This window comes from Agrobacterium sp. BT-220-3, from assembly GCF_025910175.1.
In the GTDB taxonomy this organism is placed as follows: domain Bacteria; phylum Pseudomonadota; class Alphaproteobacteria; order Rhizobiales; family Rhizobiaceae; genus Agrobacterium; species Agrobacterium oryzihabitans.
The window spans coordinates 1-57,671 of record NZ_JAPAIX010000012.1 but is presented as its reverse complement, the minus strand read 5'-3'; the positions used below and the strand labels follow the sequence as shown (position 1 = coordinate 57,671).

Sequence of the window (57,671 nt, the reverse complement as noted above, 5' to 3'; positions counted from 1 at the left end):
GCCTCTGGTGCCGCCGGCTGTGGCGCTGTGGCTGCAGGTGGCTCCCGCCCATCGCGAACGGCTGAAATCCCTCAAGCTGCTCCAGGTCGGCGGCGCAAGCTTCGCTGAAGCTCTCGCCCGCCAGGTGCCGGAGGTGCTGGGCTGCGCACTGCAACAGGTCTTCGGCATGGCGGAAGGTCTGGTGAACTATACCCGGGCGGGTGATCCGGACCACATCGTCTTCACCACGCAAGGGCGGCCGATCAGCCCGGATGACGAGATCCGCATCGTTGACGAGGACGGCAACGACGTGCCCGAAGGCGAAGCCGGCATGCTGGCGACGCGCGGCCCCTATACGTTCAGGGGGTATTACCGTGCGGCCGAGCACAGCGCCCGCGTCTTCGACAACCAAGGTTTTTATTATTCCGGCGACGTCGTGCAGCGCACGCCCGAAGGTTATCTGCGGGTCGTTGGCCGGGTGAAGGACCAGATCAATCGCGGCGGCGAAAAGGTCGCGTCGGAAGAGGTAGAAAACCTGATCCTGCGACATCCGGATGTGACGCATGCCGCACTGGTCGCGATGCAGGACGAACTTCTCGGCGAAAAGAGTTGCGTCTTCGTCGTGTCGCGCAATCCCGCGCTCAAGGCGCCGGCCATCCGCCAGCATCTCGCCGGTCTCGGCGTCGCGGATTACAAGCTGCCGGACCGGGTGCGCTTCATCGAGACCATGCCGCTCACCGCCGTCGGCAAAATCGACAAGAAAAAGCTGCGCGACCTGCTGGCAGCGCCCGTTGCCGTCAGCGCCTGAGGTGCCCCTTAAATCGATAGGGACGCTCGAGAGGGCGTCCCAACCCACAAGATTACGCGCCGCCTGAACCGGCGCAGCCAAACCACTGAGGTTATTATGACGATCCCCACAATCTCCGATTATCCGATGCCGATCTCGGCAAGCTTTCCGGCCAACAAGACCAAATGGCAGCCGGACGCCAAGCGCGCCGTGCTGCTGATCCACGACATGCAGCGTTACTTCCTGCGGTTCTACGAGACCGACGGCAAGCTGATGACCACGCTCATTGACAATCTCGCCAGGGTGAAGGCCTGGGCGGTCCAGAACGGCGTGCCGGTCATCTATACCGCCCAGCCACATAACCAGCCGCCCGGCGACCGCGCGCTGCTGAACGACATGTGGGGGCCGGGGCTTACCGTCGTCGATCCGGAGTTGCAGAAGGTCGTGGACAAGCTTGCGCCGACCCCGGATGACGTCGTGCTGACCAAATGGCGCTACAGCGCCTTCCAGCGCTCCGATCTTGCAGAACGCATGAAAGGCTGGGGCCGCGACCAGATCATCGTCGGCGGCGTTTACGCCCATATCGGCTGCATGATGACGGCGGTGGAAGCCTTCATGAAGGATATCCAGCCTTTCATGATCGGTGACGGCGTCGCCGATTTTTCCGAAGGCGAACACCGCATGGCGCTGCAATATGTGGCGACGCGCTGCGGCGTGGTGATCGATACTGCAAGCCTTACCGGTTCGGGCGAAGCCACCGATATCAGCGAATGGCTGAAAGCCCGTGTCCTGCAACTGGTGGAGGACGACAGCGACATCGACCCCGATGAGAACCTGATCTTCTACGGTCTGGATTCGCTGCAGGTGATGAAGCTTGCCGGAGAACTGAAGGAACGCGGCGTCACCGTGGGCTTCGATGAGCTTGCCCGTGTGCCGACGCTTTCGGCCTGGTGGGCGCTGATCGAAGAAAAGCGGCTCGCAGCCTGAGCGGACGGACCAGATGACGCAGAGAAGATTTACCGAACGGCGCGTGCTGGTGACGGGCGCCGCGCAGGGCATCGGTCGCCGCATCGCCGAGCGTTTCACCGAGGAAGGGGCCGAGGTCATCGGCCTCGACCTTATCGCCAATGCAACGGATGCGCCCTTCCGCCAGATCGCGCTCGACATCACCGACGCAGCGGCGGTGGAGGCGGTCAGCAAGGCAATAGAGAAGGAGTGGGGCGGGCTCGACATTCTGGTCAATGCCGCCGGCATATTGCGGCTCGGCGACAGCGAAAGCCTGACGCCGGAAGACTGGAGAGCCTGCATGGACGTCAATGCCGCAGGACCCTTTTACCTGCTGCGGCAATGGAGCGGTGTGTTCAAACGGCAGCGGCATGGGGCCATCGTCAATGTCGGCTCCAACGCCGCCGTCGTGCCGCGCATCGGCATGATGGCCTATTGCGCCTCCAAGGCAGCGCTGGTCAGCCTCAGCCATTGTGCCGCCCTTGAACTCGCGCCCTATGGCGTGCGCTGCAATGTCGTCTCCCCTGGCTCCACCGATACGCCGATGCTTGCCGGCATGCTGAGCGATCCTTCCGGCAAGGACCGGCTGGTCGCCGGCCTGCCCGAGCAGTTCAAGCTCGGCATTCCGCTCGGCAAGATCGCAAGGCCGGACGATATCGCCGATACGGTGCTGTTCCTCGCCTCCGATCAGGCCGGCCATGTGACGATGCAGCAAATCGTGGTCGACGGCGGCGCCACGCTCGCGGCCTGAACATCGGTCCGCTTGATGGAGGTGACGGATATGGCAGTTGCACCGGCGTTTCACCGCGAAGCCGTTTCCGGCGATCCACCCGAGGCCATCTGGCCTTGGCCGGATGGCAGATGCGATTGCCATTGCGTCACCCTTCACTACAGCGCCGACGAAGGGTGTGGCGGCGAGGTCCCTCCCTTGCCGCCGCAGCTTTTATACGCCCTGCCCAGACGCAAGGCAGAATTCGTCGCCGGGCGCAGATGTGCGGCAGAAGCCATCCGCCGCCTCACCGGCCGCGCCGCCTTTCCCGGTATGGGAGAGGACCGCGCGCCGATCTGGCCAGAAGGCGCGATCGGCGCGATTTCCCACAGCCATGAACGGGCGATTGCCATTGTCGGCTCTTCCGAGCGGTTCTGTGGCATCGGCATCGATATTGAAAGACTCCTGACCGAGGAGGAGGCCGGCGATATCGCCGTGCAGGCCCTGACGGCAAACGAACGCCACAGCCTCGGGAATGACATCGATCCCTTCATCACCGGCTTGATCTTTTCGGCCAAGGAAAGCCTGTTCAAGGCGCTTTATCCGACAGTGAAACGTTTTTTCTTTTTCGATGCGGCCGAACTATCCGGCTTAGACGACAACGGCTCGGCCTCTCTGCGGCTGACCGCCGACATAGGCGGTGAATGGCACAGGGGAACGGAGATTCCCTTCCGTTTCTGCCGCTTCGACGGCTTTCTCGTCACCCGGATCATGATCGGGCGCTAACGAAGAAAGCGGCCTCGTTGAAGGGAAAATGACCAGTTCCACTGCCCTTCCCGTCATTCGCATGAAATATTGAGACGGTAGGCACCTTGCTGGAATGATTCCAAACAAGCAACGGTGGAGACAGACTATGACCGACATCGATACAAGCAAATTGTCCTGGGACGAATGGGACGAACTGCAAAACCCGCCGCCGGCCGAAACCGATTTCGACCGCGTGGTCGAAACCGCGATTTCCCGCCGCGGCTTTCTTGGCGGCGTGCTTGCCTTCGGTTCGGCCGCGGCCGCCATGGGCACGCTCGGCAACCTGATGACCAGCACCTCCGCCGAGGCGCAGGAAGCTGCCGCCGGTCGTTTCCCCTTTAAGCCGGTTGCCGCCGCCACCGACCACACCATCCATGTACCGGAAGGCTACAGCTGGAAGCCGGTCGCCAAATGGGGCCAGCCGCTGTTCTCCAACGTTCCCGATCTCGACCCCGCCAAGGGCGTCAGCGTTGAGAATTCCGACAAGGTCTTCGGCGAAAACACCGACGGCATGGAACTGTTCATGGTCGGCGCTCATCAGCTGATCGCTGTCAACCATGAATATGTGAACCCGGAAACCAACCTGCCGCACGCTGAGAAAGGCAACCCGAAGACGGCCGACGACGTGAAAATCCTGCAGAACATGCAGGGCGTCACCGTCATGGAAGTCGCGGAAGGCACCGAAGGCTGGGAAATCGTTCTTGACAGCCCGTTCAACCGCCGTATCCACCACAACACGCCGATGAAGCTTTCCGGCCCGGCCGCCGGTTCCGACCTCGTCAAGACCGCCGCCGATCCGAAGGGCATCGACTGTCTCGGGACCTTCAACAATTGCGGCGCCGGCCGCACGCCCTGGGGCACCTACCTCACCTGTGAAGAAAATTTCAACGGCTATTTCGGCACCACCGACGCCGCCTTCAAGCTGCCTGATGATTACAAGCGTTACGGCATCGTCGCCGAGACCCGTTATGCCTATGAGAAATTCGACGCGCGTTTCGACGTCGCCAAGAACCCCAACGAGCCGCGCCGCGCCGGTTACGTGGTCGAGATCGATCCTTCGGACGCCTCCTCCACCCCGATCAAGCGCACCGCGCTTGGCCGCATCAAGCACGAGAACGCCGCTGTGGTGATTGCCCGTGACGGCCGTGTCGTCGTTTACATGGGTGACGACGAGCGTGGCGAATTCCTCTACAAATTCGTCTCCAACGGCATTTATGTTCCGGGTGGCGACACCTCGAAACTGCTCGACGAAGGCACGCTCCACGTCGCCAAGTTCGCCGATGACGGCGCCGGCGAATGGGTGGCTCTGACACCTGAAACCACTGGCATGAAGATCGATGAAATCTGCGTCTTCACCCGTCAGGCCGCTTCCAAGGTGGGCGCAACCACCATGGACCGTCCGGAATGGGTCGCCATCAACCCGGTCGCCATCGAAGCCTATTGCGCGCTGACCAACAACAGCCGCCGCGGCGAAATGAAGGATGGCAAGCTGCGCGCCAATGCCGGCGGCGACGCCATGGCCATCAATGCCGCCAACCCGCGCGAAAAGAACGAATACGGCCAGATCGTGCGCTGGTATCCGGAAAATGACGACCATGCGGACGGCAAGTTCAAGTGGGACCTGTTCTGCATGGCCGGCAACCCTTCCGTTCACAAGGACGCCTTTGCCGGCTCCTCGAACATCAACGAAGGCAACATGTTCAACTCGCCTGATGGCATGATGTTCGACTCGACTGGTCTCCTCTGGATCCAGACCGATGGCGAAGACAGCAATGAAGGCAACTTCGCTGGCCAGGGCAACAACCAGATGCTGGCGGGCGATCCGGCCACCGGCCGTATCGAGCGCTTCCTGACCGCGCCGAAGGGTTCCGAAGTCACCGGCCAGACATGGTCCGGCGACAAGCGCACCCACTTCGTCGGCATCCAGCACCCCGACGCCCCCTTCCCGGATGGCGAAGGCAAGCTGCCACGCTCGACCGTCATCGCCATCAAGCGTGACGACAACGCACAGATCGGTTGATGCTGTGAAATAGACGGAACCGGGTCCCGGGATAACGGAGAGCCGGTTCCATTAATGAGAGCGCCGTGCGCCCCGAAGGATGCACGGCGTTTTGTTTTGCGAGCAAATCCCGAAGGCTCTGTTTTCCCGTAACAGGTTGTGTCACCGACCCCTTGTCCACAAGCGGGGTCATTTTTCAGCCCCAGTAGATAACGACGATTTCAAGCACGCAGACAATGAGCTGTGAGGGCGTCCCGGTGACTGCGGGAACGGAGTTTGGGTCTATTTAACGACCCCCTAGCACTGTTGCGGGAAGAAAGGGCACGACGTTCCCGTCAACCCTCCCTTCCCGCAACACGCTTTTGCCCGCCCCGAACTCTGGAAGGCGTCAGGCCTCACGAAACGTGCGATTGGCCTGATCGAGCAGGGGTTTGAGAAAATAAGACAAAACGCTTCGCTCACCGGTGGTGATAAAGGCTTCCACCGGCATGCCGGGCATCAGGGTAAATTCCCCGAGCCGCTTTATCTGCTCCTGCGAGGTGGCAACACGCACGATATAATAACTCGTCCCTGTCCGCGTATCGACCGTCACATCGGCCGAAATGCGTTCCACCGTTCCGGTGATTTCCGGTGTCGTTTTCTGGTTGAATGCGGAAAAACGCAGGTTCGTCGCCTGACCATAGTAGATCTGGTCGATATCCTGCGGCGCGACTTTCGCCTCGACCACGAGTTTATCGACCTCCGGCACGATCATCATGATCTGCTCACCGGGTGCGACGACGCCGCCGACCGTGTGGACCGCCAGCTGATGTACGACACCATCCTGCGGCGCGATGATATCGACGCGCTTCAACTGATCTTCGGCCGCCACCCGGCGCTCGACATATTCGCCGATGCGGGCGTCCATCTCGCGCAGATCCGACCCGACTTCTTCCGACCATTGCTCATCGATCTGGATGATCTGCAGAGACGTCTCGCTGATTTTCGCTTCAACCCCGGCAATGCCGGCCATCAACCGGCCGATATCGCCTTCGATATCCGTGGCCTGCCGTTCCAGCGTACTGAGCCGGCTTTTTTCCATCAGTCCCCTGTCATGCAGGGAACGAAACCGGGTCAACTCGTCATCAACCATGCCCTGCTCGCGGAAATTCGCCGCACGCTCGGCGTCCATGCCCGCTATTTCATCGCGAAGCTGCCGAACCCGCTGTTCGAGCTGACGTTTCTTGCTTTCACGAACGGCCCTGCGGTCCTCGTAAAGACGCTGCTCGGCGCTCATCATCGCGGCGATCTCAGCATCGCCTATTTTGTTGAGAAGCACCTGCGGGAAAACCACCTTGCCGGCCCGGTCGCGCTCGCTTTCAAGCCTCGCCCTGCGGGCGATGAACTGATCGAGGCTTTTGACGATGATGGCGAGGTTTGCCCTGGTCATCGTCGCATCGATGCGCATCACCACGTCACCGGCCTTCACCCGGTCGCCGTCTCGCACCATCAGCTCGCTGACAACGCCGCCCACCGGATGCTGTACTTTTTTAAGGCTTGTTTCCACCACCAGCGAGCCCTGAGCGATGACCGCGCCGACGATTTCTGTGCCGACGGCCCAACCGCCGAACAGGCCGATCAAAGTTAGAAATCCGAGCGCACCGACAAGAAGATGGCTGCGGATCGAGCGTTTGAGTGACTGCCATTCGTCCATCTCTTATGCCTTTCCTGTTTCTGCGCCCTGCACGACCTTGAGAGCACCGGCCATGCCACCGACAGGGCGAAGCACCTTGGCCAGCACCTCCTCCTTGGGTCCGAAAGCCTGCTGCCGGCCATCGGTGATCATCAGCACCTTGTCCACGGCATAGAGCGCGCTCGGCCGGTGAGCGATGATGACGGCGACGCCACCGCGCTCGCGAACTCCGAGAATGGCCGCGGTCAGCGCATCCTCACCCTCGGAATCGAGATTGGAATTCGGCTCGTCGAGCACAACGAGGAAGGGATCGCCGTAAAGCGCCCTCGCAAGCGCGATCCGCTGCTTCTGCCCCGCCGACAATTGCCGTCCGGTTTCACCAACTTCGGTGGAATAGCCATCCGGCAGGCTGACGACCAGATCGTGGATCCGCGCGCTGCGCGCCGCCGCGATGATCTTGTCCGATGTCGCTTCCGGATCAAAGGAGGCGATGTTTTCGGCGATCGTGCCGTCCAGCAGTTCGATCGATTGTGGCATATAACCGATGTGGCGCGCCAAGGCGGCGGCCGGCCATTGGTCGAGTGTCGCGCCGTCCAGCCGGATCGCACCTTTGAACGGCCGCCAGAGGCCGACAAGCAACCGCGCCAGCGAACTCTTGCCCGAGCCGCTCGCCCCGATCACGCCGAGGCCGCTGCCGGCCGCAAGCGTAAAGGCGATATCCTGCAACACCGGCTCATCCGCTTCCGGCGGGATGGCGCCGACACGCTCGACCGACAAAAGGGCATGCGGTGCGGGCAGGTCCATGCGGGCAGCGGTATCCGGCAGCAGCGCCAGCGTTTTTTCAAGACGTCGGCGGCTTTGACGGGCCGCGATGAAACCCTTCCAGTTGGCGATGGCGAGATCGACCGGCGCAAGCGCCCGTGCCGAGAGGATCGAACCGGCGATGATGATGCCGGGCGTCGCCTGCTCGTTGATGACGAGCCAGGCACCGACAGCCAGAATGCCGGATTGCAGCAGCATGCGCAGCACCTTGCTGGCCACCCCGAAACCGGAGGAGACATCGCTTGCCGACCGCTGCTCGCGAACAAATGCGCGGTTATCCGCCTGCCAGCGTTCCCGCAGGAAAGGCGCCATTCCCATGACGGCGATGATATCGGCGTTCCGGCGGCTGGTTTCAGCCAGCCGGTTACGTTTGGAGGAGTGCCGCGCCGCTTCTTCCACGGGATGCCGCGACACCAGTTCCGTCATCAATGTGAAGACCGTGAGAATGGCGGCGCCGGCAAGTGCGGTGACGCCGAGCCAGAAATGGAAGGCGAAACAAATGGCGATGTAAAAAGGCAGCCAGGGCAGGTCAAAAAGCGCGGTCGGCCCGCTTCCCGACAGGAACGAGCGGATCGTATCGAGATCGCGAAGCGGCTGGGCCTGACGGCCGCTGACAGGCAGGCGCAGCTGAAGGCCGATCATCGCATCGTAAACCTTGGAGGACAGCACCTGATCCAGACGGTCGGAAATGCGCACCAGCAAACGCCCGCGCAAACCGTCGAACAGACCCTGAAACGCATAAAGCACGACGACGATGCCAAACAGTGCCACCAGCGTCGGCAGGCTTCGGCTCGGCAACACCCGATCATAGACCTCCATCATGAACAGCGAACCAGTGAGATAGAGAATATTGACCAGAGCGCTCAGCAGGCCGATGCCAATGAAGGCGCCTGTGCAGCCGGCGAACACGCCCCTGATCTGGCGGACATTATTGTTGGCGGAATTATAACGCATTTTTACTAATCCGTTGAGATCGGGGCGGTAACGGCCGGCGGTAACATGCCGGTGTCAGGTGCCCGCGAACGTGAAAAAGGCGCATCCCGAAGGATGCGCCCTTTGTGGGTCAGGCGAAGCGGAAATCGTCAATCGCGAACTGCTCGGTCTTCACTCCATCAAAGGTGATGGACGATCCGTCCTTGAAGGCGATCTGCGCACCGTTTTCTCCGTCGGTGAAGGAGCCGGAGGCGATGAGCGCCTGATAATCGGCGAAGACATCCTTGGAGAGCTGTACGACATCCGTGCCCTCGGCACCGGCCTGGAAGTCCGTCACCACATCACGGCCGCTGCCGGCTGCGAAGACAAAGGTGTCCGCGCCGCTACCACCGGTCAAGACATCATTGCCCGCGCCGCCATTCAGCGTGTCGTTGCCGGAACCGCCGTTCAGCGTGTCGTTACCAGCACCGCCGTGAAGTGCGTCACTGCCTGCGCCGCCCATCAGCACATCGTTGCCGGAACCGCCCTCGACGATGTCATTGCCATCACCGGCAACCACACGGTCATTGCCAGCACCGGCATCCACCATGTCGTTGCCACCGCCGGCAAGCAGGGTGTCGTTGCCGGCATCGCCGTCGAGCATGTCCTTGCCGTCGCCCGCCACCAGCACATCATTGCCGCCAGTGCCTTCCACGATGGTATACTCGGTATATCCGTCCACCTTCACAGTCGTGGTACCCTTGGCTTCGCCGCCATTTGCATCACGAACCGTATAGCTGAGCGTCACGGTTGCCTGCTGGTCGTCCTGCAACGCCGCAAAAGCGGATGAGGGATCGACGACCAGCTTGCCATCCACGACCGAGAAGGCCGCAGCAGCCTGTGCGTTGGTCACGGCAATTCCGGCAACCGCCATCACGGTTACACTGACGAGCGTCAGGCGGTCGCCTTCCACGTCGGTGTCGTTGGCGACGAGATCGAACGCGGCGTTATCCTTTTCACCCACGGTGATCTGGTCGTCCACGGCGACAGGCGCATCGTTGACGGGAGCGATCGTCACGGTGACCACGCTCTCAACGCTGCCGCCCTTGTTATCGGACACGATGACTGTGAAGCTGTCGGTTCCGTTGACATTCGCGTTCGGCGTATAGACCCATTCGCCGGTCGCCACGTCGATCTTGACATCACCCTTGGCCGCTGCGGCTCCCGTCTTGATGGCGTAGGAAAGCGTGTCGCCATCGATATCCGAAGCGACGATCTTGCCCTTAAGAACAACATCCTCATCCGTTTTCGCGGCAATGGCAGCGGCAACCGGTGCATCGTTGACCGGCTTGACGGTGAAGTTCGCCGTTGCCTCGCTCGAACCGCCGCGGCCGTCGGAGATCTTGTAACTGAAGGATGCCTTGCCGTTGAAATCCACCGCCGCAGTGAAGCGTATGCCATTTTCTTCCAGAACCGCCGTTCCACCGGCAGCCAGGGAAACTTCAGTCACCGTCAACCGGTCGAGATCGGCGTCCATGTCATTGCCGAGCAGAGCGCCAAAGGAGATGAGGAAGGATGCGGCATCCTCATCGATCGCGGCAAGCGTATCAGCCGCCGCGACCGGACCACGATTGACGAGACCCTTGACGATCCCATCGCGGTTCAGCTGCGTTCCATCTGCAAAAGACACCAGTTCGATGCCGCCGCCAGAAAGCTGGTTGCGCAGCGACAGTTTTTCGCCATTGGCAAACTCGATTTCGACGGTATCGCCGAACTTGCGCAGGACAGCTTCGTTTCTGGCGATATCGTCCAGCACGAGCACATCCTTGTCGCCTGCCACACTCGTGGTCTCGATGATGTCGTCGGAACCGTCGCCACGGCCGTAGATGTAGGTATCGGAACCATCACCGCCCAAAAGCAGGTCGTTGCCCGCGCCCCCTTCAATGACGTCATCACCAAGACCGCCGGAGACGATATCGTTGCCATCGTCGCCAAACAGCGTGTCGTCGCCGTTGCCGCCCGACAAGGCATCGCGTCCTGCGCCACCCTTCAGCACATCATCGCCATCGTCACCGCTCAGGCGATCATTGCCGCCGTTGCCGAGCAGCCTGTCGTTACCGCCTTGGCCAAGGATCATCTCGTCCGCATCGTTTCCGGTCAGTACGTCGTTTGCCCCGCTGCCATTGAGGGTCTTGCCCGCATCGAGACCGGATTTAAGGTCAACCACCGTCAGATTGTCGAAGGTCAGACCCGCATTGCCCCAGGAGTAAAGGCCGAAGGTGCCTGCATCGAGTTCGCGGTCACCGATCGGATAGGCAAACAGCGCCTCATCATTGAGGAAGGCAGTGATCTTGTCGCCGGAGACTTCGGCGCGAAGCTTCATTGCCTGACCCGGCTCGTATTTGCCCGGCACCTGGGCCAGAATTTCCTCAACGCCGTTCCTCATGCGCATGAGGTTGAAGATGCTGCCGGCACCGTTTCTCGGACTGCGGTCGAGAATGCCGTCGGCATCCAGTTCGAGCTTGTAGTAGTTCTTGCTGTCCTTGTAGCGGAACAGGAAGCCGAGGCCGTCCTTATCAGGCGTCTGGATCGTCGCTTCGATGGCGTAGTCGGTCCAGGCGAGCGCCGCCGGATCGTTAAACAGTGCATAGGTACCAAGACGCAGAACGTTGACACCATCGCCGAGCGGGCTCCAGCCGCGCTGCCAGTAGTCAGCCGCAGTTGCACCGGTCCAGATCAGTTCGCGGCTAGCAAGCCCGGTCGTCTGAAGAAGCTTGCCATCGGAGATCAGCCATTCGGACGTCTTGCCGTCCGGTCCGATACCGCCAAGTTCGCCCTCGTCGACGATCTTGAAGCGAGCCATTGCCTCGGCCGAAGAGAAATCCTCGGCGACAAGGATTTTCGTCCTGTCCACGACCGTGACGTCGATACGGTCCGTCGAAACGGAACCATTTGCCGCTGTAACCTTCAGGAGCAGCTTGTTGACGCCCGTATCGAGGGCGACATCAACCGTCTTGCCGGTTGCGACGACATTGCCCTTGAGGTCCGTCCAGACGAAGCCGGTCAGTTGCTCAGGCCCGAAAGAACCCGACGCGTCGAGCGTGACGGACGCCTTGCCGTCGCCCTCGATGTCGTAGGCTCTTTGATCAATGCCGGCCTTGGCGGTCGTGCCTGCCTTGGTGACGACGATGTCATCGAAAACCGAAGCGCGCTGACCGCTGGAATAGACACCAACGGTGCCGCCGGAAAGCGGAGCGGTCGCATCCATGACAGGGCCGCCGAAGACGTTCTTGTCGCCAATGAAGACGTTGATGGAGCCACCGACCACGGCAACAGTCAGCGGGATATCCATATTATAGGGCGTGCCTGCATTGACCTCGGCAAGCAGGACTGCCTTTCCGTCGGCGACCTTTACAAGCTGGCGGCGGTTCGTTTCGCCGTCCATGGCGAAGCGGTAGTAGTTGTTTGCGTCCTTATAGTAGAAGTAGACGCCCATCGCATCGTTATCGAGTTGTGTCAGCGTCGCCTCGAACACGTAGTCGCTCCAGGCGGCCGACTGAGCGCCGATATAGACGAGCTTGTTGCCCGCAGCATCGCTCTGGTCGAAAAGTGCCGCCTCAGGTGCCGCAAGATTGGCGCTTGCGGTCGGGCGGGAAAACACCGTGCCCTTGAGCAGGAACCGGCCGGTATTGCCGTCAGCTGCGCCAAAATCGGTGGCCCAGCCCTCGGCTTTGCCGTCGTTGAAGTTTTCAACAAGCAGTGTGCGGTCGCCGCGCACCAGAACATCGATCTTATCGCTGGTCTTGACGCCGTTCACATCCGTTGCTGTGAGCGTCAATTTATGCTTGCCGAGAGCGAGATCGGCCACAGCCTCCCTGCCTTCAGCAACGATATCGCCGTTCTTGTCGGTCCAGACGAAGCTCTGTATTTCACCGACAAGCAGCGACTTCGCACCGGACAGGGAGACAGCGGCTGCGGATGCCCCGGCAGCGGCATTGGCGACGATATCGTCTCCGGCCTCGGCCATGGCGCGGGCCTTGCCTGCACCGACATAGACATTCTCGAACACTTCCTGATGTCCGCGATAATAACCAGTCAGGCCATCGCGATCGAGCTCAGGCTTGGTGCGGTAACCATCGAGATAATCGTCGAAGGCGGTGAAATAGGTCTCTGTGGTGATGCGGTTATTGTCAGGATCAACGGTGATCAGGCGCATCGCGCCGTTGCCGCCATTATTGCCGCGCGATTCAACGCCGTTGCCGGTGATTTCACGCGATACACCGTTCTGGTAATTGACCAGGAACTGGAAGACGGGCTCGCCATACTGGTTGTAAGTGATGTCGGTTTCCGCGCCGTCGCCGAAAATATGGCCGGAGAAGGTCATGACGATGTTGGGGTAACGTGCAAGCAGCGCGCGGGCGACATATTCGCCGTCGTTTGCACCACGCTGGTCGGTGCGCATGCCGTAGTCGTAGCCGGCACCTTCGTCATAAAGCGGCAGGGCCAGGTTGTCCTGACGCGTCGCATAGCTGGTCAGCGAATGCGTTGCGAGCATGACGCGGTAGTCGGGAAACTTCTCGATGACGTCGCCCGCCCAGCGGATCACGTCGTCGCGCGGACCGAATTCGAGCGAGATGGACAGCCACTTGGTGCCATCCGGCGCGGTGAAGGTGCTGTAGGTATTGCGCGCGGCAGCCTGTTCCTGATCGTAGGCACCGCCGAAGACGCCGGGATTGGTTGCCGCCTGCTTTTCAGCAGAAAAGCGCCTGTCCAGTTCGACTGAGGTGTGGTCGGCAGCACTTCCGCCATTCGCCTGATCGTGATTGCCAGGCAGCAGCGCGTAAGGCACCTTGCCGTCGAGCTTGCGAAGCGCCGGCTCGGCGACATCCCACTCGGCGGGGCGGTTGTTCTGGGTGATATCGCCGACATGGCTCATGAAGACGATTTTATGGCTGTCGCGATTGTCGACCAGCCATTGCGTCATCTCGCCGAACAGGTGCTTGATGCCGGCATTGGACGTGTAGTCCTGCGTGTCTGGGAAGACGGCGATGGTATAGGCGTTCGGACCGGCCACGCGCACGCGGAAGTCGTCCGTGGCGCTCTTGCCGGCACCGTCGGTGGCCGTCACGCGGATATCGGAATGGCCGAGAGCCGCAAAGTCGAGCGTCAACTTGTTGCCGTCCGTCAGGACCGCGGTAACGGTCTCGTTCTTGCTGTTCTGAACGGTGAAGGTGAGCTTCTCACCGGAGAAATGCTTCGACAGATCGATCGTCACATTCGCCGCATCAGGCGTCACCATCATATCCTTGATGGCCGACGTTTTAGCGACGGCAACCGGATCGACCGCAGGCTTCTGGCCGATGGCGAGAATGCCGGCCTGGGCCGGAGTCTTGAATTCGAGGGTTGTGCCGTTACCGGTGACTGTACCCTTTCCAATCGCGGGCGTGGCCGAACCCTGGGCAAAGCGGGTTTCGAGGACGCCGACCTTTTCAGCCTCCTGCTTCATCGCATCCGGCAAGATGCCGGAGGCCTTAGGGCCTCCGAGATACGACATTTCGTCGGCTGTCAGAACCTGTTTGAGGAAAAGAAGAGTGCTGAGGTAGCCGGGCGAGGTTTCGCCATCCTCGTCGGAAAAGATCAGGAAGCCCTTGGACATGTCGATGCCGAAGCGACCGGCGCCGGACGCAGCAATCTTCTGGTCGGCGACGAATTCACCGTTGATGTATTTTTTCATCGAAACCGCGCCGCCCGCATCTGTTTCGATCGTCAAGCCGATGCGGTTCCAGGCGTCCAGCTTGGCCGTGCCGCGATAATCGCTGCTGATGCCAAGGCCATAGCTATCACCGCTTGCCTTGCCGAAAATATCGCCATCGCTGCGGTTGGTAAGGTCAGTCTGCAGGAAAGGCATCCAGCCGGTGGAGCCGTTCTTCGGGAAATAGACGTCGTAGACCAGGCTGTAGGAGGTTGCCGTGCCGGCACCGTTCGGCGAGACGAGAATGCTCTGCTGTTGCGACAGGCGCGGAATGGTCAGGAGCCAGTCAGAGGAGGATTCGATGGGATTGGCGATCGAGTTTTCAGAAGTCGTCATCTCTTTGACCCTTTACGTGAAACGGATTGGCCCTGTGGCCATGCCGGCACGATTAAGGACGACGACTAACGCGCCGATGACGAATTCCTAACAAAACGTAAACGCGCCATAGTGTTTTCCCATGCCCGCCATCGGTTTCCCCAACAGGGTAAACGAAACCATCCGGCAGGCGTCATGGTCTTGTCAGCGTTTTCGCCGATGATCCACATCGCATCGACGCTTGTCGTGTCGACCGGCGGCAGAACAGGAACCCATGTCGATCACACAGCTGAAAGCCTTCCACATCGTTGCGCAATCGGGCGGCTTTTCCCAGGCTGCAAGGGACATGGCAATCAGCCAGTCCACCCTCTCGACCCATGTGCGGGAGCTGGAAGCCATCAGCGGGGTCAATCTTCTGGAAAGAAAAGCGCGCGGGGTGAGCCTCAGCCCACAGGGTGAGCGCCTCTTCGAAATCACCGCCCGCCTGTTCCAGGCGGAAAACGAGGCTAAGGCGTTGCTACGGGGTGAAGTTGACGCCGCCGGCGGACATTTGCGCGTGGCGGCGGATGGCCCCATCCTGCCGCTGCCGATCCTTTCACGGCTGAAGGCCGAGCGACCGCAACTGACCTTTTCCCTTTCCGTCGACAATTCGGCACGGGTGGTGGAACAGATCATCGATTACCGGGCCGATGTGGCCATCACCGCCCGTGCGCCGGACGATCCACGTCTTTACGGGATCAAATTTCTGAGCATGCGGATTGGTCTGTGCGTACCCGTCGCACACCCGTTTGCGCAGCGGGACGGTGTTTTGATGGCCGAACTGGAGGGCATATCCTTCGTCATGCGCGAAAGGGGATCGCGCACGCGTGAAATCTTCGAAAAGAACCTCGCCGATCACGGCATTTCCATTCAGCGTGTGGTCGAGATTTCCTCCCGCGAAGGCGTGCGGGAGGCCATCGCCAACGGCGTGGGATGCGGCGTGGTGGCCGATCTCGAATTCGGCCACGATGCGCGCCTCTGCTTCGTACCATTGCGCGACGCCAGCGAACTGATCGACGAATATGCGATCTGCCTTGCCGAACGCCGGCATCTGCCGCTGGTGCGAAGCTTCATCGAGCTATCCGCCCGGGTCTGATCGCGCGCCAGCAAGGCCAGACAGATCCGGATGCCGTTTTACGATTTTCGGCCGGGTGATGGCGACGGGAGATATCTCATAAGGGCGCCGTCGGAGGCCGTTGCGGGCGGCAAAGCGATTTTTAGGTGCGACTTCACAAAAGCCGCTATAAATCATTCACCTGGCAACCGAAGGAGGCCGCCCATGTCAGACGTAAGGGTGAAACGGATTTACGATGCCGTCAGCGACGATGACGGCGCGCGCATCCTGGTGGACCGGCTCTGGCCCCGTGGCGTGCGCAAGGAAACTGCACGGCTTTCCATCTGGATGAAGGAGATCGCGCCGAGCAACGAATTGCGCAAGAATTTCTCCCATATGCCGTCACGCTTTGCGGAATTCACCCGCCACTATGACGCGGAACTGTCAGCCAATCCAGACGCTGTGGCGCGCATGAAGGCATTTATGGCCGAGGGGCGCGTGACGCTGCTTTATGCCGCCCATGACACCGAACATAATCACGCCCTCGTTCTCGCCGACTATCTCCGCTCGCACTGAATCTCGCCGCCTCGCCCGCAGGCCGGGCTCTGTCTGCCTGGCAAGGTGTGCAGCCTTATTCAGCCGGTTTGGAGGCCGCGCTTTCGATATAGGCGATGAGATTGTCCAGATCTTCCGGCTTGCTGATGCCGGCCAGCGCCATCTTGTTGCCAGGTATTTTCTTCTTGGGTGCACTCAGGAAATCCCGTAATTCTTCCGGTGTCCAGACAAGGCCGTCCTCGCTCGCTTTTTTCATCGCAGCCGAATAAGTATAGTCAGGCACGCCGCCTGCCGCACGGCCGATGATGCCGTTAAGCTGTGGGCCGACCCTGTTTTTTGCGCCCTCGCCTATGGCGTGACAGGCGGAACAGCGCTTGAAGGCTGCCTCCCCCTTGGCAACATCGCCCTCCGAAAGAGCGGGAACGGTGCTTGCGGTCAGCATAGCCGCCGCGATGATGAGTGTCTTGCGCATCATGTCATCCTTGTCTTGCCGTATGAATGCGGCCCGCCCGCAAATGCGGACGGGCCAACAGTTCTTTCTTCAGCTCGTGCCCCAGGCAGGCGTGCCCTTCGTGTAGGGAACGCGGTCTTCGAAACCGCCGGGAATCTCGTCGTAGACGAGAACTTCCGTGGCGCCGATCTTCGAGGTGAAGAAACCGAGCAGCGTCAGCTGCTTGACCAGTGTGAAGGCGTGCGGCTTTGCCGGCGTCTGTTCCGCCTTCGCCTGTTTGTCCAGCGCAGCAAGCAGCGCCTGCCGCTGTTCCGGTGTCAGTTCCAGAAAGGCCTTTTTGTGTTCGGCCTGACTGCGCTTTTCGATGTCGGAAATCGCTGAAAGGAAAAGTGTCCGCTGTTCGTCGGTATAACAATCGGCCGCATAGACGGCCATGAATGCACCCACTTCAGCATCCTTCGCCCCCGGCGTGGAGGTGCGCGGAATGATGGTTTCCGCAACCTCGTCCAGAAACCGGATCTCCTCCGGGGTGAAGACGTGGGCAGCGCCGGCTGGTTTGGCGGCGTTTTCCGTGGCTGTGAGGACATCCGCGCCGATCAGCGGAAGGCCCGAGGCAATGGCTATCAGTTTCAGCAGTTCGCGTCTGTTCATCACAGGTTCCCCTTCTTGCGTTCGGAAACGGCGAATTCAGCGGCACGCGCCGTCAGCGCCATGTAGGTCAAAGACGGGTTGACGCAGGAAGCCGAAGTCATGCAGGCACCATCAGTCACGAAGACGTTCTGTGCATCCCAGACCTGGTTGTTGCCGTTGAGGACGGAGGTTTTCGGGTCGCGCCCCATGCGGGCCGTTCCCATTTCGTGAATGCCCATGCCCGGCGCATAGGTGCCCCTGGAGGGTTTGACATTCTTGATGCCGACCGCCTCGAACATCTCGACGGCGTCATTGACCATGTCTTCGCGCATGTCGAGTTCGTTCTGCTTCATCTCGACATTCATCGACAGGACCGGCAGGCCCCATTTGTCCTTTTTCTCATGATCCAGTTTCACGCGGTTCTCATGATAGGGCAGCATTTCGCCGAAGGCAGTCATGCCGATGGTCCAGCCGCCCGGCTCGGTCAGCGCCTCCTTGTAATCGGCGCCGATATTGAGTTCGGCGATCTCCCGCTCCCAGCGCGAACGGCTGGCCGAGCCCTGATAACCGAAACCACGCAGATATTTGCGCTTGTCGTCGCCGGTATTGCGGAAACGCGGAATGTAGAAACCCGCCGGACGACGGCCCTTGAAGTAGAAATCCTCGAAACCTTCCACCTGACCGGTCGCGCCCATGCGGAAATGGTGGTCCATCACGTTATGGCCGAGTTCGCCGGAGCTGCTTCCAAGCCCGCCTTCCCAGACATCGGTGGCCGAGTTCATCAGCACCCATGTCGAGTTCAGCGTCGAGGCGTTGAGGAAGATGATGTCGGCGGTATATTCGTAGGTCAGGTTGGTTTCGGCATCGATGATCTCGACACCGCGCGCCTTTTTCTTGTCCTTGTCGTAGAGGATTTCCTTGACGATGGAGAAAGGCCGCAAAGTGAGATTGCCGGTGGCGACCGCCGCAGGCAGGGTGGATGCCTGCGTGCTGAAATAGCCGCCGAAGGGACAGCCCAGCCGACACTTGTTGCGGAACTGACAGCGTGTGCGCTCCTGATCGGGAAGCTCCTGGGTAATATTGGCGCAGCGCGAATTGATGAGGTGACGCGTGCCCTTGAACTCTTTCTTCAGCCTGCTGGCCACATCCTGTTCAACGAAATTGAGCGGGATCGGCGGCAGGAATTCACCATCGGGGAGAATATCCAGCCCCTCGCGGCTGCCGGAAATGCCGGCAAAACGCTCGACATAATCATACCAGGGAGAGACGTCTTCATAACGGATCGGCCAGTCGACGGCGATGCCTTCTTTCGCATTGGCCTCGAAATCGGTCTGCGACCAGCGATAGGTCTGGCGTCCCCAGAGCAGCGAGCGGCCGCCGACGTGATAACCACGAAACCAGTCGAAACGCTTTTCCTCGACATAGGGCGTTTCCTGCTCATCGGCCCACATGCCGAGCGTCGCCTCTTCCAGCAGGTAATCGCGGCTGAGAACGGGGTATTTCGCCTTCATCTCCTGCGTAGCGCGGTTGCGATGGGGGTAATCCCAGGCTTCCTTGTCGGCATTCTGATAGTCGGTGATGTGTTCGATATTGCGGCCGCGCTCCAGCATCAGGACCTTCAGGCCCTTTTGCGTGAGTTCCTTTGCGGCCCAGCCTCCACTGATGCCCGAGCCGACAACAATCGCATCATAATGATTGTCTGCCATGATAACTCCTCCGATGTGAGCTTGGAAAAAACGACAGGACGAAGCGCTTCCCGTCGCAACGCGGCGGAAAATGGATATGCGTCTGTCGAACCTCATGCTCCCCGCCGAAACCGGCCGCCGGGGAGCGGTTCTGGTTTTACTGGCAGTGTTTACTGAATGGTCGGCAGGTGTTCGCTAAGGAACGCATTGCCCTTGGTCACGACGGCTTCGGCATCGAGCGGAAGGTCATGCTCAAGGATGAACCATTTTGCGCCGGCCTGTTTGGCCGCCGGCAGAATTGTCTTCCAGTCGAGCGTGCCGGTGCCGAGCGTCGCGAAACCGCGCTCGTTTTCCGCCGTGCCGGCCGGTGCGTTGTCCTTGGCGTGGATGGCGAAAACCTTGCCCTCCAAGGTGCCGAGGAATTCTGCCGGATCATTGCCGCTGCGCGCCACCCAGGCGACATCGACTTCGGCCTGCAGTTTCGGTCCTGCCGCATCGAGCAGCAGTTCGAGCGCCGTCTTGCCGTCGAATTTGACCATCTCGAAGTCGTGGTTGTGATAGGCCATGGAGAGGCCCGCCGCCGAAAGCTTGTCCGCGTAACCGCCAAGCTCCTTGCCGAAGGCGGTCCAGCCGGCAGCGTCCTTCGGGCGGTCTTCCGGCTTCAGGAACGGCACGGTCACGACCGGATTGCCGACGGCCTTCTGCTCGGTGATGACCTCATCGAGATTGCCGCGCAGCTTGTCGATCGGCACATGCGAGGAAATGACCTTGATCCTGTGCTTTTCCAGCAGCGTGTTCAGTTCGCCGGCGCTGACCTTCTGCATATCCACGGTTTCCACGGCGGAAACGCCAGCGCGGTTGAGAATGGCAAGCTGTTCTTCCAGCGTTCCGGAATTGCGCAGCGTGTACATCTGCGCAGCAATTGGCAGCACCTTGCTGTCATCTGCGAAAACCGGATTTGCGAAACCGGCCGCCAGTCCAACCACGAATGCCATGCCAGCGAATTTTGACTTGAACGTTTTCAAACGCGTAACTCCCTTTCCGTTTGATCAATATGACGACACGCGTGCCCACGCCTTTCCCGGCCGTCTGGCCGGGTCATGCCGGGCACTGCCTCCTGTGCCCTGCGTCGTCTCCGTGCTCGATATTGGGTGAGCTAGATGTCGATCCCGACCCAGGACGAGGTCCGACTGGACCGGACGGCCGCATCGATGAATGCGAGACCCGCAAGGCCGTCCTCTATGCCGGGGTAAATCACATCCCCGGCGGCCGTTTTTCCCTCCCTCTTTGCGATGATTGCATCTGCGGCTTCGCGGTAGATCGTCGCAAAACCCTCGAGATATCCTTCCGGGTGCCCTGATGGCACGCGGCTGACACGGTTGGCGGCATCGCCTGCACCCGCGCCATTGCGGGTGATCAGACGCTTCGGCTCGCCGTAAGGTGTGAACCACAGCTCATCCGGCACGCGATGGTGCCATTCAAGCCCACCCTTGTCGCCGTAGACCCGCAGCGACAGGGCGTTTTCATTGCCGACGGCGATCTGGCTCGCCCAGAGCATGCCTTTTGCGCCGCTTGCATAGCGCAGCAGAATATTGGCGCTGTCATCCAGCTGCCGGCCCGGAACGAACGACGTCAGATCGGCATAAAGGCTGCTTGGGATTTCACCCGTCACAAAGACGGCGGCGTTGAAAGCATGCGTGCCGATATCGCCGATTGCCCCGCCCGCGCCGGAACGGCTGGGGTCGGTGCGCCATTCCGCTCCCTTTGCGCCTGTCTTTTCAACGGCTTCGGTCAGCCAGTCCTGCGCATATTCGGCCTGAACGTGGCGCAGCTTGCCGATGGCTCCATCAGCGATCATCTCGCGCATCTGCCGCAGCATCGCGTAGCCGGTGTAATTATGCGTCAGGATGAACAACCTGTCGGATGCCCTGACGATCTCGGCAAGCGCCTTCGCCTCTTCCAGCGTCGCGGTCACCGGCTTGTCGCAGATGACGTGGATGCCGGCGTCGAGAAATGCCTTGGACGGAGCAAAATGCAGATGGTTCGGCGTCACGATGGCGACTGCCTCAATGCCGTCTTCCCGACCAGCCTCGGATGCCGCCATTTCCTCGAACGAGGCATAGGAGCGCTCCGGCGCAATGCCCAGCAGGGTTGCCGAAGCGCTAGCACGCGCGGGATCGGAGGAAAGCGCGCCGGCTACCAGTTCGTAACGGTCATCCAGCCGGGCCGCGATGCGATGCACCGCCCCGATGAAGGCGCCCTGACCGCCGCCGACCATGCCAAGACGAATACGGCGGCTATCGAATTTTGCTATCGTGGAGGACATGAAGTTTCCTTTCAGAGACCGAGAAGGCGACGATTGGCGGCATCATCGACACCGCTTTTGGCGAAATCGTCGAAAGCCCGCTCGGTCACGCGGATGATGTGGTTTTCAATGAAGCCGGCGCCTTCGCGCGCGCCGTCTTCCGGGTGCTTCAGCGCGCATTCCCACTCCAGCACCGCCCAGCCGTCGAAGTCATATTGGGTGAGCTTGGAAAACACCGCGCCGAAATCGACATGCCCGTCGCCGAGCGAGCGGAACCGCCCCGGCCGGTCGACCCAGCTCTGATAACCGCCATAAACGCCGGAACGGCCGGTCGGATTGAACTCGGCATCCTTGACGTGAAAGGCGCGGATGCGCTCGTGGTAGATATCGATGAAATCAAGATAATCCATCGCCTGCAGGACGAAGTGGGAGGGATCGTAGAGAATGCTGGCACGCGCATGATTACCGGTGGCTTCGAGAAAACGCTCGAAGGTGATGCCGTCATGCAGGTCTTCGCCCGGATGCAGTTCGTAGCAGAGATCGATACCGTTCTCCTCGAATGTATCGAGAATGGGCGTCCAGCGCTTGCCGAGTTCGGCAAAGGCCATTTCGACAAGACCCGCCGGGCGCTGCGGCCACGGATAAACGAAGGGCCAGGCCAGCGCACCGGAGAAGGTGGCGTGGCTCTTGAGGCCGAGATGCTGCGAGGCTTTCGCCGCGCACTTCAGCTGATTGACCGCCCATTCCTGCCGCGCCTGCGGTTTGCCGCGCAGTCCAGCGGGCGCAAAACCATCGAACATCTCGTCATAGGCAGGATGAACAGCGACGAGCTGGCCCTGAATATGGGTTGAAAGCTCGGTGATCTCGACGCCTGTCTCGGCCAGACGGCCTTTGATATCATCGCAATAAGCCTTGGAAGCGGCGGCTTTCTCGAGATCGAAGAGCTTGGGATCGGTCGGCACCTGAATGCCCTTGTAACCAAGGGAAGCCGCCCATTGTCCGAGATTGTCGAGCGTGTCGAAGGGGGCTTTGTCCCCGACAAATTGTGCGAGGAAAATCGCCGGGCCTTTGATCGTCTTCATGTCCTTACACTCCTTGCATTCACAGTCTGGCCGCTAACGATGCAGCGGGCGGCAGGGCGCGACTGAACCGCGCACCACCAGTTCCGTCTCCAGCACGATGGTCTCGGCCGTGCGTTTGCCGTTCAGCCGGTCGACCATCAGCGCCATGGCCTTGCGGCCCATTTCCTGTCGCGGCTGGCGCACCGTCGTCAGCGGCGGTTCGAAGGCATTGGCGAAAATGATATCGTCGAAGCCGATGACCGAGACATCGGCCGGAACCGAAAGCCCGCGCCCGCGCAACTCGCTGATCGCGCCAATCGCCATCTGGTCGCTCGAGGCGAAGATGGCGGTGAAGGCAATACCGCCTTCGAGAAGGCTGGCAATCGCCTGACGGCCTGCTTCGATGCTGTAATCGCCTGTCACCAGAAGTTCATCGGCATAAGCGATGCCGGCCTCGGCAAGTGCGTCGCGGTAACCGTCGAAACGCTCCTGCGCCAGACTTTCCGGGACGGGACCGGCCAGATGCACGATCCTTTTATGCCCTGCCTCGATGAGGTAGCGCATGGCGTTGATGGAAGCGGCGCGGTTGTCGACCTTGACGGTGGGAAGCGCGAGTCCGGGCACCGTCTCCGACGCGATGACGATCGGCGGCAGCGCGTCGCCCTGATCGAGAAGCTCTGACGGGAACTGTCCGGTCATCAAGATGAGGCCATCGGCATGTTTCTGCCGGACCATATCGATATGGGTTGCCACGCGGTGTTCGTCGTTGCGGGCATCGCCCATCAGCACCTTGAAGCCCGCTTCGCCCGCCGCTTCCTCCACACCCTTGTAGATTTCGAGATAAAACGGGTTGCCGATATCGCGAACGAGGAGAATGACGGTGTTGTTGGACTGACGCCGGAAGCTCGCGGCCTGCGCGTTGGGAACAAAATTCGCCTGCCGGACGGCGTCGAAAACCTTCTTCCGGGTTTCCGGGCGAACCTTGTCGGGTTGCTGCAGCGCCCGCGACACGGTCGCGATCGACACGCCCGCAAGAGCTGCAACTTCCCTGATATTCGAACCTTGGTCTTTGCTCATCTGTCACACACGCAACTGCTTTTGGCGGCCATAAAGCAGCATCAGCGCAAGTAACGTGACACCGAATATGATCTGCCGGGCCCATACATCGAGGTTGAGCGTTATCAGTACGCTTTGCAGAATGGTGAGTGCAACTGCCCCGGCCATGGTGCCGATATATCCGCCCGCACCACCGGCAAGCGAGGTGCCGCCAATGACGACCGCGATGATCGACGGAAGGACATATTGGTCGCCGACGGAAATGAAGGAGGTGCCGGTGTAACCGATCACGCAGACCCCGGTCAGCCCGGCAAACAGGCCGGACAAGCCGTAGAGCAACGTGCGGATCAAAGACACGGGCAATCCGACCAGCGTTGCCGCCCGCTCATTGGAGCCGATGGCGTAAATGGAGAAACCGAACGCCGTGCGGCGCAGCACGAACAGCATGATCGCGGCAATGCCAAGCCAGACGAAGAGGACGCCGGGAATGCCGAAGACGAGCGGCCGGTTGATGAAGCCTGCCAGAAGAGGTGCGGCCGCACCGGAGGGAACGCCCTGCGAATAGACCACCAGTCCGCCCTGAATGACGGCCGTCATGCCGAGTGTCATGACCAGCGGCGGAATGCGCACGAAGGTGATGCCGAGGCCGTTGATGAGGCCGATCAGGAAGGGAACACCGCCTGCAACGAGAATGGCAAGCGGAATGCCGGCGTTCTGGCCGTTCATCATGTTGCCAGCGAGAACAGCACCAAGCGAGATCATTGCGCCGACCGAAAGATCGATGCCTTCGCGTCCGCCGAGGATGACGAGGTTCTGCCCCGCCGCGACGATGCCGAGAATGGCGGCAATCGTCAGCAGCCGCACGATCTGCGAGCCCTGCGCGAAGCCGGGCGACAATAATTCGCCGACGAGCAGCAGGAAGACCGATGCGCCAATGGCAATGGTCAGGGGATCGGTGATGAGGGATTTGATTTGCAAGCCGGGATTGGTCATATCAACGCCTCGTCACCAGAACGCCACCGGCAAGCGCCGTCAGCACAATCAAACCCTGCACCAATGTCTGGTACTCGAAGGGCAGGCCCGCAAAGAAAATCACATTGCCGATCATGCCGAGCACCAGCGCTCCCGCAATCGACCCGGTCGAGCTGCCGAAGCCGCCCGAAAGTGCGGTGCCGCCGAGCACCACCGCCGAAATGGAGGAGAGCGCCAGGCTTGCACCAAGCAAGGGATCGCCAGAGGCGGTCTCGCCCGTCAGGCACAGCGCTGCCAGTGCCGAAAACAGACCGGAAACCATGTAGGCGCCGATGCGGATACCCGAGAGGCGCAGACCCGTCTGGAAAGCGCCGGTGCGATTGCCGCCAACGGCCAGCAAATGAACGTGGAACGGAATGCGCGATACGATCAGCGTGAAGGCGATGCCCGCCAGCAGTACCCACAGTACGAAGGGCAGGCCGATGAAGCTGCCGGAATAGGTCTGCCAATAGGCTTCCGGCACCGGAAGACCGGCCTGCGGCAGAACCCAGATGGCAAGCCCGGCGAAGATGATGCCCGTCGCGAAGGTGGTGACGATGGGCTGGAAGCGCAGGCCGGATATGAACAGACCGTTGACCAGCCCGCAGATCAGTCCGACTGCAACTCCCGCTCCCATGCCGGCGATAACGGCGCCTGCCGTTCCGCCGAGTGCGGCAATGACGCTGACCGTGACGACATTGGCGAGCGCCACGATGCTGCCAACCGAGAGATCGATGTCTCCCGCCAGAATGACATAGGTCTGCCCGATGGCGACCAGGATCAGCGGAAGAAACGTCGTCAGGTTCGACTGCAATACGGCCGGCTGCACGAAGGACGGCTGCAGAAACGTGTTCACGCCGATGAGAACGGCCAGAACGACGAGGGTTATGATCCAGGGTTGCCTGCGCAGAAAACCGGAAGAGCTCATGCGGCGTCTCCATAGGCGGCGCGGGTCATGTTTACGGATGTCATGTCGGCTCCGGTCAGCTCCGCAGAAATGCGCCCGCCATTGAACACGAGAATACGGTCGGCATATTCGAGGATTTCCGCATCTTCCGAGGAATAGAGAAGAATGGTCGCGCCCGCGTCAGCCTGCTGCCGCATCAGCGCAAAGAGATCGGCCTTGGCGCCAAGATCGATGCCCTTGGTCGGATCGTCGAGCAGAAGCAGTTTCGGCGCGGTGGCAAGCCAGCGGGAAATGAAGATCTTCTGCTGGTTTCCGCCCGAAAGCGTGCCGATCGGCATGTCCATGCCGGCGAACTTCGTCTTCATGTCGTCCGCAACCTTCTGCACACGCGGCTTCAGCGTCGCGGGCCGGACCAGCCGCATCTTTTCGCGCACCATGAGCGCTGCAACGAGATTTTCGAAGATCGACCGACCCTGAAGCGAGGCATCGCGACCGCGATCGCCCGAGACATAGGCAAAACCATTGTGAACCGCCTGCGACGGCTTGCCGATAACGACGTCCCGGCCCTCGAACTGGATTTGCCCTGCGGCAAAGGGGCTGGCGCCGAACAGGCCTTTCAGGAGGGCCGACTGGCCCTGCCCCTGCAGGCCGGCCAGACCGACGATTTCACCCGGATAGGCTTCCAGAGTGACACCGCGAACGCCCTCGCCCGCAACATCCGTCACTTTCAGGCTGGGCGCTGCATCTGCACGTCCCTGCTGGCGTGCGGGTGCGGCGCGGACATCGCCGACCATATCATGCACGACGGCTTCGCGGGTTGTGGCGGCGGTATCGAGTTCAGAAATGGTCGCGCCGTTACGCATGACGGTGATGCGGTCGCAGACCGCGAAAACCTCATCGAGACGGTGGGAAATCATGATGGTGGAGATGCCGTCGGCCTTCTTGGCCCTGAGGATCTCGAAAAAGCGCTGGGACTGGCGGCCATCGAGCGCCGCCGTCGCCTCATCCATGATCATGAGGCTGGCATTCTGCGCGAAAACCTTGAGGATTTCGACAAGCTGGCGCTGATCCGGCGGCAGATCGCCGACGATCGCATCCGGCTCCAGCCCTTCGCCGGCAACCCCGTCAAAAAGCGCAATCAACTTGGCCGCTTCGGCTTTCAAGGCCTTGCTGTCGACAAAAACGCCGCGCTTGGGTTCGCGCCCAAGGAAAATATTGTCGGCGACGGAAAGCTGCGGAATGAGGCTGAGTTCCTGGTAAAACAGCGCGATGCCGGCATTTTCAGCGTCACGCGGGCTTTTAAAGCGCACGTCCTCGCCGTTGAACCTGATCGTGCCGCTGGTCGGTGCGACCGCACCCGCAACGATCTTGCAGAGCGTGCTCTTGCCGCAACCATTCGCACCCAGCAGCGCTTGGATTTCGCCACGGCCGACGGTCAGCCTGCCGTCGGAAAGCGCGCGCACGGCGCCAAAATTCTTCGTTATGCCGGCCGCCTCCAGAGCGTTCGCCATCGCATGTCCCCGAATTGTACTTGTCATTGTGCTTCGTCACCGACGGACACGTGAAAGACGCAATCCGCACTCGAGTTTCAGGTTCGGGCTGGCCTTCGCCGCCAGCCCGAGACTGATCTTACTTGAAGAACTCGCCAGCCTGTTCCGGCGTCACGGTTGCCGTGACGGACCAGTAGCCCGGCTTGCCTTCGGCGGACTTGATGTTGTCCGCGAGGTTGTCGTTGCTGACGAAGGGGATCGGAATATAGATGGCGTTGCCATAGGTGCCGCCGAATACGCCGTCCTTGAATTCCTTGCCCTGCAGCTTCAGAACCGCAACGTTGAGCGCGCTGGCCATGACACCGGGAGGATTGACCGAAGCGCCGGAATTGAACTCTTCCTTTTCCCAGCGCGTCATGAAGTCCTTGCGGATTTCACCTGTTGCGGCGATGTCCTTGGTCTTGCCGGCGGCTTCGATTGCGCGCCATGCGCCATCGGCCATGCCGTCCTGCACCCACACACCGCTGATATCGGGATAGGTGGCGAGAAGGTTCTGCATGGCCTGCTGGCCCTGCGCCTGGTCCCAGCTCGCATTGGCTTCGTTCAGCACCTTGATGTCGGGATATTTCTTGAACACTTCGCGGTAGCCGGCGACGCGGGCTTCGTTGGCGGGGTTGCCGGCGATGCCGTTGATGGCGACGACGCTTCCCTTGCCCTTCAGCGAATCCGCAAGCCATTGTGCGGACTGCGCCGCCCAGGCCTTCTGGTCGATGCCGACATAGATCGCGTCCTTCGAAGACACTTCCGCGTCGGTTGCGATGACGAGAATGTTGCGCGCCTTCGCCTGCGCAAAGATCGGATCGAAGGCCGTCGGGCTGCCGGGATTGATGAGAATTGCATCAACGCCCTGGTTCATGAAATTGCGGATGTGGCCGATCTGCCCCTGCACATCGACATTGCCGCTCTGAACAACGACTTCGACCTTGACGCCCTTTTCGCCCCAAGCTTTTGCGGCAGCCTGGGCTTCCTCGATCATCTGCGTGCGCCACTCGCTGCCGACGAAAGAATTGGAAAGACCGATCTTGAAGCTCTGCTCCTGGGCGTGCACGGACGTGCCGGCCGCAAGCACCATGGCGGCGGCAGCCATCAAATGTTTAAACATGAAAATTTGCTCCTCCAAGCACGGTTTTTAACCAATGAAACCGTTTACATCGATGAATGTAACCGGTTTCATAAATGAGTCAATCCCGAGAATGATTTTTGTTGCCGGGTCTGGACGGAAGAAAAACACGGGCTGCAAGCGCCCAAAAATGCTCCCGAAAACAGCGGGATAATCCTCACAACCGATCGGAGCGCCGGCCTTTGCAAAAGCACCTTAGGCCTGTCCGCCTGATCCGTTTTTCACTCCCCTGTGGACAAGGAGAGAATTCCCGCATCAAATCACCGCACGATCCAAATCAGGAGAATGACCATGGAAATATTGCGCGCTGGAGCACGGGCATCCGCCAAAGGCCCTAAGGCCTGGTTCACCGGTACGGTCCGCATCGATCCGCTGTTCAACCCGTTCGATGCCGAGCGGGTGCAGGGCGCGCAGGTCACCTTCGAACCCGGCGCCCGCACCGCCTGGCACACTCATCCGCTCGGCCAGACCCTGATCGTGGTTTCCGGCCTTGGCCTGGTGCAGCGCGAGGGTGGCCCGGTGGAGGAAATCCGCCCCGGCGACACCGTCTGGTTCGCACCGGGCGAAAGGCACTGGCACGGGGCCGCACCCAATGTCGCCATGACCCATATCGCGCTTCAGGAAGTCAAGGACGGCAAGGTCGTGGACTGGATGGAGCATGTCACGGACGACCAGTACGGCGGCTGACGCAGCTAAATCGGGAGGCCGCCGCCGCCGGCCACATGATTACCAGCACCAGGCCGCCCCGGAACGAGCGAAATATCTCGGAAGCATGATTTAAACTTTGACTTGCATCCGCAATGGGTGAAACCTCTATCCCATTGGGAACATGGTGGAGAATCGTGATCTTACCGGGTGAAAGTTTCCTTGCCTTTGTCACCGTCAATGCGGTCGCCACTCCATGCCCGCAACAGTAAACCAGCGCGATGTGATTGCGGGATTGTCGATTGCCGGCCTGATGTTGCCGGAAGCCATCGCCTATTCGGGCATTGCCGGCGTTCCGGCCCAGCACGCCATCCTCGCCGCCATCATGGGCTGCATCGTTTACGCTTTCTTTGGCCAGAGCCGTTTTGCGGTCGTCTCGCCCACATCCTCTTCCGCGGCAATTCTGGCGGCCATGCTGGCAACGCTTTCCGTCACGCCCGCACAGAAGATGCTGCTCGTTGCGATTACGGTTGCTCTGGTGGGCGTGCTGTTTCTTCTTGCGGCCGTCACCCGGCTCGGGGCGCTGTCGAGTGTGATCTCGCGTCCGGTGCTGCGCGGTTTTGCTTTCGGCCTCGCCCTTCTGATTACGATCAAGCAATTGCCGAGCCTGTTCGGAATAAAGGAAACGACCGGAGAACCGCTGGCCATACTCCTGCAAATCCTGTCTCATCCTCAGGACTGGAACCCTGACAGCATCGCCGTCGGCGTAATTGCCCTTGCCGTGCTGCTTCTCCTGCGCAGACGTCCGGCCATTCCCGGCAGCCTCGTCGTCATCGTGGCGGGCATCGCCGTGTCGATATTGCTCAATCTCCAAAGCCGGGGGGTCGCCGTCGTCGGCGCGATTGACCTTGCCGGCATATGGGCCGGACCATTCTCCGTCTCACTTGACGACGTCGCCCATGTCGCCCGCTTCGCGCCGCCGCTCGTCCTCATTCTCTTTGCAGAATCCTGGGGCACGGTGCGCAGCTTTTCGCTGCGTCACGGCGAGAGCGTCGATTCCAATCGTGAACTAAGAGCGTTCGGGCTTGCCAATATTGCCAGCGCCGCCGTGCAGGGCATGCCGGTCGGTGCGGGTTTTTCCGCAGGAGCTGCAAGCGAGGCGGTCGGCCCGCAGAGCCGGCTCGCCTCAGCCATCGCTGCAATCGGCCTTGCCGCCTTCAGCCTCGTCGCGTCCGGCTGGTTCGCTTTCATTCCGCAAGCGGTTCTTGCCGCCGTCATTGCCGTTGCGCTTCTGCACGCGCTCGATCCCACACCGATCATCCGTCTCTGGCGGCTTGGCAACGATGCCTATCTGGCGCTTGCGGCTGCGGCCAGCGTGCTTGCATTCGGTGTTCTCAACGGCATGCTGGTCGCGGTCGCCCTGTCCTTCGCCGTCTTCGTTCGCCGGCTGTCGCTGCCGCACGTCATGCATCTCGGCCGGCTGGGCGACAGCCACGACTTTGTCGACATCGAACGCCACCCGGATGCAAAGGATGTGTCCGGCATGATCATCCTCAGGCCCGCACAGCCGCTTTTCTTTGGCAATGCGGAACCGATCCTCGCCGCCGTCACAAAACGGATCGCCGCCCGGCCGGAGCTGCGGGTCGCGATCTTGAGCCTTGAGGAAACATTCGAACTGGATTCCACCGCGCTCGATGCGCTTCTGGAGTTCGATGCCTCGATGCGGCATAGCGGCATCGTGGTTTATTATGCGCGGGTGCACGATCACGCACGGGATTTGCTGCTCGCCGGCGGCGGAAACGACATGGTTGCCCGCAGCAATTTCAGCGTCGATGATGCCGTAACGGCGGCCATGCGCCGGGAGGAGAGCCATGCCCAACAACCTTGAACCGCATCTCAGCCCGGTTGAAATCCTCTCGCTCAGGCCAACACAGATGACAGTCGGCCTTCAGGAGGTTGAAACCAAGCGCCGGCAATGGGCCGCCATCCAGGCGGAAAAGGGGGCCGAATTCCTCGGCCACCACATGGTGCCGGTCGTTGTCGGCTACAAGCAGCGCCTTTACCTTGTCGATCATCACCACCTCGCTCTGGCCTTGCACAACGAGGGGGTGAAGCATGTGCTGACAAGCATCGTTGCCGATCTTTCCCATCTCGGCAAAGAGGAATTCTGGTCGGTCATGGACCACCGCAACTTCGTCTATCCTTTCGACGCGGACGGCGTGCGCCGCCCCACCGCCGATCTTCCGAAACAGATCGTGGACCTGGAAGATGATCCTTTCCGCTCGCTGGCCGGCGCCGTTCGTGACGCCGGCGGTTTTGCCAAGATCGAGGCGCCTTTCAGCGAATTTCTCTGGGCCGACTTCCTGCGTCGCCGGGTGGACAAAAAAGAACTGCGACATTCCTTTGACAGCGCCGTGGCAGAAGCGCTGGTGTTGGCGCGCTCGCACGATGCGCGGCATCTGCCTGGATGGTGCGGAGCGGACCGATGATCACCCTCACCTCACTCCTCAGAGCAATTGCGGCCGCAGCCGTCGCACTTTTCCTGCTGGGGACAGCCGGCCTTGGCGCACAGGAACTGCCGCCCCCCGCCAAACCGCCCGCCCCGCAACAGACGACGGAGCAGAAGGTCGATCAATTGCTGCAGCTTCTCGGGCAGGATGACGTTCGTGCGCTGCTCACGCAAAAGCTTGCGGCAACGGGTGCCGAGCCGCCGCCGCAACTGACGCCGCAGAGCCAGTTGAGCGACTTCGACCAATGGGCGAGCAAACGGCGCGAACATCTGGCCCGTATTGCAGCCGACCTGCCCGTCATGTCGGCGCAGGTGACCTCGGCGCTGGGAAGACTTGGCGACGAGATCCGCGCCTATGGTTCTCCCATCTTTCTGCTGCATGTGCTGATCCTGTTCGGCGCAGGTATTGCCGGTGGCATCGCCACAAACCGGATCATCGTGATGCAGGCATCCCGCAAAAACGGCGCGGATATCGGCAAGGAAGCCTCGGCCGTCGTGTTCCGAAAGCTCCTGCCCGTCTTCGGTTACGGGCTCGCCATCACGACCATGTTCCTTGCCATCCAGTGGCCGCCCCTGCTGAGCGCCATTCTGTTGCCCTGGCTTGCGATGAGCGTCATTTTGCCCCTGCTTTTTGCCTTTACCGGCCTGTTGCGCCAGATCATTGGCCGGGAGGCCCATACACGGCGCGATTTCTGGATCGTGCGCTGGACATGGCTCCTGACGCTTGCCGGAATTTTCTGGGCTCTGCTGAGGACGTTGGAAAATCTCGGCGTTCCCCGCGACACGCTCGGGCTTCTATCCGCCGCCATGGTCGGTTTCCTGTTCCTGCTCGCCGGCATCTGGATCTGGCGACGCCCCGGCGGCGAGCCGGGTTCGGAGCGCACAAGGGCGATCGATGTCGCGCTGATCTTCTGCCTCATCATTCTCTTCGGGCTGCGGCTCGCCGGTGCCGGCGTCCTTTTCTGGATCGGGCTTTATGCGCTTGTTCTGCCCGGCCTTGCCTCCACACTCGGCGTCGCGGCGCGAAAGCTCGCAACGGATATGGGCAGCTACGGGGAAAGCGATCTGCGCCCGGTTCTGGCCGAGCGCGGCGTGCGGCTTGTCGTCGTCGGAACCGCCATAGTGTGGCTGATCTTCCTCGTTCGCGCCCATCCGGATTCCCTGCCCGACGGCGCTTTGCTGACCTCGATCGTCGTTGGCGTCCTGCACGGGGCGCTGATCCTGCTTCTAGCCGATCTCGTCTGGATCGCCATCAAGTCGATGATCGCGCGTCGGCTGGAGCTGAGCGCACCCGCCGTTGATCCAGTGAGTGGCCATCCGGGCAGCCAGCCGCAGGACGACCGGCTTTTGACCATTCTGCCGATCCTTCGCAACATGCTCGGCATCATCATCGCAGCCGTCGCGGTCATGACGGCGCTATCGGAACTCGGCGTCAATATCGGGCCTCTCCTGGCGAGCGCCGGCATCTTCGGCATCGCCATCGGTTTCGGTTCGCAAACGCTGGTCAAGGACATCATCAGTGGCGTGTTCTACATGATCGACGACGCCTTCCGCGTCGGTGAATATATTCAGAGCGGCTCCTATCGCGGCACCGTCGAATCCTTCAGCATCCGCTCGGTCAAGCTGCGGCACCATCGCGGGCCGATCTTCACCGTGCCGTTCGGATCGCTCGGCGCCGTCGAAAACATGAGCCGCGACTGGTCGATCGACAAATTCATGGTCACCGTCGCCTTCGATACAGACATCGCCAAGGTCAAGGCCATCACCAAGGAAATCGGCAGGGCGCTCAAGGAAGACCCGGAATTCGGACCGTTCCTGATCGAGACCGTCAAGCTGAAAGGCGTCGAGCACTTCGGCGAATACGGCATGACACTCGGCTTCGGCATGATGCTGCGCGCCGGCGGGCAATCCTCGGTAGTGCGCCGCAAGGCCTATTCGATGCTGAAGGACGCCTTTGCGCAAAACGACATCCAGTTTGCCAGCATGACGGGCGCTTACCCGGCCGCGTCACGGTCGGCACGACCATCGGAGCCTGAACCGGGCGGCGAGACGGGACCGGTGGAAGAATAGAGCCCCGCATCCCGCCCCGTGTGTCAGCCCGCAAGCGAACCCTGCTGATCGGTTTCAACGCGCACCGATATGGCGTCATGGCGCCAATATTCGAGATCGCAATCGATGATGCGGCCGTGCTGGTCCTGATTGACGCGCGTGATTTTCAGGCCGTAGGCCCCTTCGCTGCAGCCGAGATGCTGGGCCGGATATCCGCGCAAGGCGACGGGGTTGATTTCAAAATAGGCCGGGCCGTAGGTGATCGCATAGCTGTCCTGATAAATCGTCGTCAGGGACCGGGTAAGATCATGCTGCAGGATGTCCGGGAAAATCTCAGCCGAAAGATAATGCTCAACGAAAAGCACCAGCCGGCCGTCGATCCTGCGCTTTCTGCGGATACGCCAGAACCGCGTGCCCGGCTCGCACCGCATTAGGGCGGCGAGCTCTTCCGGCAACGCGGCGGCTTCGGCCTCAACCAGTATCGTTTCGGCAGACCGTCCCTGCTCAGTGGCCATGCGGTGGAAGTGCGACCGGTGCAGCGGGCTGTAGACCAGGCGCGGCCCGGAAACAAACCAGCCGCGCCGGCTTTCCCGAAAGATCAGCCCGTCGATTTCAAGATGAAAGAGGGCCTCGCGCAACGTGATGCGCGTGGTGGAATATCGTGCAATCAATTGCCGCTCGGAGAGAAGGCGACCATCCTTCACCACATCGCCTGCGACAATGGCCTGCCGCAATTGCTGCTCCAGTCCACCTCGCCGGCCGCCGTCGATATCCACTCGGTCGCTGTTCGCTTCTTTGCCCAACATCATCGCCCTTCGTTCCGTGGCCGTCAAAAAATGGCGAGCGCCTTTTACATCTGCGCTGAAAACGTCATTGGCCTGTCATAGCCAACGGATAATGAGCATGCAACTGGTCTAGACCAAGGAGCAAAGCCCATGAGAAATTCGATACTCTCCCTTTCCCTTCTCACCGTTTTCACCCTTCCCCTTTCGGCTCAGGCACAGGACCTTCCAGCCCTCGAAGCCGCCGCCCGCAAGGAAGGCGCCATCTACAGCGTCGGCATGCCGGATGGCTGGGCGAACTGGAAGGACACCTGGACCCAACTGACCGAGAAATACGGCCTGAAACACGCCGATACGGACATGAGCAGCGGCGAGGAAATCGCAAAATTCGCCAATGAAGGCGCCAATGCGACGGCGGATATCGGCGATGTCGGCCTCGAATTCGGCCCGATCGCGGTGGCCCGCGGCGTTACCCAGCCTTACAAGACGACAACCTGGGACCAGGTGCCCGATTGGGCCAAGGACAAGGACGGTCATTGGGTCATCGGTTATACCGGCACGATCGCCTTCCTGATCTCCGCAGACGTCAAGAACCCGCCCGCATCCTGGGCCGATCTGCTCAAGGGCGACTACAAGGTTTCGCTCGCCAATGTCGGTTCGGGCGCGCAGGACAATGCCGCCGTGCTGGCGGCCGCCATCGCCATGGGCGGCGGCGAAGAAAACCTCCAGCCGGGCGTCGATCTCTTCGCCAGGCTGGCTGAAAAAGGCCGTCTGCTGGCCAATGGTGCAAATCCGGCTACCATGGAAAAGGGCGAAATCCAGGTCGCACCGATGTGGGACTTCAACGCCCTCAACTATCGCGACGTCGTCGGCCGCGAGAAGTTCAAGGTCGTCATTCCTTCGGACGGCTCGGTCACCAGCGGTTATGCGACCATCATCAACAAATTCGCCAAGCAGCCAAATGCCGCCAAGCTGGCGCGCGAATATATCCTGAGCGATGCCGGCCAGAATAATCTGGCGGTTGGTTACGCCCGTCCGATCCGCATCGACCGCATCACCCTGACGCCGCAGGCCAAGGAACGCCTGCTGCCATCGGAACAATATGCCAAGGCACGCCCGATCAATGCCGCCGTCTGGACCCAGGCCGCCGGCAAGCTGGTCAACCTCTGGCGCGCCAGCGTCGCCCCGAAGATGTAACCCGGCGCGAACCGCTTAAAAACCGAACGAATGTTCCGCGGGCATCGACCCCGCGGAACATGCTAAAAATACCCCGGTGCAACCCGACCGGCCGAAAGACGAGACGAAAGCGATGCAAAAGACGATCTTCATCCTGCTGGATGGCCTGCGATATGCGACGGCCCGTGACTGCCTCGGCTATATGGAGGGACTGGTCGCAGCCGGAAAGGCCGCATCCTACGCGGTGCGCAGCGAATTGCCGTCGATTTCCCGACCGCTTTACGAAACCCTGATGACGGGATTGCCGCCGGTCGCCCATGGCGTCACAAGCAATGGTGTGGTTCGCCGGTCCCGTTTTCCCAATGTTTTCTCGCTGGCAAGCGCTGCCGGGCGCTCCACCGCCGCATCCGCCTATCACTGGTATTTCGAGCTTTACAATCAGGCGCCGTTTTCTCCGGAATTCCGCCATATCGAGAATTTCGACGGCGGCATTCGCCACGGCTCGTTTTATTGGGCCGATCACTATCCGGATGACCATGTCTTTGCCGATGCGGATGGTCTGCTGCGCCGGCACAGCCCCGATTTCCTTCTTATCCACCCGATGAATATCGACAATGAAGGCCACAGGCACGGCGGCGGCACGCGGGAATATCGCAACGCCGCCCGCACTGCCGGAGACCTTTTGGCGCGTTATCTGCCGGCCTGGCAGGCGGCGGGGTACAGCATCATCGTCACCAGCGATCACGGCATGAGTGACGACGGCAACCACGGCGGACCGCATGAAACCGAGGCCTTGGTGCCCTTCTATACTTTCGGCGACGGCTTCACGCTCGATCCGGACGCAACGCTCTCGCAGACGGAGATTGCCGGGCTGATCTGCACGCTCCTCGCCATTCCCGACCACGGTCTGTCCGTGCCGCAGGGATTATTGACTGTATGAGCACGCAAAATCGCCAGATGCGGCTACTGACGGCACCCTTTCTGGTGGTGCTCGCCATTCTCGTCGTCTGGCCGCTTGCGAGTGTCGTCAGCGACAGTTTTATCGCCGGCGGCGCGCTGTCGCTCGCCAATTATCGCACCATTCTCACCGACGCCTTTTACCTGCAGTCCTTCGCGACTACGACGATCATTTCGCTCGCAAGCACGGCGGCGGGCCTCGTCCTCGGCTTTCTGGTGGCGGTGGCGTTGAGAGCAAGATCGGGCGGCACCCGCCGCACCGTCATGGCCTTTGCCAATATCGGCGCCAACTTCGCCGGCGTGCCGCTCGCCATGGCGCTCATCTTCCTCTTCGGGCTGAACGGCATGTTCACGCTTCTCCTGAAAGAATTGGGACTGATCAACGATTTCAACGTCTATTCCCTTACCGGGCTCATCATCGCCTATTGTTATTTCCAGGTGGCGCTGGCGACGCTCCTGATCACGCCGGCACTTACCGCCGTCGGTCAGGACATCGAAGAGGCGGCGGCGCTGATCGGCGTCGGAAAGCTGCGGTTCTGGCTGAAAATTGGCCTGCCGACCGTCGCGCGGCAGCTCGTGGCAATCGCCATTCTGCTCTTCGCCAACGCCATGGGCACCTTCGCGACGACCTTCGCGCTCACCGGCACCAGCATCAATGTCGTCACCATCCGCATCAGCGAACTGGTATCGGGCGATATCTTCTCAGACCCCAATCTCGCCAACGCGATTGCCATATGTCTGCTGCTCGCGCTCCTCGCCCCCATCACGGCAAGCCAGATACTGGCGGGAGAAAAGCGCCGATGACGCAGCGCCATTCAAAAGGATCGAGCCTGTTTCTGTGGGTCATGGCGCTGGTAATGATATCGCCGCTTCTGGCGACCATGATGAATGCGGTTGCGACCGACTGGTCCGGAACCCTGCTGCCGGCGGGTCTGACCGCCAGCAATTTCGTCACCATCCTGTCGGACCCACGATTCCATGCGGCCCTCCTGCGTTCCACCCTGGTTGCAGCTGCCGCCCTGACGATTGCGACGATCATCATCGTCCCCGCGGTCGTCTCCGCCCATATCTACTGGCCGGCGCTCGACCGCTGGTTCGCACGGCTGGTGATCTTGCCCTACGCAGCCCCCGGCATCATTCTCGTGGTCGGTTATCTCAGGATATTTTCCGCTCCGCCGCTGCAGATCGGCGGCTCACCGCTGGTGCTGGTGCTGACCTATGTGCCCCTTTGCTTTTCAATGTTTTATATCGCGGTGAAGAACGGTTTACGCAATCTCGACATCACCGAACTTCTGGATGCTGGCCGGCTGATTGGCGCGAGCGACCTTGCCATCCTGCGGCGCGTCGTCCTGCCCAGCATCCTGCCATCCATCGCGGTTGCGATCGTGCTCAATTTCGCGACGCTGTTCAGCGAATTCGTCTATGCCAAGATGCTGGTCGGCGGCAATTTCGAAACCCTGCAGATGTACATGTTCGCGCAGCGCAGCCTCAGCGGCCGCATAACCAGCGTCATCGTCATTCTCTATTTCCTGCTCATCCTTGCCTTTACCCTGATCGCCTTTCTGATGGTCCGGGACACGGAGCGTGCATCATGACCTATCTTGCGATCGACAATGTCAGCGCCACCTATGGCAATGCCACCGTTCTCGACAGCATCGAGCTTGCCATCGACAAGGGCGAGATGCATGTGCTGCTCGGACCATCCGGTTGCGGCAAGACGACCTTGCTGCGCTCCATCGCCGGTCTCGTCTCGCCCTCGTCCGGTTCCATCGCGCTTGATGGCCGGCGGATCGACACATTGGCGCCGAAGGATCGCGGCATCGGCATGGTGTTTCAGCATTATGCGCTGTTTCCGAACATGACGGTGCGGCAGAACCTCGCCTTTGGCCTGGAACAGCGCCGGCTGGCGAAAAGAACAATCGACGACAAGGTCTTCGCCGCACTGGAAACCGTTGCTCTCAGCGACCACGCCGACCGGCGGCCAAATCAATTGTCCGGCGGCCAGAAACAACGCGTGGCGCTCGCCCGCGCCCTGGTGCTGGAACCCAAGCTGCTTCTACTGGACGAACCGCTTTCGGCACTCGATGCGCAAATCCGCAAGCGTCTGCGCGACGAGCTGAAACGCATCCAGCGTGAAAGCGGTCTCACCAGCATCCTCGTCACCCATGATCAGGACGAGGCACTGTCACTCGGCGATCGCATATCGGTGATGAATGCAGGCCAGATCGCGCAGACCGCATCGCCGCAGGAGCTCTATTACCGGCCGGCCAATCTGTTCGTGGCCGGCTTCATCGGCGATGCCAACATCATTTCCGCCGATGACATGTCACGCATCACCGGCAGCCGCTTCGAGCGGACCGCTGTCATCCCGCCACATGCCCTGGCGATCAGAGGCACGGCGGAAGGAGCGACCGTATCTTTTACCGCGGAGGTGAAAGACATCAGTATTGTCGGCCCGACGGTGCGTTATCAGATGGATGCCTCAGGCGTTGCGCTGAAGGTCGAACATCCCAGCGCGCAGGATGCCCAATATGCGCCACCCGGCCAGCGGGTCACACTCACCGTTGCCGACCGTCAGGTTCATTACATCTGACCGGTAGAGGCCAGCCAACATCGGAATATCTTCGAAAATCATGAAAAACGATATGGCCTGAAATACACGCGCCGGTATAAATATCCTTATCCTGTTTGACGGAAACCATGGGGACATCGGATGAATTCAGGGCGTCGCGGCGTTCTCGCATTTCTAGGCGGTCTTGTGCTGACAAGGCCGTCTCTTGGCAGGGCGGCGGGCAAGCCGCCGGCATTTGCCGAGCCCCGCTCCGAGTACAAACCGCGCCATGTCCTTTGTTTTCTCGGTGCGGAAAATGGTCTTTCCGCACTTCAGCAGAGCGCTCGCGCCGCCGTCGACACCTTTGCCGCCGATTTCAGTCTCGACGAGGACTATTCGCAGGATGAGCCGGACGACCGGATGGAGCGGTCCTTCAATGTCTGCTGGGATCGTGTCGACCCGGAGGCTTACCAGGAGGCCGATGAGGACGCCGTCGCCCGGCACGGTTCGGTTCTTTATGTGCTTGGTCCGTCCATGGATGCGAACACCGCCGTGGCGACCTCCGCGAAAGCGCTGATGTTCGTGCAGCACATGCTCGATCACGGCGCAGTCGCGGTAAAGGGTGAAAGCGCCGGCGTTGCCCATGGCGCGCGGCGGTGGAAAGAACTCTTCGAGCAGTCGCGCCGTGAAGCGGCCTCCGATGATCTGATGGCGCTTGCGAGAACATGCCGTCTGGCTTTTGCGCGCCGTCCCATCGGCGGCGATGCGGACGGAATGGGGAGCGTCGGATTTCATCTGGTCGGATTGCCCGACGTGCGGGTGCACTTCACCCGAAAAGACGAGCAGCAGCCCTCAACCAATGCCGAGCAGCTGAAGATCGCCGCGCTGATTGACGAGATCGCCGATCAGATGACGCGCGACGGCGTTGAAGCCACCCTCAAGGGTCGTCTCACCGAACTGTCCGATGACACGCGATATGAGGAAGATGAGTATAAATTCAATCCGTTCGGTGTCGCCACCGTTCAAAACTACAAGCTTTGACGCAAGAGCGATCAGGCAACCCCGCGCGGCCAGCAACTGGAAAGTGAGCGGCGAAAACTTGCCATGTGTGGACCGCCTGCCTATGAAGGAATTGCCACCGCAAGGATAATTCATACCATAGAGAATGCTGCATGAGCCTGTTTGCGAAGACCACCCGCGCGGTCGCCGTCATCCTGACACTGGCCTTGCTTCCTTCCCATGTGGTGGCGCAGCAGGTGACCGTCGTGCCTCCCGGAAACCGTTCGGTCGAGCAGCCGGAAATACCTCGAACGTCGGCAATCAGGACGAAAGCGTTCTACACGACCTATGAGGAGAAATTCCGCAAGACGATCGATCTTCTGAACAGCGAACCTGCTCTTCTCGGCAAAATCAGGAAGGCTGCTACCGCCTACGGCATCGACCCTATCCACATCGTTGGCGCGATTGTCGGCGAACATACCTTTAATGTTTCGGCCGTGGATCGCTTGCAGACCTATTATATCAAGGCCATTTCCTATGCGGAACTCGATATAAAATTCAGCTATCAGGGCGTCTCCTTGAAGTCGTTTCTCGAACGGCCGGAGTTCCGCTCCTGCGAAACGCTCGCCACCACGTCCGAACAGTGGAGCTGCCGCGACACGGTCTGGGACGAAGATTTCCGGGGCAAGGTGGTCGAGGGGGTCAGTTACGAGGCAATATCGTTCCAGCGGGCCTTCTTCCAGCCTTTCTATGCCGGACAGACTTTTGGCCTGGGTCAGATCAGCCCTTTGACGGCCCTGCAGGTGACCGATCTGGTGAACAGGACCAGCGGCCTGCCGAGGCTTTCTGCGGAGAAACCGGCGGATATTTACCGCGACGTCATGGATCCGGATCGGAGCATCATCTACATCGCCGCCATTTTGCGGGACGCGATCGACGCCTATCGGGAAAAAGGCTTCGACATTTCCGGCAATCCGGGCATTACCGCCACCCTCTACAATGTCGGCCAGCCCCGGCGTCGCGCCGAACGCCTGCGCACCGCTGTGGATGCGGGTGCCAAAAACCGTCTGCCGGTCGAAAACTATTATGGATGGCTGATCAACGACCGCCTCGACATTTTGAAGAATATTCTCGATGGCAAGGCGATTGACCGACGGACGACCTCGGATATCGGCGAAAAAACCCGCTAACCACCTGGTTTTCCTTGATGATCGGCAATCGCACAGAGAGCGCTGTGCATGGCATCTTTGCGCCGGATATCACCTTATTTTTGCACGCAAAGATTGCCATTCCTGCCGGCGCACGGCTAAAGCAGGCAAAAACACTTTTCCATCCACTGAAAACCTGCTAGTTCCGGCTGCACAAGAATTGACTGATAGTGGGATAATTCCGCGATATGCCTGACGAAGGCGACAGTAGCGACGATAGTCGACACCGAACGAGGCTGGCTTGCGTAAAGCGAAGCCAGCCTCGTCCTTTCTTGTTTTCCTCAACGAAACGGGTTTCAACCTCGGATGTTCAGTCCGGGGCTTTGCGCGTTCGCGCCCGTTCCCATAAAGGCCCCTGACCATGGAATTCCTCGCAGATCCGAACATCTGGATCGGCCTCGTTACCCTTATCGTCCTCGAAGTTGTCCTCGGCATCGACAACCTCGTTTTCATCGCGATCCTCGCCGACAAGCTGCCTCCGCACCAGCGCCACAGGGCGCGGCTCATCGGCCTGTCCTTGGCGCTCATCATGCGCGTCCTGCTGCTGTTTTCGATTTCCTGGATCGTCACGTTGACAAGGCCGCTCTTCACCATCGCGGAATTCTCCTTCTCCGGACGCGATCTCATCCTCATTCTCGGTGGCGCTTTCCTTCTCGCCAAGGGAACGATGGAACTGCACGAACGGCTGGAGGGTGACCACAAACCCAAGCAGGGCAAGGTGGTCCATGCGGTCTTCTGGCAGGTAATCGTGCAGATCGTCGTGCTCGATGCGGTCTTCTCGCTGGACAGCGTCATCACCGCCGTCGGCATGAAATCCCCGCCGGAACTTGTAGCATAAGAACGAAATCAATCACTTCGGTGGGCTACACTGTAGCCGAATACCGAGCGCAGGGGCAAGACAGCAACCGTCCGAACACCCGGACGAACTTCCCGCAGCCTGCAATGGGAGCCTGACATTTCACATGGAAAACTCAATCTTCGGCTATCTCGGCATCGGGGCGGTCATTCTGCTGGTCGGAGCCAACGGTTTCTTCGTCGCCGCCGAGTTCGCTCTTGTTTCCGTCCGACGGAGCCGTGTCGCCGAGCTGGTCCAGGCACGAAGGGCCAATTCGAAGGCCCTCCAAAAGGCGGTCGACAATCTCGACGCAAACCTCGCCGCGACGCAGCTGGGCATCACCATCTCCTCGCTCGCGCTCGGCTGGGTCGGCGAACCTGCCCTTGCCCACCTGATCGAGCCGTTGTTGAGTTGGTTGCCGAAAGGCTGGGCGACGGCGGGTTCTCACACCATCGCCGTCGTTATCGCCTTCGTCATCATCACGACGCTCCACATCGTCCTTGGAGAACTGGCACCGAAGTCACTCGCGCTGCAGAGGAGCGAAGGCACGTCGCTGGCCGTCGTCCGTCCGCTTGGCGCGTTCCTCTTCTTCTTCAAGCCCGCGATCTACGTCCTGAACGGCCTCGGCAACCTCATCCTCAAAGCCGTCGGCCTGAAGCCGGGTGCCGGCGAAGGCACCTTCCACTCCGCGCACGAGCTCAAGATGCTGGTCGCCGAAAGCCATGAAGCCGGTCTCCTTCACGAAGCCCAGCAACAACTGGTCGAGCGGGTTTTCAACATCGGAGACAAGCGGATTTCGGGAATCATGACGCCGAGGATCGACGTCGAATGGATCGACGCTGAGGATTCGGCCGAGGAAATACTTGCAACGGTCCGCAAGTGCCCGCACGAGCAGCTTCTTGTCGGACGGGGTTCGATCGACGAACCCATCGGGATGGTCCTAAAAAAAGACCTACTCGACCAAATGCTCGACGGACGGAGGTTCGATCCGCTTGCCGTAATTAGAGACCCCGTCATCGTTCATGAAGGAACTTCAGTCTTTCAGGTGCTGGAACGGTTCAAGACCGGGCCGGTGCGGCTGGCCATCGTGATCGACGAATACGGCACGCTCGAGGGCATCGTCACGCAGACCGACGTGCTGAAGGAGATCGCGGGGAACCTAGCTGGAGACATCGGCGAAACTCCCGATATCGTTCTTCGTCCCGACGGATCGCTCCTTGTCAGTGGAACAACCGAGGTCTCCGAAGCCTTCTCGAAATTCGGATGGGAAGAGAAACCACTTCGAAACGCCTATAGAACGGTTGCTGGCTTTGCGCTTGAGATTTTCGAGCACATTCCCCAGGAGGGCGAGGTCTTCGAACACAACGGTTGGCGGTTCGAGATCGTTGACATGGACGGGATGCGGATCGACAAGATTCTCGCGTCGCGACTCCCAACGTGATTGCGCTCCGTAGGTTTGTCGCTATTTCACTTAGTCGGGTCGAAATGCGCCGATAGGTTTGCCCTTTGCCTAAAAATGGGTTTTTTACCGAACATCTGCGGAGCCTGCGGATAGGTAAGGCAATAAACGATCTAAACCGCGCCGGCTTTGCCGGAGGCTCCAACTTCTCGACTGGTTCAACCACCGACGACTTCTGGAGCCCATCGGAAACATACCGCCAGCCGAGGCTGAAGAACGCTACTACGCCATGCTGGACGAACCAGCTATGGCCGCATAACTTAAACCAAACGGCCTCCGGCAAACCCGGCGCGGTTCAAAATCAATATCGGAAATGCCGTGAGTAGTTGGCAAATCGAATGTCCGGTTCCAAACGGTTTGAGCGATAGCGCCTGCGACCAACCAACAATCCGGTAAGGCTACGTTATCCCACCCATCGATGATTGGGCGAAGCAATGGACTAGCGAGAACAGCGGATCGAATTCCTTCGTACTGGTCCATCCTTGTGGTTTCCTTTCTTGTCACGAAACTCCCGATTAAAGCGACGCTTGTTTTCCTGACATCTGCGACGGCACAGAATAAGGAGTTCCACGGCGACCGAAATGGCCGGTGTTGGCGCTTCTGGTCCGTGGCGGCTATCGGCCCAAAGCGGCCATCGTGACGACTGTGGGTAGTCAGTCTCCATAGCTTCCAAGATACGGCTTGCAGCCTCAGTTTAGGCCCTTGTTCCTAGCCCGTCTCAAATTCATCAAGGTGATCACCTTTTAGTAATCTTCGGCCCGATATAGCAAACTTTTATCCCAGAACTGTAATCTGATACTGGCCATTGGAAATGAACGCGGAACTGAGGAGTTTGTATTTTGCCGTGCCAGAAACACGCGATTTTTTCTTTTGTTATCGGGTCGGCGAACGACATTTCCGACTGGAAGTCTGCTTTATTTCTGTCTGATTCATCGGTAAACCATGCATTATTTCCAACAAAATACTTCTGCACCAACTGTACCCCGATCGGTGACAGGTTGCCTTGAGCATCCATCTCCGTCTTCACTGAATTAAGAGCCGACAACAGGTCGCAAACATTTCTGGCGAGGGAGAAAGAAAAGGGCGATCGTCGCAATTCGTCAACGATGTACTCAGCGATACAGAGATTTGGAAATCGTTGGATTGATTGCTCAATGACCGCCGCCCAATTGTCCGGTTCTGGCTCAGCCTGCGTCAAGGCCTGCGCGAGTAGATCGACGTCCCAAAAGTTTTCCAGTTCGATCTCCGCGATAATATTCTCATCCCAGCCCTGAATGACTGTAAGAGGAGAGAAATCAAACTGACGTACGAGGCCGGGAGAAAAGCTGTAGGCAACAGCGCGCATGCCAGCTTTCTCTCTTCGGGCCGCTTCGCCAAGCCCCTGATCAGTAACATCAGTGTTATCGTACTGAAAAAGGTCGTCCTCTTCCTCGGTTCGCACATCGTCGGTGAATGGTCCTCTGTTTGCCAACCACAGCAAAAACGAGTTCTTTTCGTCACGCGGGAGGCGCGAGATTGTTTGTGCGATAGGCTCGCCTGCCACACCGTTTACGGCTGGAAGCGCTCGTGAACAATAAAGTTCTCGGGCCAGAATGGCGTGCTGAGCTCGGGCACGCATAAGCGTCCTAAAAGCTTCCACAACACCCTCAGATGTCGAGAATTGCCCGTCAAGCGATAGCTCATTAACAAATGCTTGCACGTTAGTTCCAGCCGCTCAAGGTGGCCAAATCCTGTTCACTTTGATCAAAGAACCCTTTCGGCCAACTTTCGATCATCCCGTTTTTGTCGACCTTTATTAGAGACACGCTAGTCGAGCTAGCGTCAGAATCGGGGTTGCCAAAAAAATACACGCTCAGATCGCTTGCGCTTATCTCACCGCTCTTTACCGCCACTCGCATCCCCGCAAGAACATGATCGCTGTGTGTCTCAACAATAATTCGGACCCCAGCGTTTGCAAAACGAGCGAGCAACTTGCCGAAAAGCGATTGAGCACGCGGATGTAGATGAGCCTCGGGGCTGTCAATCACAATCAATTGGCCGGGTTTGGCACAGAGCAATGCAACTAGAATAGGTAGGGAGTATGTGAGGCCGAAACCAACGTTGGATGGGCGTAGCCAGACATTAGAACTACCCACCGCAAATGATAAAGCTGTGAGTGAAGTAGGGACTAACGTTTCAGCAGTCACTGCCGCGCCGGGGAACAAGTAGTCAAGCCATGCGGTTACCTGCGACCTAATCGTTATGCCTTTTTCATTGGAGTTTCGGCGAGCCGGTTCGGATATTTCGTCAGCCATCCGAGCAAGCCACCACGGTGCATATTCCCCACTCGTACCCACGTTGCCTTGAATTAACTTCGTATCTTCAGGCGGTGAAAAGGCCGCATCTTCAATTTTGCGAACAGCACTGATGTAAATGACGTCTTGAATTTCTTCCATCAGTTCCCGCGCCCGCCCCGCTGCTGGCAAAACTCTAGGCTGACGTTCGAGGCTGAGTTTGCCACCATGCTGACGCACCATCAGGTTTCTTACATCGAGAAATCGCCTATCTAATTTAGTGCTTTGGCCTAATGTCCAACGAGCCTCTCCCCCTCCTTGATTGGCGATACCAATTTCAACCAGCTCTTTTGAATTCGCTTTTAGAAGGTCAACAAATGAGCCGATCCGAAGCAAGTCTCCATTTAGTGCGATAGTGTTCAGATTGCTCTGGGCTCGCAAAGCTTGCGAAATAAGCAAAAGCCCTTGTATCGAAGTGGACTTACCTGAAGAGTTGTAGCCGGTCAGGGCAGTCAAGGCGGTGAGTTGAAATCTGAAATCCGAAAAGCACTTAAAATTTCGCAAGGATAATTCTGTAATCATGGTAGATATACCTCGAGGGCCTCCTCCGCCAATCGAAATCTTCCCTGAACTTGAAATTTGCTATTAGTTGAATACGTTATATAGTTGGAAAATTCTTCATTATTCAGAAGCTCGATTATCACATCTTTGATATAGCGCTGCTGGCTCTCGAATTGCTCTTCATCGACCCGGGCAAGAACAACGGACATCACATCAAAAAGTGCTATGTTTAGAACACTGCGGTTAGCCGATGCACTGTAAATAAGCGATTTACGAAAAGCATGTTTCTGAAACAGTTTCTCATTTCGATTCATTGACCTGGTAAAGTCGATCCGAAGTTGTTCGAGCGCGGCTTCATCCAATTTATTCATCAGGCGAAGGACGTTTGCCAAAAATTCATCCATGTCGCCAGTGTATTTGGAATGCCCTATAAGTGAGAAAGCGCAAAAGCGGTTAATCGCTTCTCGATCCCTCATTGTCGTAGCGGAAAGTGAGCCTCCGGTTACGCGCATGAAAGGATTTTTTCTCGAGCGGTTAGCTATCCATTGGGTTGCCTGACCATTATACAGCGCGTTCCGCATTTGTTGCCTTGTTAGGGGGACCCCGCTGTTTACCCGCTCAAATATGTCCAAGCGAGCCGCTTCGGGAGCGTTCTTGTCAAGGATGTAAAGCGTGAGCTGCGTATCTTCGATGCGCTCTCGCAGATTGATAGGCAAGTCGTCGTATCGCAGTCCCTCAAGAGGATGTTCTTCACCTAACCCTTTAAGAGCCAATTTATTGGCGATAAATGCGCGGAACGTTGATAACCGCTGCAAGCCATCAACGACTGTTACCCTCCCGTCTTCCCCTTCTGCTACGTAGAAGACCGGGAGCGGGATGCGCATTACGCAACTCTCTATCAGCTTTGATTGCTTGTCAGGCGGCCATACAAAATCACGCTGAAAGTCAGGGTCCATGACGTATCGACCATTTTCGATACGCCTTATGATTTCAGCAACGGTACGAGTTTCACTTCGTACCATCACATCATCGAGCGGGTAGTCGAGCCGTTGACGATCAGACGAACCGTTGTCTAAGCCCTCAAGTTCTTCTTCATCAATCGCCATTTTTGCCTTGGCCATTCAGCCCCTAAGTGACTACTTTCGCGGAGTCTTCTCGCTCAAGTTCGCAATTGCGAGTCCCTACATACAGGCGTAGCGCAATGCTGTCATTAGGGTGGCGGGCATCGCGTCAAACAAAGTCCCAGTCACCTCAAAGCGCTGAGCTGAATTGATGGTGTGATAAGCCAGTTATTGCGGCACCGCTTGGCAACGTCCGCTTGTGGCGCAAAGACGCCGCCCACCCATGTCGGCCATTCGCCCTATGCAGACTTCCAAAAAAGTGTGAGACAAGGCCGGCGGACGATAATCGCCTTAATCCAACGCAGGGAAACCCGATGGAGTCACATAGTCAACCGATACACATAGCGTTCTCACGATCAGAAGCAAAAATTTTACACCAAGCCTTGAATGAAGTTTGCAATGGTCTTTCCCTGCCAGAGTTCGAAACTCGAATGGGAGCGAATCGCGATGAAGTCGAAAATCTGCTTACCAGGTTGACCGAAGTCCTTGATGCCCCATGACCGCAATGGGCGCTAAGCGGCAGACGCTTCTTGGCCCATTACGGACATAGCGCCGATCCACTACGCTTGTATCACAATGAAGAATTTGATTGGCTACGATATGCTGCTGGTAAAGCTATGGCAGCAAAAGGCGCGGCCTTGGCGCGCCAAAGCAAGAGAGGGCGAAATCTATCGCGAGAAGATGGTAGACGATCCCAGGAGTGGAAACAGAAGCGGATATTGAACCGTCAATCGCCGCAAGGGATATCGAACAAAAGCAATCCAGGTTCGCCATGGGGAAGCTGCGCCACGACCTGGCCTTCAGGGTTCAGGACAGCAGTTGGCCCCCAGGCAACGCGCCCGTTACGCTCACCTGTCACATCTGCGGACACGAGCCACAGACCCGTCTCTCGGCATCGGTCACCTCGCGCGGAGTTGTGCAAACCCTTGAAAGCTTCCGCTTTTTGCCTCGGCATCATGTTGTTCGCGGGGCAGAAAATCACACTTGCTCCAAGATCAGGAACCTTTCGTGCAGCCTCAGGAAAGTTCGTGTCGTAGCAGATGTTGATTCCAAACCGCAGGCCATCAACCTCGAAAACAGGGGTAGCATTTCCGGCGTCGAACGCATGTTCTCCTCCGAGGAGATGCGCTTTCCGATAACGGCCTACGACGACACCGCGCTCCAGCACCAGAGCGGCATTGAACAGTCGCGCGTGTTCCATCTCGATCATTCCCATGACAATCATCGGCCCGGTTTTCGGAAATCTGTTCAATATCGCCCCAAAATCGGGTGAGGAAAGGTCCAGTGCAATGCGTCGCGCTGAAACCTCATCGGTCAGATACCCTTGGAGAAACCCTTCTGGGAAGCAAAGCAAACGAGCGCCCTCGACTTCGGCACGCTTGGCGAGATCAACCGCACATGTCACAGCGGTATCGATATCTTCCCGATATTCGAACGTCTGGGCGGCTGCGACACGTACAGTCTTCATGAGGCCTTCCTTTGCGATTTATACTGGCGACCCAACAACGATCTAGCCAAAGAGGACATACTACAACCGATTTCGACTCGACTCCTCCACAGCGCTTTGGTTCGAAATACAACCGGCGTCTGGCCTGATCGTAGCAAGCCGTTCAAGCAACACTTCTGCTGCGCCCGGAAGTCCCCTGCGTTGTTGTCAAGCTATGGTGGCCTGCCTGTCCAATTTCGTGGATTGCGCGGAAATCGCGCCGATGGTTATCGCCCGTATTGATGTGCCGGAAAGCCGCCATTATTGGATGTTCATTCCTTCGTCGGAGAGGGAGACGTTATGTTCATTCGACGATTCGCATTCCTTTTTTTTCTTGCGATTTTCATTGGGGGTACAGCCCGCGCCCAGACATGGGAGGACATCGATCAGAGGACCGCCGGCTGGTCCACGGAGCGGCTCGAGGCGGCACGTCTGCAGTCGGAATCTCTCAAATCTACCGCAGTAATGATCATCCAGGATGGACGGGTGATCGCTCGTTGGGGTGACACCTCTCGCAAAGTGAATATGGCATCCGTTCGCAAGAGCCTGCTCAGCGCTCTTTACGGCATTGCGGTTGCCGAGGGGCGGATCAAACTTTCAGCCCATCTTTCCGGACTTGGCATTGATGACAATACTCCCAGCCTTTCGGCTGAGGAGAAAACCGCGACGGTTCGTGATCTGCTCATGTCGCGGTCGGGTATCTATCATCCAGCCGCTCACGAGACCGCCGACATAAAGCGCAAGCGGCCGGCGCGCGGAAGTCACCCGCCCGGGTCGTTCTGGTTCTATAACAATTGGGACTTTAACGTTCTGGGGACTATCTATCGACACCAGACTGGCGAGGACATCTTCGCGGGATTCGAGAAGCGGATTGCTCGACCGATCGGAATGGAGGATTTCTCGATCAAGGATGGCCGATACGATCTCGAAAAGCTGTCCGAGCATCCCGCCTATCCAATCCAGCTCAGCGCCCGCGATGCAGCCCGGTTTGGCCAGCTTTTCCTTAATGACGGAAAGTGGGGCATCAAGCAGATCATCCCAGCGGTGTGGGTCAGGGAATCGACGACTGCCTATTCGTGGGCAAAGCGGATACGGCAGGGTTACGGCTACATGTGGTGGACGCTTCCAGAAGATACTTGGGGTCAGAACGCGTTCTACGCCTCCGGGTACGGCGGGCAGATTATCGCTGTCATGCCGTCAAAGCGTCTAGTGGTGGTGCAGACTGTAGATTTACAACAGAACCCGAAGGGGGTTCGCACCAGCGCGTTCATTGAACTCCTAAAAGAGATCGCTTCCGCTTCACCGTGAAGAGTATGGTACTGCACAGCAAATATAGCTCGATTGATGCCGCCGGCTTCGTGATGTTTCTGGCTCAGAAGCAGATTGTCCGAACACCACTCCGCCTCCGCTATCTCCAGACCAGGTCGCTATGACCGCGAAGAGCCAGGGAATCATGACGATCACACTTATAGCGGCCAGCGAGGCAAAGAAATCTGAACTACGGGATATGCTTTCTGGTTATCTGGTAGAGTTAAGTCAGTACGGGGATGTCGACCTCGAATACCCTTACTTTGACTGTTACTGGACCGACGACGACCGTTGGCCCTACCTAATTGTCAAAGACGGAGATACCGTTGGGTTCGCTCTGGTGAACACTTGGTCGCCCTCGGGAAAAGGCACCGACTTTGCAATCGCCGAGTTTTATGTGCTGCCCTTGTTCCGGAGTGCCGGAATCGGGCGACAGGCATTCTCCTGCCTCCTCGATGGCCGCTCCGGTATCTGGGAGCTTAGCGTCATGTCGAACAACGAACCCGGCAACGCATTTTGGGAGCGAATGTTGGCTGCCTCGGACATTTCGGAGATCGAGAGGGTCGATTTGGGAAGCGAATTGGTGTTCCGCTTCTCTTCCAAAACATAGCTGTTTGTCTGGTTTGGACCAAAGGCCGATTCGACGGATTACGCCAACAGTCGCCTTGGAAGGATAGCGCCAAAAGCGGTCGTTGCGTTAAACCGGGTCTCTGCTTACCATGAGCGATAGTTCGAGCATCGAGAGGGGTCCGACAATTACCGGTATCAGATTAGCCGCCTTTGATGTCGATGGCACACTGCTGCGCGGCGAAAACATCTGCGGATGTATCGCTCGGAATATCGGTCGCTCAAACGAGATGGACGCGTTCGAACTGCTGCGATCTCGCGAGGAGATTATCGCTGGTCGCGATACAATGCTTCAATGGTATCTGCCTTTCGGTAAGTCGAATCTGACCAGGCATCTGATGGAGCTGCGGCTCGCGCCCGGCGTGAAAGACGGATTTGCCCGTCTGAAGAAGGCTGGGATCAAAACAGCTCTCGTTTCCATAACTTGGGCATTCGCGGTCGATTGGCTCGCTGCCGAACTGGAGGCGGATTACGCTGTTGGTACCGGATGGCAGGGCGACGACACGGTCCAGCATTTTTGGCCTGAGGACAAAGCGAGCTATCTCGAGGCTCTTTTATCTGAACTGAACCTCGGCCCGAATGCGCTCGCGGCCACAGGTGATTCTTGGGGCGATATCCCCCTCAACCTGGCGTCCAAAAGCTATTTCGTCGGGTACGATCTGCCGCCTGGGCTAAGCCACGCTGAGCATTGGCCCGACGCGAATATCGACAGGGTCGTCTCAAGCATCCTCGCATGAGGTGCTCTGATGACCGCTTAGAGCCCGACTGCCGTCGTGACGCGAAAGCGCCATCAGCGGTCATTGATGTGTCATATGCCTGCATTAATTGCGGCCTGGAAACCGGGAGACGAAAGGATGGCACACGTTATTTTTCTTCATGGCGCGTCGAGCAGCGGCAAGTCAACCATTGCGAGGGCATTGCAGAAACGCATCGAGAAACCTTTCTGGCACGTATCGATCGATCATCTGCGCGACGCTGGCGTGCTTCCGACCGAACGCTTCAAGAGTGGTGATTTTCGCTGGACTGACGCTCGCATGGCCTTTTTCCACGGGTTCCATGGATCGCTGCGGGCATATGCCGATGCGGGTAACCATCTGATCCTTGAACACATTCTCGATACCGAGGGATGGCTGGAAGAACTCGTTGATCTTTTGGCGGAGCACGATGTCTTCTTCGCCGCCGTACATTGTCCGCTCGAAATTCTGGTCAAGCGTGAAGCCGCGAGAGGTAACAGACCGGTGGGTAGCGCCAAGAAGGATTTTGAGACGATTCATTTTGGCAAGCGGTATGACATTGAACTACAGTCCGAGGACGGCGCTGATGCAAATGTCGAGAGGCTGCTCGTCGCCTGGAGAAAAAGCGATCGCTCGTCAAATTTCGCGAGCCCCGAAGTCCCCTTAGGCCGGCTGCCGTTGTGACGTAGATGCGCCCAAAGGAGACATGAACTGCTTTGAGGTTGGAGGCTGGTGCGGCGCTATCCCGCCAAACACTGAAGCATTTCGGATGCTACATCGTCGCGGGCCATAATGGACGTACGTCGGAGTTGTCTAGCGGGGTATAGACTGGCTCAGCTCCTTCCTCGACCAACGGGCTGAACGCTCCAGGTTTCCGAGCATAAAGGTCTACCCACAAATCCACGGTGGCCTGCTCCACGTTCACCATGCAGTTGACCAATTCCGCCCCCGCTTCTGTACGGCGATACATGGACTGGATGTTGTTTGGCCAGTGGACCGCGAACCCGCACATGAGATCACGGTCATCTACCAGCACTTCCATTAGCCCCTTATAGTGAGGGTCATAGGGTATCGCCTGACCCTTTTTCGCCCCCCACACTGCGCGCGCATCAAATTCAAGCTGGAAGAAGGCGGCGATGAACGCTTTCGCTTTCGTTATTAGCGTATCCAATTCATCGTAGGTTAGTTTAAATGCTTTCCCGCCACTTATCCCGCTTCGAGATCGAAAATCGTCTGCCGTGAGGATGAAATCTGAATGCTGGACTGCGTTCCTTAAACGGCTGTTGTAGAACTCGTCGTAAAGTTCACCGACCGATAGCCCGCACTCTTTAGACAGCGACTTTATCACTTCGATCTTTCGCCCTGTCCGGATTCCGTTCTTGGCAAAGTTCTTCTTCTCTCTTTCCGTGAGAAGATCGAAATACGGATTGGGGCTGTAGCCCTTTCCTAGACGGAAGCGCAGCAGATTGGTGATCACTTCGTATGGTGCGTCCATTTCGACAATGTGGCTGTATATGAGCAAGCCAAGTCGCCACGAGGTCCAGCCGTCAGGGAAACGATCCTCGGGAAGCTCCAGCTTCATCAGCCGGTTGATATCATTAAGTATCTTACGGCTTTCTGCGTAAGGGTCCCATCCCTTGTCTTCCATGCCAATGACGCGGAGCAAAGATGCAAAATAGCGGATGATGTCGTTGCTGACCGGATCGTCTGGCAGGAACACCGGCTCCAGGACTTTTATGAACCGATCCCTATGACCTTGAAACACTGCCTCTGGATCGTAATCGGTCATGAAATCTACTTTACTTTGTTTGGAGTGGACGCCGCGTTCGGCCCATTAATAGGTCCTCTTCCGGGCAAACTCAAAGTTTGTCTCAACGACCAAAGGAAGGCACACATACCAGCCGGTTGTCCTGATCGCTATGTAACGGCTTTTGGAATCCTCCCGCCACCAGCTCAATGCCCGACATGGGCGCGCGTAGCGGCCTAGCGGCTATCGGTCCCCGATGTCGGCTTAGGGCAGCAAGCGGACCGTAGCTGTGTCAGCCGCATCAGGCGTATGTTTCGCTTGAAAGGAAGGCTTCGACCCGCTGGATAACTTGCCAAGGCAGAGCGGACCAGGTCACCCGTGCACGATCGTTCAAGACGCGGCGTCATCTGCTGTGTCACAACAATTTTGCGGCTGCCGTAATTTCGCTTCTTCGCGGTCGAACAATGAGGAATCACTGATGAAATCAATCAATCTCGCTGAGAAACTCAACCAGTTTTCGAGCCACTGGGACCCTCACGTCATCGCGGACTACAACGAAAATGACGTGATGGTTGTCCGGTTTATTGGTGAATATCCTTTCCACAAGCATGACACGACTGATGACTTCTTCTACGTCCTCAAGGGTGAAATGGAAATGGATATTGAAGGAGAGCCGCCTCGCACCGTCAAAGCTGGCGAATTGTTTATCGTTCCTAAAGGTGTTGTGCATCGTCCTCGGGCCAGAAATGAAGTCAAAGTGCTCCTGATCGAACCGAAAGGCGAACCAAATTCGGGTGACTCAGATCGTGAACCAGGTCCCAAGCCGCGCATCTAACAGGTCTGCTTTGAGCCAAGAGGAGACATTGACAGAGGGGCTTGCCACCGTATCCTCACCAGCAGTTGCAACGGGACGACTGCCATGTCTGAGGTGACAGAACACACGATAGATCGGGGCGATGGCGCTCAAGTCCAGCTATTCCAGGCGCGTGGGTCAGATCGACAGAGCGGAGCAATTTTGTTCGTTCACGGCAATCAAGGAGGACTTCTTTTAGGTGGGCAAGAGGCGGTCGATGATGGATCGCTTGTCAGGTTTTCCTCTCGCCTCGGTATAACAGCGGCCGCCGTATCGCAACCTGGCTTCGGTGCATCGGACGGACCAGCGGATTTCTGCGGACCGTCGACACAGAAAGCGATTGTCGCGGCGTTGGATTTCCTGAAGCGGCAGCCATCGGTCGATCCAGAGCGTATCGTCCTGTATGGAAATAGTCGCGGGGCTGTCGCCTCCGCTATGGCAGCGACGAAGGTGCACGATCTTAAAGCGATCATCCTGACTGGGGGCGTCTACGACTTGAGAGAAGCGTTCAAGAACAGTTCGCGAGGCGTGCAACAAGCCATCCAGATCGAAGCAGGCCTCTCAGACGAGGCGTTTCTGGATCGCTCTGCGCTCTATCATGCTCATAGCATCCGATCAGAAACCCTACTTCTCCACGGCAAATATGATGATCGTGCATCGGTCGATCAGGCTCAGCGATTCTCCGAGGCTCTTGAGCGTGCAGGGGTCCCTGTACGGTTTCATGCGCTTGACGGCGGCCATCGCCTTCCCCGCGAGCAGGTCACTCCCATCCTCCGCGAATTCCTTACGCGCGTGTTCGCCACGGTGGCAACTGTTCATTGATTGTAGTCCCCAATAGGCTGGCAGCGGAAGATCGACCGCTTCCGGAAAATGCGCCAGCACGAGTCGTCGCAAGGTCGACTGCGGCAACCCCGTCTGCGGCCGTAACGGTAGTCGAGCACGTTGGGCCAACGCGTCGAAGCAGGCACCACCGTTGTGCAGAAAGCAGGCTTTGGTGATAATCCCAAACCGACAAGATTGGGTAGGAGAATGTCTCAGATATCCGGCGAAGCAGTCCTGTCCTGTGGCCACCAGTTGTCAGTTGCTCCAACCAATCTGAAACCGGTCAAATCGGACTTCACTAATGGGATGTCCCGACGGGTCGAGTCTGATCGAGCGAAGCACGAGGTTCAGGTTGGCAGAGTAATATTGTTCAAAGATTATCGGAGACAGTCCTTGCAGCTCCACGCGGCTTTTCACCACCCAAACCGGATAAGAGCAGAATCCAATTGTTTCCTCGGCCCATTTTTCGAAGGTGATGGTGGTCGTGCCCGCAACCTTTTTCTGACCATTTACGAACAGAGTTGTACCGGATCGCCAATTTCCCTTTAATGGCAAATCGTCGAGCGTCGTCGCGTCCGAGTAGGTCACTTCTTGCAAGCCCTTCGCGCTGATCCGTTTGGTGACGAGCAAGGGGTGCAGATATTCCGCCGATATTGGCTCTAGTGAAGCGTGCCGTGCCATCAGGCGCTGCTCGGTTAACCCTGACTGCGTCGGTTTGTAGAAGACGGAGAAGAACGGTTGCTCTCTGGTGAGGAGCACGCCCTGTTTGGTTTCCTTTGGGGTCAAGCAATGTCCAAACGCTGGAACAGCCGAAACTATACCAGCCAACAGAAATAAACTTCTCAGCATAGCCGACCTCCCTAACCTGCATCGCATACCGCTACCATAACGCGCAAAAATCGTCATTCGAGCTTTTTTTGTGATCCCCTCACGGCTTCGGTCCAATGTCGACGCATGATGAGATAGGCCGGCTGGAGCCATGTGGCGACGAGACGGTGGCGTGGCGGAGATTTGGTTATGGACACCGCCATACTGCATGCACGCTGTCCTTGGAACAAAGGCATTCTAGCCAGCCAAAAACAAAGCGGCCTGTGCACCGAACAAACGAAGAGCTCGATCGTGCCGTAGCTCCCATTCGTGCGAAGGAGCGGCGGCGGCATCTATTGCCGAGCCGCAAAAACCGCTTCGGGCCAAGAGGCCTCTGCCGCTCAGCGCCGAATCCGGATATCGTTCGCAATCGCCAAAACGCTGGCGATCAGCGCGGCAGATAGTTCATCACACAAGGCAGTATCGTGATTTACGATTGACGGTTTACAAAGGTCTGTCATTGCGGCTAAATCGACGCATGAGCACGCGACCCAACATGACCGTCAATAATAACGACCCCTCCGGGGTCGTGGATGGTGTGTGCGCGATTTAGCGTAGCTCATTGATCACCACAGCCCTGCCGGTTTCGGAAGGGCTGTAGGTTTGGCTTCTCCGTATCGGTTTTTCCTGGAGAAAGTCATGTCTCATCCCTTCCTTTCGTACGATCGCCCGATTTCGGAATTGCCCCTTAGCATCGGGCAGAGTGTCAAGCTGCATGGATTCGTCGACACCATTCGCGATCAAAAACACATGCGTTTCATCATCCTGCGTGATGGAACAGGCAAGGTTCAGCTTACTCAGAACAAGGACAATAAAGCTCTCGCCTCAGCACTCGATACTCTGACACCCGAAAGTGCACTCATGGCCACCGGCACGGTCGTTGCTGCCCCGGCAGTAAAACTCGGTGGCCTGGAAGTCATACTCGACGGCGCTGAGGTGTGCGGGCTGGCCGACAGCCTTATACCCATAGCGCGCGATTCCGGCCTCGAAAAATGGCTGGACCACCGGCAGGTAAGTTTGCGCTATCCGGAGCAACAACTGGTCTTTGCTGTACAGACGACCTTGGAAGAGGCGATGCGAGAGTTCTGGAAGCAGTACGGTTTCCGTGAGATTCACTCGCCCAAGCTGATGGGGACTGCAAGCGAGTCGGGAGCTGAAGTTTTCTCCGTCAAATACTTCGACACCACGGCCTTCCTCGCGCAGTCGCCGCAATTCTACAAGCAACTGGCTATCGCCGGCGGCATGGAGAAGGTATTTGAGATCGGCCCGGTCTTCCGTGCTGAGCCCTCCTTCACTTCGCGGCACGAAACCGAGTTCACCTCCATCGACATGGAGATCAGCTGGATTAAAGACCACCATGAACTGATGGACTTTGAACAACGCTGGCTCGCCCATTCCATCAGGGTGGTCGCGGAGATTCATGGCCCTGAGATCGAGGCTCATTTCGGCGTGAAGGTAATTCCACCTACATTACCGTTTCCACAGGTGACTTTTGCCGAAGCCCGCGAAATCCTCAGCCAGCTCGGTCACGTGCTGACGCGACAGGACGACCTTGATGCTGAAGGTGAGCGAATCCTCTGCGAACATATTGGCGCACAAACGGGGCATGAGTTCTTGTTTATAACTCACTACCCGGCGAGCGGCCGGGCCTTCTATCATATGCGCCATGAGGGTTGCCCTGACATTACGAAGGGTTTCGATCTCCTCTGGCGTGGCCTCGAAATCACGACCGGTGCGCAACGGGAACATCGCCACGACCGCCTTGTTGCGCAGGCAGAGCAACGCGGATTGAAGCTGGACTGTGATTAGGCATGGAATAAGGACCCCGCACATGGGGTGATCGGCGTCCAAACGGGACCCCCATTTGCAATGGGGTTACAACAGCCTCCGGTTTCATCGGAGGCTTTTTGTTCGGATGC

At 58.8% G+C, this 57,671-nt stretch carries 49 protein-coding genes (1 of these 49 running past the window's edge); 27 read left to right on the top strand and 22 right to left on the bottom strand.

All coding sequences use genetic code 11. From position 1 onward, the window contains the following. The 5 genes from OK142_RS21770 to OK142_RS21750 all read left to right on the top strand — a co-directional run. Positions 1-787, top strand: partial view of a (2,3-dihydroxybenzoyl)adenylate synthase gene (locus tag OK142_RS21770; protein WP_498685130.1) — the end only. It extends 839 nt beyond the left edge of the window; only the last 787 of its 1,626 coding nucleotides appear in the window; its start codon lies beyond the left edge, outside the window; it ends in the stop codon at positions 785-787. 96 nt (positions 788-883) lie between these two features. Then, the gene (locus OK142_RS21765) at positions 884-1,753 is read left to right on the top strand and encodes an isochorismatase (RefSeq protein ID WP_498685128.1); all 870 of its coding nucleotides are present in this window, start codon (positions 884-886) and stop codon (positions 1,751-1,753) included. Positions 1,754-1,766: 13 nt separating this feature from the next. Next, positions 1,767-2,522: a 2,3-dihydro-2,3-dihydroxybenzoate dehydrogenase gene (gene dhbA / locus OK142_RS21760; RefSeq protein ID WP_498685127.1), complete on the top strand. Its 756-nt coding sequence runs from the start codon at positions 1,767-1,769 to the stop codon at positions 2,520-2,522. A gap of 30 nt (positions 2,523-2,552) precedes the next feature. Further along, complete coding sequence (locus OK142_RS21755) at positions 2,553-3,266, top strand: 4'-phosphopantetheinyl transferase family protein (RefSeq protein ID WP_498685126.1); 714 nt, start codon at positions 2,553-2,555, stop codon at positions 3,264-3,266. Between the two features lie 127 nt (positions 3,267-3,393). Beyond that, the gene (locus OK142_RS21750; protein ID WP_498685124.1) at positions 3,394-5,307 is read left to right on the top strand and encodes a PhoX family protein; all 1,914 of its coding nucleotides are present in this window, start codon (positions 3,394-3,396) and stop codon (positions 5,305-5,307) included. A 367-nt stretch (positions 5,308-5,674) separates the two neighbouring features. Here the strand turns inward: OK142_RS21750 and OK142_RS21745 are convergent, their stop codons facing one another. From OK142_RS21745 to OK142_RS21735, 3 genes are all read right to left on the bottom strand, one after another. After that, positions 5,675-6,979: an HlyD family type I secretion periplasmic adaptor subunit gene (locus OK142_RS21745; protein ID WP_498685123.1), complete on the bottom strand. Its 1,305-nt coding sequence runs from the start codon at positions 6,977-6,979 to the stop codon at positions 5,675-5,677. Positions 6,980-6,982: 3 nt separating this feature from the next. Beyond that, positions 6,983-8,734, bottom strand: coding sequence for a type I secretion system permease/ATPase (locus OK142_RS21740; RefSeq protein ID WP_216331959.1), 1,752 nt, complete (start codon positions 8,732-8,734; stop codon positions 6,983-6,985). Between the two features lie 109 nt (positions 8,735-8,843). Beyond that, entirely contained in the window at positions 8,844-14,780 is a 5,937-nt protein-coding gene (locus OK142_RS21735) for an Ig-like domain-containing protein (protein ID WP_498685120.1), read from the bottom strand. 253 nt (positions 14,781-15,033) lie between these two features. Between OK142_RS21735 and OK142_RS21730 the strand changes: the two genes are divergently transcribed. Then, complete coding sequence (locus OK142_RS21730) at positions 15,034-15,894, top strand: LysR substrate-binding domain-containing protein (RefSeq protein ID WP_498685118.1); 861 nt, start codon at positions 15,034-15,036, stop codon at positions 15,892-15,894. 183 nt (positions 15,895-16,077) lie between these two features. After that, positions 16,078-16,428 carry a DUF488 domain-containing protein gene (locus OK142_RS21725; protein WP_216331957.1) on the top strand — a complete coding sequence of 117 codons (351 nt, stop codon included), beginning with the start codon at positions 16,078-16,080 and terminating at the stop codon, positions 16,426-16,428. A gap of 55 nt (positions 16,429-16,483) precedes the next feature. Here OK142_RS21725 and OK142_RS21720 read toward each other — a convergent pair whose 3' ends face one another. The 11 genes from OK142_RS21720 to OK142_RS21670 all read right to left on the bottom strand — a co-directional run bounded on the left by OK142_RS21720 (position 16,484) and on the right by OK142_RS21670 (position 28,165). After that, positions 16,484-16,879, bottom strand: a complete 396-nt coding sequence (locus OK142_RS21720; protein ID WP_142171427.1) for a c-type cytochrome — start codon at positions 16,877-16,879, stop codon at positions 16,484-16,486. A 69-nt stretch (positions 16,880-16,948) separates the two neighbouring features. Next, a complete protein-coding gene (locus OK142_RS21715) occupies positions 16,949-17,509 on the bottom strand; it encodes a gluconate 2-dehydrogenase subunit 3 family protein (protein ID WP_498685115.1) in 561 nt (186 codons plus the stop codon). After that, positions 17,509-19,194, bottom strand: coding sequence for a GMC oxidoreductase (locus OK142_RS21710; protein WP_498685114.1), 1,686 nt, complete (start codon positions 19,192-19,194; stop codon positions 17,509-17,511). Before OK142_RS21710 ends, OK142_RS21715 begins: the two co-directional genes overlap by 1 nt. A 149-nt stretch (positions 19,195-19,343) precedes the next feature. After that, positions 19,344-20,198, bottom strand: coding sequence for a sugar phosphate isomerase/epimerase family protein (locus OK142_RS21705; RefSeq protein WP_498685112.1), 855 nt, complete (start codon positions 20,196-20,198; stop codon positions 19,344-19,346). Positions 20,199-20,329: 131 nt separating this feature from the next. Next, positions 20,330-21,499, bottom strand: a complete 1,170-nt coding sequence (locus OK142_RS21700; RefSeq protein WP_035226963.1) for a Gfo/Idh/MocA family protein — start codon at positions 21,497-21,499, stop codon at positions 20,330-20,332. 11 nt (positions 21,500-21,510) lie between these two features. Then, positions 21,511-22,560: a sugar phosphate isomerase/epimerase family protein gene (locus OK142_RS21695; protein ID WP_498685109.1), complete on the bottom strand. Its 1,050-nt coding sequence runs from the start codon at positions 22,558-22,560 to the stop codon at positions 21,511-21,513. A 33-nt stretch (positions 22,561-22,593) separates the two neighbouring features. Beyond that, positions 22,594-23,616: a LacI family DNA-binding transcriptional regulator gene (locus OK142_RS21690; RefSeq protein ID WP_498685107.1), complete on the bottom strand. Its 1,023-nt coding sequence runs from the start codon at positions 23,614-23,616 to the stop codon at positions 22,594-22,596. A gap of 3 nt (positions 23,617-23,619) precedes the next feature. After that, complete coding sequence (locus OK142_RS21685) at positions 23,620-24,588, bottom strand: ABC transporter permease (RefSeq protein ID WP_045019982.1); 969 nt, start codon at positions 24,586-24,588, stop codon at positions 23,620-23,622. Position 24,589: 1 nt separating this feature from the next. Then, complete coding sequence (locus OK142_RS21680; RefSeq protein ID WP_498685106.1) at positions 24,590-25,534, bottom strand: ABC transporter permease; 945 nt, start codon at positions 25,532-25,534, stop codon at positions 24,590-24,592. Next, a complete protein-coding gene (locus tag OK142_RS21675) occupies positions 25,531-27,024 on the bottom strand; it encodes a sugar ABC transporter ATP-binding protein (RefSeq protein ID WP_498685105.1) in 1,494 nt (497 codons plus the stop codon). The genes OK142_RS21680 and OK142_RS21675 overlap by 4 nt, the downstream gene beginning before the upstream one ends. 118 nt (positions 27,025-27,142) lie before the next feature. Then, complete coding sequence (locus OK142_RS21670) at positions 27,143-28,165, bottom strand: substrate-binding domain-containing protein (protein WP_498685104.1); 1,023 nt, start codon at positions 28,163-28,165, stop codon at positions 27,143-27,145. A 309-nt stretch (positions 28,166-28,474) separates the two neighbouring features. On the opposite strand from OK142_RS21670, the gene OK142_RS21665 reads away from it, so the two are divergent. The 4 genes from OK142_RS21665 (at position 28,475) to OK142_RS21650 (ending at position 33,407) form a co-directional block, all read left to right on the top strand. Beyond that, positions 28,475-28,870 (top strand): (R)-mandelonitrile lyase, encoded by a 396-nt coding sequence (locus OK142_RS21665; protein WP_498685103.1) that lies wholly within the window; start codon positions 28,475-28,477, stop codon positions 28,868-28,870. Between the two features lie 214 nt (positions 28,871-29,084). Continuing rightward, positions 29,085-30,716 carry a SulP family inorganic anion transporter gene (locus tag OK142_RS21660; protein WP_498685102.1) on the top strand — a complete coding sequence of 544 codons (1,632 nt, stop codon included), beginning with the start codon at positions 29,085-29,087 and terminating at the stop codon, positions 30,714-30,716. Next, on the top strand, positions 30,700-31,317 hold the full coding sequence (locus OK142_RS21655) for a ParB-like protein (protein ID WP_498685101.1): 618 nt from the start codon (positions 30,700-30,702) through the stop codon (positions 31,315-31,317). Before OK142_RS21660 ends, OK142_RS21655 begins: the two co-directional genes overlap by 17 nt. Then, positions 31,314-33,407, top strand: a complete 2,094-nt coding sequence (locus tag OK142_RS21650) for a mechanosensitive ion channel family protein (protein WP_498685100.1) — start codon at positions 31,314-31,316, stop codon at positions 33,405-33,407. Before OK142_RS21655 ends, OK142_RS21650 begins: the two co-directional genes overlap by 4 nt. Before the next feature lie 23 nt (positions 33,408-33,430). Here OK142_RS21650 and OK142_RS21645 read toward each other — a convergent pair whose 3' ends face one another. Further along, positions 33,431-34,195, bottom strand: a complete 765-nt coding sequence (locus tag OK142_RS21645) for a UTRA domain-containing protein (protein WP_246231422.1) — start codon at positions 34,193-34,195, stop codon at positions 33,431-33,433. A gap of 126 nt (positions 34,196-34,321) precedes the next feature. On the opposite strand from OK142_RS21645, the gene OK142_RS21640 reads away from it, so the two are divergent. The 9 genes from OK142_RS21640 to OK142_RS21600 all read left to right on the top strand — a co-directional run bounded on the left by OK142_RS21640 (position 34,322) and on the right by OK142_RS21600 (position 43,335). Then, on the top strand, positions 34,322-35,365 hold the full coding sequence (locus tag OK142_RS21640; protein WP_498685099.1) for an ABC transporter substrate-binding protein: 1,044 nt from the start codon (positions 34,322-34,324) through the stop codon (positions 35,363-35,365). A gap of 112 nt (positions 35,366-35,477) precedes the next feature. Next, positions 35,478-36,284 carry an alkaline phosphatase family protein gene (locus tag OK142_RS21635; RefSeq protein ID WP_498685098.1) on the top strand — a complete coding sequence of 269 codons (807 nt, stop codon included), beginning with the start codon at positions 35,478-35,480 and terminating at the stop codon, positions 36,282-36,284. Further along, positions 36,281-37,105: an ABC transporter permease gene (locus OK142_RS21630; protein WP_498685096.1), complete on the top strand. Its 825-nt coding sequence runs from the start codon at positions 36,281-36,283 to the stop codon at positions 37,103-37,105. Before OK142_RS21635 ends, OK142_RS21630 begins: the two co-directional genes overlap by 4 nt. Continuing rightward, entirely contained in the window at positions 37,102-37,896 is a 795-nt protein-coding gene (locus tag OK142_RS21625; RefSeq protein WP_216331929.1) for an ABC transporter permease, read from the top strand. The genes OK142_RS21630 and OK142_RS21625 overlap by 4 nt, the downstream gene beginning before the upstream one ends. Then, a complete protein-coding gene (locus tag OK142_RS21620) occupies positions 37,893-38,894 on the top strand; it encodes an ABC transporter ATP-binding protein (protein ID WP_498685095.1) in 1,002 nt (333 codons plus the stop codon). Before OK142_RS21625 ends, OK142_RS21620 begins: the two co-directional genes overlap by 4 nt. Before the next feature lie 120 nt (positions 38,895-39,014). Continuing rightward, positions 39,015-39,893, top strand: coding sequence for a hypothetical protein (locus tag OK142_RS21615; RefSeq protein ID WP_216331927.1), 879 nt, complete (start codon positions 39,015-39,017; stop codon positions 39,891-39,893). Between the two features lie 131 nt (positions 39,894-40,024). Next, a complete protein-coding gene (locus OK142_RS21610) occupies positions 40,025-41,041 on the top strand; it encodes a DUF1402 family protein (protein WP_498685094.1) in 1,017 nt (338 codons plus the stop codon). Positions 41,042-41,420: 379 nt separating this feature from the next. Further along, the gene (locus OK142_RS21605; RefSeq protein ID WP_498685092.1) at positions 41,421-41,897 is read left to right on the top strand and encodes a TerC family protein; all 477 of its coding nucleotides are present in this window, start codon (positions 41,421-41,423) and stop codon (positions 41,895-41,897) included. A 124-nt stretch (positions 41,898-42,021) separates the two neighbouring features. Further along, positions 42,022-43,335, top strand: coding sequence for a hemolysin family protein (locus tag OK142_RS21600; protein WP_498685091.1), 1,314 nt, complete (start codon positions 42,022-42,024; stop codon positions 43,333-43,335). Between the two features lie 240 nt (positions 43,336-43,575). Here OK142_RS21600 and OK142_RS21595 read toward each other — a convergent pair whose 3' ends face one another. The 5 genes from OK142_RS21595 to OK142_RS21575 form a co-directional block, all read right to left on the bottom strand. Continuing rightward, positions 43,576-43,833, bottom strand: a complete 258-nt coding sequence (locus OK142_RS21595; protein ID WP_498685090.1) for a nucleotidyltransferase family protein — start codon at positions 43,831-43,833, stop codon at positions 43,576-43,578. A gap of 256 nt (positions 43,834-44,089) precedes the next feature. Further along, entirely contained in the window at positions 44,090-45,052 is a 963-nt protein-coding gene (locus OK142_RS21590; RefSeq protein WP_498685089.1) for a hypothetical protein, read from the bottom strand. A 1-nt stretch (position 45,053) separates the two neighbouring features. Next, positions 45,054-46,208 (bottom strand): AAA family ATPase, encoded by a 1,155-nt coding sequence (locus tag OK142_RS21585; RefSeq protein WP_498685088.1) that lies wholly within the window; start codon positions 46,206-46,208, stop codon positions 45,054-45,056. After that, positions 46,205-47,308 (bottom strand): DUF262 domain-containing protein, encoded by a 1,104-nt coding sequence (locus OK142_RS21580; RefSeq protein ID WP_230059024.1) that lies wholly within the window; start codon positions 47,306-47,308, stop codon positions 46,205-46,207. The genes OK142_RS21585 and OK142_RS21580 overlap by 4 nt, the downstream gene beginning before the upstream one ends. Before the next feature lie 727 nt (positions 47,309-48,035). Further along, the gene (locus tag OK142_RS21575; protein WP_498685087.1) at positions 48,036-48,776 is read right to left on the bottom strand and encodes a carbon-nitrogen hydrolase family protein; all 741 of its coding nucleotides are present in this window, start codon (positions 48,774-48,776) and stop codon (positions 48,036-48,038) included. 318 nt (positions 48,777-49,094) lie between these two features. Here OK142_RS21575 and OK142_RS21570 point away from each other — a divergent pair, with 318 nt between their 5' ends. From OK142_RS21570 to OK142_RS21555, 4 genes are all read left to right on the top strand, one after another. Beyond that, a complete protein-coding gene (locus tag OK142_RS21570) occupies positions 49,095-50,102 on the top strand; it encodes a serine hydrolase domain-containing protein (protein WP_498685085.1) in 1,008 nt (335 codons plus the stop codon). A gap of 145 nt (positions 50,103-50,247) precedes the next feature. Beyond that, positions 50,248-50,712: a GNAT family N-acetyltransferase gene (locus OK142_RS21565; protein ID WP_498685083.1), complete on the top strand. Its 465-nt coding sequence runs from the start codon at positions 50,248-50,250 to the stop codon at positions 50,710-50,712. Positions 50,713-50,821: 109 nt separating this feature from the next. Beyond that, entirely contained in the window at positions 50,822-51,466 is a 645-nt protein-coding gene (locus OK142_RS21560) for an HAD family hydrolase (RefSeq protein WP_498685080.1), read from the top strand. Between the two features lie 117 nt (positions 51,467-51,583). Beyond that, entirely contained in the window at positions 51,584-52,147 is a 564-nt protein-coding gene (locus tag OK142_RS21555; RefSeq protein ID WP_111785342.1) for a chloramphenicol phosphotransferase CPT family protein, read from the top strand. Positions 52,148-52,235: 88 nt separating this feature from the next. Here OK142_RS21555 and OK142_RS21550 read toward each other — a convergent pair whose 3' ends face one another. Further along, on the bottom strand, positions 52,236-53,252 hold the full coding sequence (locus tag OK142_RS21550) for a hypothetical protein (protein ID WP_498685078.1): 1,017 nt from the start codon (positions 53,250-53,252) through the stop codon (positions 52,236-52,238). 436 nt (positions 53,253-53,688) lie between these two features. Between OK142_RS21550 and OK142_RS21545 the strand changes: the two genes are divergently transcribed. Both OK142_RS21545 and OK142_RS21540 read left to right on the top strand, forming a co-directional pair. Next, positions 53,689-54,045, top strand: coding sequence for a cupin domain-containing protein (locus tag OK142_RS21545; RefSeq protein WP_111799694.1), 357 nt, complete (start codon positions 53,689-53,691; stop codon positions 54,043-54,045). An 84-nt stretch (positions 54,046-54,129) separates the two neighbouring features. Continuing rightward, positions 54,130-54,885 carry an alpha/beta hydrolase family protein gene (locus OK142_RS21540; RefSeq protein ID WP_498685077.1) on the top strand — a complete coding sequence of 252 codons (756 nt, stop codon included), beginning with the start codon at positions 54,130-54,132 and terminating at the stop codon, positions 54,883-54,885. A 255-nt stretch (positions 54,886-55,140) separates the two neighbouring features. On the opposite strand, the gene OK142_RS21535 is transcribed toward OK142_RS21540, so the two are convergent. Continuing rightward, positions 55,141-55,734 carry a hypothetical protein gene (locus tag OK142_RS21535; RefSeq protein WP_498685075.1) on the bottom strand — a complete coding sequence of 198 codons (594 nt, stop codon included), beginning with the start codon at positions 55,732-55,734 and terminating at the stop codon, positions 55,141-55,143. 657 nt (positions 55,735-56,391) lie between these two features. On the opposite strand from OK142_RS21535, the gene aspS reads away from it, so the two are divergent. After that, on the top strand, positions 56,392-57,561 hold the full coding sequence (gene aspS / locus OK142_RS21530; protein WP_498685072.1) for an aspartate--tRNA(Asn) ligase: 1,170 nt from the start codon (positions 56,392-56,394) through the stop codon (positions 57,559-57,561). Positions 57,562-57,671 lie beyond the last annotated feature (110 nt).

Coding starts and splice junctions, on each gene's coding strand:
- OK142_RS21765 (WP_498685128.1), top strand. CDS start 884: ATGACGATCCCCACAATCTCCGATTATCCGATGCCGATCTCGGCAAGC.
- dhbA (WP_498685127.1), top strand. CDS start 1,767: ATGACGCAGAGAAGATTTACCGAACGGCGCGTGCTGGTGACGGGCGCC.
- OK142_RS21755 (WP_498685126.1), top strand. CDS start 2,553: ATGGCAGTTGCACCGGCGTTTCACCGCGAAGCCGTTTCCGGCGATCCA.
- OK142_RS21750 (WP_498685124.1), top strand. CDS start 3,394: ATGACCGACATCGATACAAGCAAATTGTCCTGGGACGAATGGGACGAA.
- OK142_RS21745 (WP_498685123.1), bottom strand. CDS start 6,979: ATGGACGAATGGCAGTCACTCAAACGCTCGATCCGCAGCCATCTTCTT.
- OK142_RS21740 (WP_216331959.1), bottom strand. CDS start 8,734: ATGCGTTATAATTCCGCCAACAATAATGTCCGCCAGATCAGGGGCGTG.
- OK142_RS21735 (WP_498685120.1), bottom strand. CDS start 14,780: ATGACGACTTCTGAAAACTCGATCGCCAATCCCATCGAATCCTCCTCT.
- OK142_RS21730 (WP_498685118.1), top strand. CDS start 15,034: ATGTCGATCACACAGCTGAAAGCCTTCCACATCGTTGCGCAATCGGGC.
- OK142_RS21725 (WP_216331957.1), top strand. CDS start 16,078: ATGTCAGACGTAAGGGTGAAACGGATTTACGATGCCGTCAGCGACGAT.
- OK142_RS21720 (WP_142171427.1), bottom strand. CDS start 16,879: ATGCGCAAGACACTCATCATCGCGGCGGCTATGCTGACCGCAAGCACC.
- OK142_RS21715 (WP_498685115.1), bottom strand. CDS start 17,509: ATGAACAGACGCGAACTGCTGAAACTGATAGCCATTGCCTCGGGCCTT.
- OK142_RS21710 (WP_498685114.1), bottom strand. CDS start 19,194: ATGGCAGACAATCATTATGATGCGATTGTTGTCGGCTCGGGCATCAGT.
- OK142_RS21700 (WP_035226963.1), bottom strand. CDS start 21,499: ATGTCCTCCACGATAGCAAAATTCGATAGCCGCCGTATTCGTCTTGGC.
- OK142_RS21695 (WP_498685109.1), bottom strand. CDS start 22,560: ATGAAGACGATCAAAGGCCCGGCGATTTTCCTCGCACAATTTGTCGGG.
- OK142_RS21690 (WP_498685107.1), bottom strand. CDS start 23,616: ATGAGCAAAGACCAAGGTTCGAATATCAGGGAAGTTGCAGCTCTTGCG.
- OK142_RS21685 (WP_045019982.1), bottom strand. CDS start 24,588: ATGACCAATCCCGGCTTGCAAATCAAATCCCTCATCACCGATCCCCTG.
- OK142_RS21680 (WP_498685106.1), bottom strand. CDS start 25,534: ATGAGCTCTTCCGGTTTTCTGCGCAGGCAACCCTGGATCATAACCCTC.
- OK142_RS21675 (WP_498685105.1), bottom strand. CDS start 27,024: ATGGCGAACGCTCTGGAGGCGGCCGGCATAACGAAGAATTTTGGCGCC.
- OK142_RS21670 (WP_498685104.1), bottom strand. CDS start 28,165: ATGTTTAAACATTTGATGGCTGCCGCCGCCATGGTGCTTGCGGCCGGC.
- OK142_RS21665 (WP_498685103.1), top strand. CDS start 28,475: ATGGAAATATTGCGCGCTGGAGCACGGGCATCCGCCAAAGGCCCTAAG.
- OK142_RS21660 (WP_498685102.1), top strand. CDS start 29,085: ATGCCCGCAACAGTAAACCAGCGCGATGTGATTGCGGGATTGTCGATT.
- OK142_RS21655 (WP_498685101.1), top strand. CDS start 30,700: ATGCCCAACAACCTTGAACCGCATCTCAGCCCGGTTGAAATCCTCTCG.
- OK142_RS21650 (WP_498685100.1), top strand. CDS start 31,314: ATGATCACCCTCACCTCACTCCTCAGAGCAATTGCGGCCGCAGCCGTC.
- OK142_RS21645 (WP_246231422.1), bottom strand. CDS start 34,195: ATGATGTTGGGCAAAGAAGCGAACAGCGACCGAGTGGATATCGACGGC.
- OK142_RS21640 (WP_498685099.1), top strand. CDS start 34,322: ATGAGAAATTCGATACTCTCCCTTTCCCTTCTCACCGTTTTCACCCTT.
- OK142_RS21635 (WP_498685098.1), top strand. CDS start 35,478: ATGCAAAAGACGATCTTCATCCTGCTGGATGGCCTGCGATATGCGACG.
- OK142_RS21630 (WP_498685096.1), top strand. CDS start 36,281: ATGAGCACGCAAAATCGCCAGATGCGGCTACTGACGGCACCCTTTCTG.
- OK142_RS21625 (WP_216331929.1), top strand. CDS start 37,102: ATGACGCAGCGCCATTCAAAAGGATCGAGCCTGTTTCTGTGGGTCATG.
- OK142_RS21620 (WP_498685095.1), top strand. CDS start 37,893: ATGACCTATCTTGCGATCGACAATGTCAGCGCCACCTATGGCAATGCC.
- OK142_RS21615 (WP_216331927.1), top strand. CDS start 39,015: ATGAATTCAGGGCGTCGCGGCGTTCTCGCATTTCTAGGCGGTCTTGTG.
- OK142_RS21610 (WP_498685094.1), top strand. CDS start 40,025: ATGAGCCTGTTTGCGAAGACCACCCGCGCGGTCGCCGTCATCCTGACA.
- OK142_RS21605 (WP_498685092.1), top strand. CDS start 41,421: ATGGAATTCCTCGCAGATCCGAACATCTGGATCGGCCTCGTTACCCTT.
- OK142_RS21600 (WP_498685091.1), top strand. CDS start 42,022: ATGGAAAACTCAATCTTCGGCTATCTCGGCATCGGGGCGGTCATTCTG.
- OK142_RS21595 (WP_498685090.1), bottom strand. CDS start 43,833: ATGGACCAGTACGAAGGAATTCGATCCGCTGTTCTCGCTAGTCCATTG.
- OK142_RS21585 (WP_498685088.1), bottom strand. CDS start 46,208: ATGATTACAGAATTATCCTTGCGAAATTTTAAGTGCTTTTCGGATTTC.
- OK142_RS21580 (WP_230059024.1), bottom strand. CDS start 47,308: ATGGCCAAGGCAAAAATGGCGATTGATGAAGAAGAACTTGAGGGCTTA.
- OK142_RS21575 (WP_498685087.1), bottom strand. CDS start 48,776: ATGAAGACTGTACGTGTCGCAGCCGCCCAGACGTTCGAATATCGGGAA.
- OK142_RS21570 (WP_498685085.1), top strand. CDS start 49,095: ATGTTCATTCGACGATTCGCATTCCTTTTTTTTCTTGCGATTTTCATT.
- OK142_RS21565 (WP_498685083.1), top strand. CDS start 50,248: ATGACGATCACACTTATAGCGGCCAGCGAGGCAAAGAAATCTGAACTA.
- OK142_RS21560 (WP_498685080.1), top strand. CDS start 50,822: ATGAGCGATAGTTCGAGCATCGAGAGGGGTCCGACAATTACCGGTATC.
- OK142_RS21555 (WP_111785342.1), top strand. CDS start 51,584: ATGGCACACGTTATTTTTCTTCATGGCGCGTCGAGCAGCGGCAAGTCA.
- OK142_RS21550 (WP_498685078.1), bottom strand. CDS start 53,252: ATGACCGATTACGATCCAGAGGCAGTGTTTCAAGGTCATAGGGATCGG.
- OK142_RS21545 (WP_111799694.1), top strand. CDS start 53,689: ATGAAATCAATCAATCTCGCTGAGAAACTCAACCAGTTTTCGAGCCAC.
- OK142_RS21540 (WP_498685077.1), top strand. CDS start 54,130: ATGTCTGAGGTGACAGAACACACGATAGATCGGGGCGATGGCGCTCAA.
- OK142_RS21535 (WP_498685075.1), bottom strand. CDS start 55,734: ATGCTGAGAAGTTTATTTCTGTTGGCTGGTATAGTTTCGGCTGTTCCA.
- aspS (WP_498685072.1), top strand. CDS start 56,392: ATGTCTCATCCCTTCCTTTCGTACGATCGCCCGATTTCGGAATTGCCC.